The 55,480-nt window shown below is 72.1% G+C and carries 55 protein-coding genes and 1 pseudogene (2 of these 56 running past the window's edge); 28 read left to right on the top strand and 28 right to left on the bottom strand.

The window, feature by feature from the left end:
• The 4 genes in view from IW249_RS20210 to IW249_RS20195 are tightly spaced (each overlapping or abutting the next) and all read right to left on the bottom strand, a layout consistent with a single transcriptional unit that may run on beyond the window.
• Window positions 1-310 carry the beginning of a D-sedoheptulose-7-phosphate isomerase gene (locus IW249_RS20210; protein WP_372432983.1) on the bottom strand. 380 nt of this gene lie to the left of the window's left edge, so only the first 310 of its 690 coding nucleotides appear in the window; the start codon lies at window positions 308-310; its stop codon lies beyond the left edge, outside the window.
• Window positions 310-1,527, bottom strand: a complete 1,218-nt coding sequence (locus tag IW249_RS20205) for a glycosyltransferase (RefSeq protein WP_196922192.1) — start codon at window positions 1,525-1,527, stop codon at window positions 310-312. Before IW249_RS20205 ends, IW249_RS20210 begins: the two co-directional genes overlap by 1 nt.
• Window positions 1,512-2,486 (bottom strand): glycosyltransferase, encoded by a 975-nt coding sequence (locus IW249_RS20200; protein ID WP_196922190.1) that lies wholly within the window; start codon window positions 2,484-2,486, stop codon window positions 1,512-1,514. Before IW249_RS20200 ends, IW249_RS20205 begins: the two co-directional genes overlap by 16 nt.
• Window positions 2,483-4,159, bottom strand: coding sequence for an HAD-IIIA family hydrolase (locus IW249_RS20195; RefSeq protein ID WP_196922189.1), 1,677 nt, complete (start codon window positions 4,157-4,159; stop codon window positions 2,483-2,485). The genes IW249_RS20200 and IW249_RS20195 overlap by 4 nt, the downstream gene beginning before the upstream one ends.
• A 156-nt stretch (window positions 4,160-4,315) precedes the next feature.
• On the opposite strand from IW249_RS20195, the gene IW249_RS20190 reads away from it, so the two are divergent.
• The 3 genes from IW249_RS20190 to IW249_RS20180 all read left to right on the top strand — a co-directional run bounded on the left by IW249_RS20190 (window position 4,316) and on the right by IW249_RS20180 (window position 6,693).
• Complete coding sequence (locus IW249_RS20190; protein WP_196922187.1) at window positions 4,316-4,762, top strand: SRPBCC family protein; 447 nt, start codon at window positions 4,316-4,318, stop codon at window positions 4,760-4,762.
• A complete protein-coding gene (locus IW249_RS20185) occupies window positions 4,759-5,760 on the top strand; it encodes an SDR family oxidoreductase (RefSeq protein ID WP_196922186.1) in 1,002 nt (333 codons plus the stop codon). The genes IW249_RS20190 and IW249_RS20185 overlap by 4 nt, the downstream gene beginning before the upstream one ends.
• Before the next feature lie 165 nt (window positions 5,761-5,925).
• Window positions 5,926-6,693: a polyprenol monophosphomannose synthase gene (locus IW249_RS20180; protein ID WP_196922184.1), complete on the top strand. Its 768-nt coding sequence runs from the start codon at window positions 5,926-5,928 to the stop codon at window positions 6,691-6,693.
• A 114-nt stretch (window positions 6,694-6,807) separates the two neighbouring features.
• Here IW249_RS20180 and IW249_RS20175 read toward each other — a convergent pair whose 3' ends face one another.
• Window positions 6,808-8,415, bottom strand: coding sequence for a phytoene desaturase family protein (locus IW249_RS20175; protein WP_196922182.1), 1,608 nt, complete (start codon window positions 8,413-8,415; stop codon window positions 6,808-6,810).
• A gap of 72 nt (window positions 8,416-8,487) precedes the next feature.
• On the opposite strand from IW249_RS20175, the gene IW249_RS20170 reads away from it, so the two are divergent.
• Entirely contained in the window at window positions 8,488-9,921 is a 1,434-nt protein-coding gene (locus IW249_RS20170; RefSeq protein WP_196922181.1) for an aldehyde dehydrogenase family protein, read from the top strand.
• A gap of 69 nt (window positions 9,922-9,990) precedes the next feature.
• Here IW249_RS20170 and IW249_RS20165 read toward each other — a convergent pair whose 3' ends face one another.
• Window positions 9,991-10,392 (bottom strand): ChaB family protein, encoded by a 402-nt coding sequence (locus tag IW249_RS20165; RefSeq protein ID WP_196922180.1) that lies wholly within the window; start codon window positions 10,390-10,392, stop codon window positions 9,991-9,993.
• Between the two features lie 176 nt (window positions 10,393-10,568).
• Between IW249_RS20165 and IW249_RS20160 the strand changes: the two genes are divergently transcribed.
• From IW249_RS20160 to IW249_RS20145, 4 genes are all read left to right on the top strand, one after another.
• Entirely contained in the window at window positions 10,569-11,555 is a 987-nt protein-coding gene (locus IW249_RS20160; RefSeq protein ID WP_196922179.1) for a YihY/virulence factor BrkB family protein, read from the top strand.
• Window positions 11,556-11,657: 102 nt separating this feature from the next.
• Window positions 11,658-12,074 carry a DUF2795 domain-containing protein gene (locus tag IW249_RS20155; protein ID WP_196922178.1) on the top strand — a complete coding sequence of 139 codons (417 nt, stop codon included), beginning with the start codon at window positions 11,658-11,660 and terminating at the stop codon, window positions 12,072-12,074.
• 51 nt (window positions 12,075-12,125) lie between these two features.
• Window positions 12,126-12,587 (top strand): SRPBCC family protein, encoded by a 462-nt coding sequence (locus IW249_RS20150; RefSeq protein WP_196922177.1) that lies wholly within the window; start codon window positions 12,126-12,128, stop codon window positions 12,585-12,587.
• A 95-nt stretch (window positions 12,588-12,682) separates the two neighbouring features.
• Window positions 12,683-12,943, top strand: coding sequence for a hypothetical protein (locus IW249_RS20145; protein WP_196922176.1), 261 nt, complete (start codon window positions 12,683-12,685; stop codon window positions 12,941-12,943).
• Here IW249_RS20145 and IW249_RS20140 read toward each other — a convergent pair.
• Window positions 12,901-14,214, bottom strand: a complete 1,314-nt coding sequence (locus IW249_RS20140; protein WP_196922175.1) for an MFS transporter — start codon at window positions 14,212-14,214, stop codon at window positions 12,901-12,903. The genes IW249_RS20145 and IW249_RS20140 overlap by 43 nt on opposite strands.
• A 158-nt stretch (window positions 14,215-14,372) precedes the next feature.
• Between IW249_RS20140 and IW249_RS20135 the strand changes: the two genes are divergently transcribed.
• The gene (locus IW249_RS20135) at window positions 14,373-14,582 is read left to right on the top strand and encodes a hypothetical protein (RefSeq protein WP_196922173.1); all 210 of its coding nucleotides are present in this window, start codon (window positions 14,373-14,375) and stop codon (window positions 14,580-14,582) included.
• Here IW249_RS20135 and IW249_RS20130 read toward each other — a convergent pair.
• Window positions 14,579-15,028, bottom strand: a complete 450-nt coding sequence (locus tag IW249_RS20130) for a hypothetical protein (protein WP_196922172.1) — start codon at window positions 15,026-15,028, stop codon at window positions 14,579-14,581. The two genes, IW249_RS20135 and IW249_RS20130, sit on opposite strands and share 4 nt — an antisense overlap.
• A 162-nt stretch (window positions 15,029-15,190) precedes the next feature.
• On the opposite strand from IW249_RS20130, the gene IW249_RS20125 reads away from it, so the two are divergent.
• Entirely contained in the window at window positions 15,191-15,544 is a 354-nt protein-coding gene (locus tag IW249_RS20125; protein WP_196922171.1) for a DUF6401 family natural product biosynthesis protein, read from the top strand.
• A gap of 71 nt (window positions 15,545-15,615) precedes the next feature.
• Here IW249_RS20125 and IW249_RS20120 read toward each other — a convergent pair whose 3' ends face one another.
• Window positions 15,616-16,425: a mechanosensitive ion channel family protein gene (locus IW249_RS20120; RefSeq protein ID WP_196922169.1), complete on the bottom strand. Its 810-nt coding sequence runs from the start codon at window positions 16,423-16,425 to the stop codon at window positions 15,616-15,618.
• Between the two features lie 198 nt (window positions 16,426-16,623).
• On the opposite strand from IW249_RS20120, the gene IW249_RS20115 reads away from it, so the two are divergent.
• The 3 genes from IW249_RS20115 to IW249_RS20105 all read left to right on the top strand — a co-directional run bounded on the left by IW249_RS20115 (window position 16,624) and on the right by IW249_RS20105 (window position 20,861).
• Window positions 16,624-18,756, top strand: a complete 2,133-nt coding sequence (locus IW249_RS20115; RefSeq protein WP_196922168.1) for an ATP-binding SpoIIE family protein phosphatase — start codon at window positions 16,624-16,626, stop codon at window positions 18,754-18,756.
• A gap of 25 nt (window positions 18,757-18,781) precedes the next feature.
• Complete coding sequence (locus tag IW249_RS20110; protein WP_196922166.1) at window positions 18,782-19,459, top strand: HAD family hydrolase; 678 nt, start codon at window positions 18,782-18,784, stop codon at window positions 19,457-19,459.
• A 106-nt stretch (window positions 19,460-19,565) separates the two neighbouring features.
• Window positions 19,566-20,861, top strand: a complete 1,296-nt coding sequence (locus IW249_RS20105) for a cation:proton antiporter domain-containing protein (RefSeq protein ID WP_196922165.1) — start codon at window positions 19,566-19,568, stop codon at window positions 20,859-20,861.
• 33 nt (window positions 20,862-20,894) lie between these two features.
• On the opposite strand, the gene IW249_RS20100 is transcribed toward IW249_RS20105, so the two are convergent.
• A complete protein-coding gene (locus IW249_RS20100) occupies window positions 20,895-21,833 on the bottom strand; it encodes an NAD(P)/FAD-dependent oxidoreductase (RefSeq protein ID WP_196924871.1) in 939 nt (312 codons plus the stop codon).
• 104 nt (window positions 21,834-21,937) lie between these two features.
• Here IW249_RS20100 and IW249_RS20095 point away from each other — a divergent pair, with 104 nt between their 5' ends.
• Entirely contained in the window at window positions 21,938-22,156 is a 219-nt protein-coding gene (locus IW249_RS20095) for a DUF3072 domain-containing protein (protein ID WP_196924870.1), read from the top strand.
• Between the two features lie 220 nt (window positions 22,157-22,376).
• Here IW249_RS20095 and IW249_RS20090 read toward each other — a convergent pair whose 3' ends face one another.
• The 3 genes from IW249_RS20090 to IW249_RS20080 all read right to left on the bottom strand — a co-directional run bounded on the left by IW249_RS20090 (window position 22,377) and on the right by IW249_RS20080 (window position 27,864).
• Window positions 22,377-22,877: a metallophosphoesterase family protein gene (locus tag IW249_RS20090; RefSeq protein ID WP_196922164.1), complete on the bottom strand. Its 501-nt coding sequence runs from the start codon at window positions 22,875-22,877 to the stop codon at window positions 22,377-22,379.
• Between the two features lie 128 nt (window positions 22,878-23,005).
• Complete coding sequence (locus IW249_RS20085; protein WP_196922163.1) at window positions 23,006-25,882, bottom strand: ricin-type beta-trefoil lectin domain protein; 2,877 nt, start codon at window positions 25,880-25,882, stop codon at window positions 23,006-23,008.
• Between the two features lie 152 nt (window positions 25,883-26,034).
• A complete protein-coding gene (locus IW249_RS20080) occupies window positions 26,035-27,864 on the bottom strand; it encodes a glycoside hydrolase family 15 protein (RefSeq protein ID WP_196922162.1) in 1,830 nt (609 codons plus the stop codon).
• 111 nt (window positions 27,865-27,975) lie between these two features.
• On the opposite strand from IW249_RS20080, the gene IW249_RS20075 reads away from it, so the two are divergent.
• Window positions 27,976-28,572: a YflT domain-containing protein gene (locus IW249_RS20075; protein ID WP_196922161.1), complete on the top strand. Its 597-nt coding sequence runs from the start codon at window positions 27,976-27,978 to the stop codon at window positions 28,570-28,572.
• Between the two features lie 52 nt (window positions 28,573-28,624).
• On the opposite strand, the gene IW249_RS20070 is transcribed toward IW249_RS20075, so the two are convergent.
• Window positions 28,625-29,215 (bottom strand): DUF1684 domain-containing protein, encoded by a 591-nt coding sequence (locus IW249_RS20070; protein ID WP_372432982.1) that lies wholly within the window; start codon window positions 29,213-29,215, stop codon window positions 28,625-28,627.
• Window positions 29,209-29,613 (bottom strand): winged helix-turn-helix transcriptional regulator, encoded by a 405-nt coding sequence (locus IW249_RS20065; protein ID WP_307788647.1) that lies wholly within the window; start codon window positions 29,611-29,613, stop codon window positions 29,209-29,211. Before IW249_RS20065 ends, IW249_RS20070 begins: the two co-directional genes overlap by 7 nt.
• A 94-nt stretch (window positions 29,614-29,707) precedes the next feature.
• On the opposite strand from IW249_RS20065, the gene IW249_RS20060 reads away from it, so the two are divergent.
• Complete coding sequence (locus IW249_RS20060) at window positions 29,708-30,715, top strand: hypothetical protein (RefSeq protein WP_196922159.1); 1,008 nt, start codon at window positions 29,708-29,710, stop codon at window positions 30,713-30,715.
• 55 nt (window positions 30,716-30,770) lie between these two features.
• Here IW249_RS20060 and IW249_RS20055 read toward each other — a convergent pair whose 3' ends face one another.
• Window positions 30,771-31,340: a TetR/AcrR family transcriptional regulator gene (locus IW249_RS20055; RefSeq protein ID WP_196922158.1), complete on the bottom strand. Its 570-nt coding sequence runs from the start codon at window positions 31,338-31,340 to the stop codon at window positions 30,771-30,773.
• 60 nt (window positions 31,341-31,400) lie between these two features.
• Between IW249_RS20055 and IW249_RS20050 the strand changes: the two genes are divergently transcribed.
• Complete coding sequence (locus IW249_RS20050) at window positions 31,401-31,889, top strand: FBP domain-containing protein (protein ID WP_196922157.1); 489 nt, start codon at window positions 31,401-31,403, stop codon at window positions 31,887-31,889.
• 76 nt (window positions 31,890-31,965) lie between these two features.
• Here IW249_RS20050 and IW249_RS20045 read toward each other — a convergent pair whose 3' ends face one another.
• A complete protein-coding gene (locus IW249_RS20045; protein WP_196922156.1) occupies window positions 31,966-32,499 on the bottom strand; it encodes a GNAT family N-acetyltransferase in 534 nt (177 codons plus the stop codon).
• A 156-nt stretch (window positions 32,500-32,655) separates the two neighbouring features.
• Here IW249_RS20045 and IW249_RS20040 point away from each other — a divergent pair, with 156 nt between their 5' ends.
• Together IW249_RS20040 and IW249_RS20035 are read left to right on the top strand one after the other, a co-directional pair.
• Window positions 32,656-33,138: a MarR family winged helix-turn-helix transcriptional regulator gene (locus tag IW249_RS20040; protein ID WP_196922155.1), complete on the top strand. Its 483-nt coding sequence runs from the start codon at window positions 32,656-32,658 to the stop codon at window positions 33,136-33,138.
• An 11-nt stretch (window positions 33,139-33,149) separates the two neighbouring features.
• Window positions 33,150-34,136, top strand: a complete 987-nt coding sequence (locus tag IW249_RS20035) for a pirin family protein (protein ID WP_196922154.1) — start codon at window positions 33,150-33,152, stop codon at window positions 34,134-34,136.
• A gap of 65 nt (window positions 34,137-34,201) precedes the next feature.
• Here the strand turns inward: IW249_RS20035 and IW249_RS34780 are convergent, their stop codons facing one another.
• Window positions 34,202-34,330: a hypothetical protein gene (locus tag IW249_RS34780; RefSeq protein ID WP_256441970.1), complete on the bottom strand. Its 129-nt coding sequence runs from the start codon at window positions 34,328-34,330 to the stop codon at window positions 34,202-34,204.
• A 134-nt stretch (window positions 34,331-34,464) separates the two neighbouring features.
• On the opposite strand from IW249_RS34780, the gene IW249_RS20030 reads away from it, so the two are divergent.
• Window positions 34,465-36,054: a phospholipase D family protein gene (locus IW249_RS20030; RefSeq protein WP_196922153.1), complete on the top strand. Its 1,590-nt coding sequence runs from the start codon at window positions 34,465-34,467 to the stop codon at window positions 36,052-36,054.
• Here IW249_RS20030 and IW249_RS20025 read toward each other — a convergent pair.
• Window positions 36,003-36,746 carry a hypothetical protein gene (locus tag IW249_RS20025; RefSeq protein ID WP_196922152.1) on the bottom strand — a complete coding sequence of 248 codons (744 nt, stop codon included), beginning with the start codon at window positions 36,744-36,746 and terminating at the stop codon, window positions 36,003-36,005. The genes IW249_RS20030 and IW249_RS20025 overlap by 52 nt on opposite strands.
• Before the next feature lie 377 nt (window positions 36,747-37,123).
• Between IW249_RS20025 and IW249_RS20020 the strand changes: the two genes are divergently transcribed.
• On the top strand, window positions 37,124-37,948 hold the full coding sequence (locus IW249_RS20020; protein WP_196922151.1) for a SigB/SigF/SigG family RNA polymerase sigma factor: 825 nt from the start codon (window positions 37,124-37,126) through the stop codon (window positions 37,946-37,948).
• Between the two features lie 107 nt (window positions 37,949-38,055).
• On the opposite strand, the gene IW249_RS20015 is transcribed toward IW249_RS20020, so the two are convergent.
• The 3 genes from IW249_RS20015 to IW249_RS20005 are packed head-to-tail and all read right to left on the bottom strand — an operon-like array spanning window position 38,056 to window position 40,830.
• Window positions 38,056-38,646 carry a GNAT family N-acetyltransferase gene (locus IW249_RS20015; protein WP_196922150.1) on the bottom strand — a complete coding sequence of 197 codons (591 nt, stop codon included), beginning with the start codon at window positions 38,644-38,646 and terminating at the stop codon, window positions 38,056-38,058.
• Window positions 38,643-40,154 (bottom strand): APC family permease, encoded by a 1,512-nt coding sequence (locus IW249_RS20010; protein WP_196922149.1) that lies wholly within the window; start codon window positions 40,152-40,154, stop codon window positions 38,643-38,645. Before IW249_RS20010 ends, IW249_RS20015 begins: the two co-directional genes overlap by 4 nt.
• 49 nt (window positions 40,155-40,203) lie before the next feature.
• Window positions 40,204-40,830, bottom strand: coding sequence for a GOLPH3/VPS74 family protein (locus IW249_RS20005; RefSeq protein ID WP_112602179.1), 627 nt, complete (start codon window positions 40,828-40,830; stop codon window positions 40,204-40,206).
• Between the two features lie 183 nt (window positions 40,831-41,013).
• Here IW249_RS20005 and IW249_RS20000 point away from each other — a divergent pair, with 183 nt between their 5' ends.
• The 3 genes from IW249_RS20000 to hrpB are packed head-to-tail and all read left to right on the top strand — an operon-like array spanning window position 41,014 to window position 44,649.
• Window positions 41,014-41,838, top strand: coding sequence for a helix-turn-helix domain-containing protein (locus tag IW249_RS20000; RefSeq protein WP_307788829.1), 825 nt, complete (start codon window positions 41,014-41,016; stop codon window positions 41,836-41,838).
• Between the two features lie 41 nt (window positions 41,839-41,879).
• The gene (locus IW249_RS19995; RefSeq protein ID WP_196922148.1) at window positions 41,880-42,080 is read left to right on the top strand and encodes a DUF397 domain-containing protein; all 201 of its coding nucleotides are present in this window, start codon (window positions 41,880-41,882) and stop codon (window positions 42,078-42,080) included.
• A 28-nt stretch (window positions 42,081-42,108) separates the two neighbouring features.
• Window positions 42,109-44,649, top strand: coding sequence for an ATP-dependent helicase HrpB (gene hrpB / locus IW249_RS19990; protein ID WP_196922147.1), 2,541 nt, complete (start codon window positions 42,109-42,111; stop codon window positions 44,647-44,649).
• Between the two features lie 42 nt (window positions 44,650-44,691).
• Here the strand turns inward: hrpB and IW249_RS19985 are convergent, their stop codons facing one another.
• Window positions 44,692-45,417 carry a PP2C family protein-serine/threonine phosphatase gene (locus tag IW249_RS19985; RefSeq protein ID WP_196922146.1) on the bottom strand — a complete coding sequence of 242 codons (726 nt, stop codon included), beginning with the start codon at window positions 45,415-45,417 and terminating at the stop codon, window positions 44,692-44,694.
• 273 nt (window positions 45,418-45,690) lie between these two features.
• Between IW249_RS19985 and IW249_RS19980 the strand changes: the two genes are divergently transcribed.
• Window positions 45,691-48,300: a glycoside hydrolase family 9 protein gene (locus IW249_RS19980; protein WP_196922145.1), complete on the top strand. Its 2,610-nt coding sequence runs from the start codon at window positions 45,691-45,693 to the stop codon at window positions 48,298-48,300.
• 66 nt (window positions 48,301-48,366) lie between these two features.
• On the opposite strand, the gene IW249_RS19975 is transcribed toward IW249_RS19980, so the two are convergent.
• Window positions 48,367-49,023 (bottom strand): HAD family hydrolase, encoded by a 657-nt coding sequence (locus tag IW249_RS19975; protein ID WP_196922144.1) that lies wholly within the window; start codon window positions 49,021-49,023, stop codon window positions 48,367-48,369.
• Between the two features lie 112 nt (window positions 49,024-49,135).
• Here IW249_RS19975 and IW249_RS19970 point away from each other — a divergent pair, with 112 nt between their 5' ends.
• On the top strand, window positions 49,136-50,050 hold the full coding sequence (locus tag IW249_RS19970; protein WP_196922143.1) for a hypothetical protein: 915 nt from the start codon (window positions 49,136-49,138) through the stop codon (window positions 50,048-50,050).
• A 173-nt stretch (window positions 50,051-50,223) separates the two neighbouring features.
• Entirely contained in the window at window positions 50,224-51,474 is a 1,251-nt protein-coding gene (locus tag IW249_RS19965) for an HNH endonuclease signature motif containing protein (protein ID WP_196922142.1), read from the top strand.
• 173 nt (window positions 51,475-51,647) lie between these two features.
• Here the strand turns inward: IW249_RS19965 and IW249_RS19960 are convergent, their stop codons facing one another.
• Entirely contained in the window at window positions 51,648-52,727 is a 1,080-nt protein-coding gene (locus tag IW249_RS19960) for an IS110 family RNA-guided transposase (protein ID WP_196920513.1), read from the bottom strand.
• Between the two features lie 319 nt (window positions 52,728-53,046).
• Here IW249_RS19960 and IW249_RS19955 point away from each other — a divergent pair.
• Window positions 53,047-53,494 (top strand): annotated as a pseudogene (locus IW249_RS19955) (transposase).
• Here the strand turns inward: IW249_RS19955 and IW249_RS19950 are convergent.
• The 3 genes from IW249_RS19950 to IW249_RS19940 form a co-directional block, all read right to left on the bottom strand.
• Window positions 53,424-53,717, bottom strand: a complete 294-nt coding sequence (locus tag IW249_RS19950; RefSeq protein WP_196922141.1) for a hypothetical protein — start codon at window positions 53,715-53,717, stop codon at window positions 53,424-53,426. The pseudogene IW249_RS19955 and the gene IW249_RS19950 overlap by 71 nt on opposite strands.
• Window positions 53,718-53,852: 135 nt before the next feature.
• On the bottom strand, window positions 53,853-54,110 hold the full coding sequence (locus IW249_RS19945) for a UBP-type zinc finger domain-containing protein (RefSeq protein WP_091401591.1): 258 nt from the start codon (window positions 54,108-54,110) through the stop codon (window positions 53,853-53,855).
• Window positions 54,107-55,480: the 3' portion of a Na+/H+ antiporter gene (locus IW249_RS19940; RefSeq protein WP_196922140.1), read on the bottom strand. 198 nt of this gene lie beyond the right edge of the window; 1,374 of the gene's 1,572 nt are visible here — the last part of the coding sequence; the start codon falls outside the window, past its right edge; its stop codon occupies window positions 54,107-54,109. The genes IW249_RS19945 and IW249_RS19940 overlap by 4 nt, the downstream gene beginning before the upstream one ends.

Below are 55,480 nucleotides of genomic sequence, written 5' to 3'. Positions count from 1 at the left end.
CCTGACGGGCGTACACGTCGGCGTAGCCGTAGTCGTTGGCGATGGCGGTGAGCGCGCTCGTCTCGGCGTGCAGCGCGATCGCGGACAGCGGCTGACGGTCGTCGTGCAGCTTGCCCACCAGCTCGGCGGTGAGGTGCTGGGCCTCGGCAGCGCTGCCGCCGTTACCGGCGACCAGCAGGCGACCCCCGGCGGCCAGCCGGTGGGCAAGGTCCGCGCCCCAGCGCGCCAGCTGTCGCTCACACCGCCGGTACGGCACCAGCGCCGCGGCGAGATTCGTCAGGTGGGTGTCGAGCAGGCTGCCCGTCGGCATCAGGCCACCACCCGCGTCGGCCGGCGCACGGCCGCCACCTCGCTGTAGACCTCGACCAGCCGCTCGGCGGTGGCCGCCCACGAGTACCGTGCCCGGGCCCGCTCACGGGCCGCCGTCGCGTACGCGAAACGCCTGATCCGGTCGTCGAGCAAGCCCTGGATCGCGGTGGCCAGCGCGTGCGGGTCCCGGGCCGGCACGAGGTCACCGGTCGTCCCGTCGACCACCGTGTCCCGGATGCCACCCACCGCCGTGCCGACGACCGGCACCCCACACGCCATCGCCTCCAGCGGGGTCAATCCGAACGGCTCGTACCAGGGCGCCGCGACCAGCAGGTCCGCCGAGCGGTACCAGCGGCCCATCTCCTCCCGGGGCACCGCGCCGACCAGGTGCACCCGGTCGGCCACCCCGCACGACTCCGCGAGGGCCCGCAACCGGCGGGCGTACGGGTCGGTCTCCAACAGCCCCTCGGGTGGGCCGCCGACGACCACGCACTCGGCGTCCGGGACCAGCGCCATCGCGCGGATCACGGTCTGGAAGCCCTTGCGCTCGACCAGCCGACCCACTGTGAGGATCCGGGCCCGTCCCGGTTCCCGGTCGGCGGCCGGTCCGAGCGGGGCGAAGGTGCTGAGGTTGACCCCGGAGGGCACCACTGTCATCCGGGACCGGGGCACCCCCATCCGGACCAGCTCGCCCACCTCGTCGCGGCACTGCGCGACGATCCGGTCCACCGAGCGGCCCAACTCCCGCTCGTAGGAGACCCGTCGGGCCGGGCTGGTGTCCTGCACACCCTGGTAGCGGCGCTTCACAGTGCCCAACGCGTGGTACGTCTGCACCACCGGCACCCCGGTCTGCCGGCCGGCGGTCAGCCCGGCCAGACCGCTCATCCAGAAGTGCGCGTGGATCACCTCGGGCACCCAGTCGCCGCCGCGCCAGCGCTCGATCAGCCAGTTGCTGAAGTCCCGCATGTGCGGCAGCAGCGCGTCCTTGGCCACCGGCTCGGCCGGGCCGGCCGGCACGTGCACCACGTCGTACCCGTCCGGGCTGCGGACGGTCACCGGCAGGTCGGGCGCGTCGCGGCGGGTGTAGACCCGCACCTCGTGCCCGGCGGCGGCGAGCGCGGCGGACAGCTCCGCGACGTGCGTGTTCTGGCCGCCGGCATCCTCCCCTCCGAGGACGGCGAGCGGGCTGGCGTGCTCCGAGATCATCGCGATCCGCATACTTCCTCCTCCAGCAGCCGGTCCCAGTCAGCGAGGAAACGGTCGAGGCCGTACCTGTCGCGCGCGGCGGTTCTCGCCGCCGCTCCGGCCTGACGCGCGGTCGCCGGTTCGGTGATGAACCGGCGGGCGGCGTCGAGCAGGGTGTCGGTCCGGGTGGCGAGCGCCCCCGCCTCCGGGGGCACCGCCATCACCGCCTCGGTGGTGGCGAGCGCGACGACCGGCATGCCGATCGCCATCGCCTCGATCAGGCTGAGCCCGAGGGAGGTCCACCGGCACAGGTGCAGGTACGCCCGCCGCCGGGCCAGTTCGGCGTGCATCCGGTCCTGGGGCACGTCGTCGTGGCTGGTGAGCCGGTCGGCGGGCAGCCCGAGGTGGTCGGCCAGACCGGCGACGCCCATGCCGAACACGTCCAGCGGCGCGATCTCGGCGAACTGGGGCAGCAGGTCGGTGCCGGTGACCCGACCTCGCCGGACCGGCTCGTTGATCACCACGGCGAGTCGGTCCAGTTCGCCGGTGTAGGACGCGGAGGGGGCGACGATGCCGTGGTCGACCACAGTGGTGCGGGTGGCGCCCGTGTCCCAGAAGATCTGGTTGAACCCGGTGACGTGCGCGATCAGCAGGTCGTCGCGGTCGGCCATCGGGTGACGCGTGTTCGGCACGTCGCCCTTGGGGGTGTTGTGTTCGACGTAGATCGCGGGAAGGTCGCGGCCGGGACGGCGGCGAAGCCACTCCTCGGCCCGGTCGATCTCCTCGGGGCGTTGCAGGATGACCAGGTCGACGTCGGCTCCCGGCAGCTCCTCCGGGCTGACCTCGACAGCGCTGTCCGGCCACGGGTAGGTGCGGGCCCGGCCGAGGCCGTAGGGGCCGCGGTCGGGTGTGGTGGGAATCAGGTAGCGGTGGCTGCCGTGCACGAACGACGTGGTCCAGGAGCCGTGCACGTGCCAGAGCAGGATGTTCATCGGCTGCCACCACCGCTGACGGCGAGCGTCCGGAGCGCGTCGACCACCTCGTCCGGGTCGACCCCGGCGAGGCAGGGGTGCCCGGGGACCGGGCAGCTGGCCGCCCGGGTGTCCCGGCAGGGCGCGGCGGCGTCGCCGAGCCGAATGGTGGGCACCCGGTAGGGCCCCCACTGGCCGAACGGGACGGTCGGCGCGAAGAGACTCACCACCGGCACTCCGGCGGCGGCCGCCAGGTGCGCGGGCCCGGTGTTGCCGACGACGACCGCGCGGGCGTCCGCGACGATCGCCGCCAGCCCGGCCAGGTCGGTGCGGCCGCCCAGGTCGGTGCCGCCGGCCGCGGCGACCCGTGCGGTGATCGCGCGCTCGTCCGGGCCGCCGGTGACCAGCACCCGGTGCCCGGCGTCGGTCAGCGCCCCGACGATCCGGGTCGCCACCTCGGGCGGGCAGGCCCGGCTCGACGCGGCCGACCCGGGGTGCAGCACCACGTAACCGGGGTCGCCGAGGTCCGCCGGGCGCTGTGGCACGGCGTCCCGGCGGAGCCGGAGGACGGGTTCGTCGCCGTCGGGCAGCCGGTGGCCGGCGGCGGCGGCCAGGGAGAGGGCACGTTCGGGTTCGGGAACGCCGACCGGCACCCGGTGTCGGATGTCCAGCAGCGAGCCCGGATAGTCGTCGCTGATCGCCGCGATCCGGTCGATTCCGGCCATCCGCAACAGCAGCGCCAGCGGCAGGGCGGACTGGTGGAACGAGGTGAACACCACCGCCTGGTCCGCGCCGACGGCGCCCAGCCGCGCGGTGAGGCTCCGCATCGCCTCCGGGTCGACCGGGCCCGGTGTCGGGTCGATCCACGGCAGCGGATGCTCGATGATCTCGTCGACGCCGGGCAGCAGGTTGGCGGCGGCCCGACCGCGCGGCCCGCACAACAGCACCACCCGCTCCGCTCCGGCCGCGACGGCACGGATCGCCGGGCCGGTGACCAGCACGTCACCCGCCGAATCCGAGCGGACCACCAGGGCCGTCCGTACCGGTGCGGTGGGCGGTGTCGCGGGCTGCACGGCCTGTTGTCGGCGCAGGATCTCCGCCACCGCCGCCGGCAGATCGGTGGCCACCCATCCCGCGGCGGCGACCTCCTCCGGCCGGGTCACCGGGGTGGGCACCAGCACGCCCGCGGCCCCGGCGGCCAGCGCCGCGCCGACATCTCGGCCGATGTCGCCCACCAGCACGCACCGGGACGCGGTCGTGCCGAGCTCGCGGGCGGCGGCGTACACCAGACCGGGCGCCGGCTTGCGGCAGTCACAGCCGTCGGCGTCGTCGTGTGGACAGACCAGCCAGGCGTCGAACCGGCCCAACAGCTCCTCGACGCGGGCGTGCACAGCCCGCATCTGCTCACCGGTGAAGTAACCCCGGGCCAGGCCCGACTGGTTGGTGACGACCGCCAGTCGCAGCCCGGCCGCCCGCAGACGGTCCAGTGCCGCCCGCGCGCCCGGCACCGGCCGCACCTTCTCCGGGTCGCCGTTGTACGGCACGTCCTCGATCAGGGTGCCGTCGCGGTCCAGCAGCACCGCGTCGTAGAGCACTGGTCGGGGGCTTGCGACAGACCCGGAACCGGCGCGGTCAGCAGCGGCGTACACCTGGGCTGACCTGCGCTGATACGGATCCTCCTGGTCCTGTCGCACAGCCGGCGGGTTCCCTGCGCCCCGAGGAGTAAACGTCGCCGTCGGGGCGGTGGGACAGCTCCGTCAGCGATGCCCCGGGTCGGCCTTACCCGCCGTCGGAGAGAAGCTAACCCGGTCAGTCGTTAGGCCGTGCCGTACTGCGGGTATGGGATCCCGGTGGCGATTGTGGAGAAAGTGATCGACGCTTCCCCGCAGCAGGTTTTCGACGTGCTCGCGGACGGATGGACGTACAGCGACTGGGTGGTCGGTACGGCGCACATGCGGGACGTGGACGACGCCTGGCCCCGGGTGGGCAGCCAACTGCACCACCGTGCCGGGCCGTGGCCGTTCTCCTTGCAGGACGCCTCGACGGTGCTGGCCTGCGAGCCGCCGCACCGGCTCGTGCTCAAGGCCGGGCTCTGGCCGGCGGGCGAGGCGATCGTGGCCTTCACCCTGGAACCGGTGGGTGAGGGCGCCACCCGGGTGCGTATCGGGGAGGACTTCGCCGCCGGCCCGCTGCGGTGGGTGCACAACAAGATCAACGATCTGGTGCTGCACCTGCGCAACCGGGAGACGCTGGACCGGCTCTCCGACATCGCCACCCGACAGAAGGGGGCCTCGTGACCCGGACCGTCGTGGTGACCGGCGCGAGCGCCGGCGTCGGCCGGGCCGTCGCCCACGCGTATGCGGCGCGCGGTGCCCGGCTGGCGCTGCTGGCTCGCGGCGAGGCGGGTCTGGTCGCGGCCGAGCGGGAGTGCCGGATGCGCGGGGCGACCGACGTGCGCGTGTACCGGGTCGACGTGGCCGACGCGGGCGCGGTGCAACAGGCCGCCGACGACGTGGTGCACCACTGGGGTGGCATCGACGTGTGGGTCAACAACGCGATGGCGTCGGTGTTCGCGCCGGCCTGGGAGATTCCGGCGCGTGAGTTCCACCGGGTCACCGAGGTCACGTACCTGGGTACGGTGCACGGCACCCTCGCCGCGCTGCGGCACATGCGGGCGCACGGGCGGGGCACGATCGTGCAGGTGGGTTCGGCGTTGGCCTACCGGGGGATTCCGTTGCAGTCGGCGTACTGCGCGAGCAAGCACGCCATCCAGGGGTTCAACGACTCGCTGCGCGCCGAACTGCTGCACGACTGTCCAGCTGTGACGTTGTCGATGGTGCAGCTGCCCGCGATCAACACACCGCAGTTCTCCTGGGTCCGCACCCGGCTGCCCCGGCATCCGCAGCCGGTGCCGCCGATCTTCACTCCGGAGCTGGCCGCCCGGGCCATCGTCTGGGCCGCCGACCGCGGCACCCGGGAGTTGAACGTGGGCGGCCCGACCTGGCAGGTCCGGCTGGCCGACGCCCTGTTCCCCGGCCTGCTGGACCGGAAGCTGGCCCGCGACGGCTACGACAGCCAGCAGACCGGCGAGGAGATCGATCCGGCAACCTGGCGGGACAATCTCGATCATCCCGGCGATGCGGATACGGACCGGGGCACGGCGGGCGTGTTCGTCGAACAGGCGCGGAACCGTTCCGCGGCGCTCTGGGTGGGCACGCACAAGCCGGCGCTCTCCGGTGTCGCGCTCGCCGTCGCGGCGCTCGCCCTCACCGCTGTCGCTCGCCGTCGCCGCTGAGCAGCCCCGGCTCCGACCAGCGCAAGCCCCTGACCAGGGATTCAACGGCCCCACACGCTGGGCGGCGCGGGTCCGCAACGCCCGGGAGGGGTGCCTCCCTCGGACCGAATGCGGGAACTGGATACCCTTTCCATGACCCTTGTCCGCAAACCGAGGATGACCGACATGATCAAGCCGGTGCAGTTGCCGTCACCGTGGCGGGACGCACGCCTGACCGTCGTCGTGCCCACTTACAACGAGGCGGGCAACCTCCCGGCGCTGGTCGAGCGACTGCTCGCGCTGCCGCTGCCGGGGCTGCGCATCCTCGTCGCCGACGACAACTCCCCCGACGGCACCGGGGAGGTGGCGGACAAGCTGGCCATCGAGCACCCCGACCGGATCGAGGTCGTGCACCGCGCCGGCAAGGAAGGCCTCGGCCGGGCGTACGTGGACGGGATGAGTCGGGCGATCGAGGGCGGCGCCGAGTACGTGGCGCAGATGGACGCCGACCTCTCGCACCCGCCGGAGGCGCTGCCGGGGATGCTGGGCGCACTGCTCTCCACCCAGGCCAGCGTGGTGATCGGATCCCGGTACGTCCCCGGCGGCGAGCTGGACGAGAACTGGCCGCTCTACCGCCGGGCGCTCAGTGGCTGGGCCAACCTCTACGTGCACACCCTGCTGCGCGTTCGCATCCGGGACCTCACCGCCGGCTTCAAGATCTGGCGGGCCGACGCCCTGCGCGACATCGACCTGGAGCGGGTGCAGTCCAACGGCTACAGCTTCCAGGTGGAGATGCACTACCTCGCCACCAAGCTGGGTCACACCATCCTGGAGGTGCCGATCCGCTTCGAGGAGCGGCGCGACGGCGTCTCCAAGATGACCACCGCGACCAAGGTGGAGAGCGCGCTCATGCCCTTCCGCCTCCGCAGCAAACACCGCAACATCACCCGCTGACCCACCCCACCCCACCCACTCACCCCGAGCCGGGTGATCAAGAGGTTTGCGTCGCCAGCCCCGACAGATCTGACGCGAACCTCTTGATCACCGCAAGCTCACGGGGGTGGGCGGTCAGTCGGGGTAGATGGCGCGGTTCGCCGTGGCGATGGCTGCGGCGTAGGCGCGGCCGGTGAGCGCGCGATCGCGGGCCAGCGCCGCGCGGGCCGCGTTCGCACCCGGTGCGCCGTGCACACCGCCGCCGGGGTGCGCCGACGCGCTGGCCAGGAAGAGCCGGTCCACCGGGGTGTCCGCCCGGCCCAGGCCGGGGATCGGGCGCAGGAAGAGCTGCTGGTACGCGGCGGCGGTCCCGCCGCCGAGCGCGCCACCGACCAGGCTCGGATTGGCCTTCTCCAGGTCGGCCGGCCCGGCCACGTGTCGGCCGACGATCAGCTTCCGGAAACCCGGGGCCGCCGCCTCCAGCACGTCCTCCATCCGCTGTACGTGCCCGGCGACCTCCTCGGCCCGCCAGTTCCGCCGGAACGGCAGATGGGTGTACGACCACAGCGACTCGGTGCCCGGCGGGGAGTGACTCGGGTCCGCCACCGACATCTGCCCGACCAGCAGGAACGGGTCGCGGGGCAGCTCGCCGCGGGCCAACTCGCTGGCGTAGTGGGTGAGCCCGTTGAGGTCCGCGCCGAGGTGCACGGTGCCGGCGCCGGCCAACTGCCGGTTGGCCCACGGCACCGGCGCGGAGAGCGCCCAGTCCACCTTCAGCGTGGAGCCGTCCCACCGGAAGTGGGCCAGGTCCTCCACCAGCCGGGACGGCAGTGCCGCCGCGCCGACCAGGTCGAGGTAGAGCGCCGGTGCCGGGACGTCGGCGAGCACCGCCCGCCGGGCCCGCCACAGCGTGCCACCGACGGTCCGCACGCCCATCGCCCGGCCCCGGGCGGTGAGCACCCGGTCGGCCCGGGCACCGTAGACGATCGCCCCGCCGCGCCCCTGTAGCCGATCCACGAGCGCGTTGGTGATCCGCTGCGCGCCGCCGTCGGGCACCGGCCAGCCGACCTGCTGGCCGAGCATGGCCAGCAGCCAGCCGTACACCCCGGAGCCGGCCTCCTCCGGGGAGAGGTCGGTGTGCAGTGCGCAGCCGGCCAGCAGGGCCGGCCCGCCGGGACCGTCGAAGAGTTCGTCGCCCATCTTCCGGACCGGCACGACGAGCCGGCGCGCGAGTCGCAGTGCGCCGGCGACACGCAACCGACGCAGCAGACCCAGCCCGCCGCGGACCGGCGGGAACGGTGAGGTGATCGCCTCCAGCATCGGCTCGGCCACGTCGAGCCAGTCGGTGTACGCGTTGAGCCAGCGTTTGCCGTCCCCGGGGGCGAACTGCTCCAGCGAGGCGGCCGTGACGTCCGGGTCCCGATTGATCACCGCGGCCCGACCGTCGGGCAGCAGGTGCGCCAGCACGTCCGGCGAGTGCCGCCAGGACAACCCGTGCCGATCCAGGTCGAGGCCGTTCAGCACCGGCGACGCGTACCCGAGGGGGTAGAACGAGCTGTAGAGGTCGCTCAGGTAGCCGGGCGCGGTGACCTCGGCGGAGCGGACGGCGCCGCCGGGCACCGCTGTCGCCTCCAGCACCACCACGTCCCAGCCGGCGTCCGCCAGCAGGTTGGCCGCGACCAGGCCGTTGTGGCCGGCGCCGACGATGACGGCGTCCGCGCTCTGCGCGGCGGTGGTTGTCATCGGATCCGCCTACCCGGCGCGCAACCGGGCGAAACGCGTTTGCCTCGCCGGGGCCGGGGCATCCAGCGCCGCATGTACACGGTTGCGCAGCTGGTGGGCGGGGTGTGGGGTGCGGGCGGCGACGGCGGCGAACTGGTCGTGCGTGATCCGGCGGACGGCAGGCCGGTGAGCACGGTGCCGGTGGCCACTGCCGACGAGGTGGGCAAGGCGACCCAGGCGGCCCGCAACGCGGCGGCCCAGTGGGCGGCGACCGCGCCGGCCGAACGGGCGGCGGCGCTGCGCCGGGCCGCGGACGCGGTGGAGGCGATCACCGAGGAGTTGGCGGCGGCGGTGACCGCGGAGATGGGCAAGCCGTTGGCGGACGCCCGCGGCGGCGTCGAGGCGGGAATCGGCACCCTGCGACAGTATGCGGAACTGGCGCCGCTGCGTGGCGGGCGCACGCTGAACGGCGAAACCGACGCGCTGGATTTCCTGACCCCGCAGCCACGCGGGGTGGTCGCGGCGATCACCCCCTGGAACGACCCGGTGGCGGTCTCCTGCGGATTGCTCGGCGCGGCCCTGGTGACCGGGAACGTGATGCTCTACAAGCCGAGCGAACGCGCACCGGCGACGGGGTGGCTACTCGCCCGCGCACTGGACCAGGCGTTGCCGGCCGGGGTGTTGTCGCTGCTCACCGGCGGCCCGGAGGTGGGCGCGGCGCTCGCGGCGCAGGAGGTCGACGTGGTGGCCCACGTGGGCGCCACAGCGACCGGGCGGGCGATCGCCGCCGCCGCGGCCCGCACCGGCGCGAAGGTGCTCCTGGAGAACGGCGGCAGTGACCCCTTGATCGTGGACGCGGGCGTCGATCCGGAGTGGGCGGCGGAACAGGCCGCGCTCGGCGCGTTCGCGAACGCCGGGCAGATCTGCGTTGCGGTGGAGCGGCTCTACGTGCACCGGGAGGTGGCCGACGACTTCGTGGCCGCGCTGGTGCGACGCGCCGGAGCGCTGCGGGTCGGGCCGGGCCGGGACCCGGGCACCGAGTTGGGTCCGCTGGTCGACCGGCGGCACCGGGACCACGTGCACGGGCAGGTGGCCGCCGCGGTGGCGGACGGCGCACGGGTGCGGATCGGCGGTGAGGTGCCGGACGGGCCGGGGGCGTTCTACCCGGCCACCGTCGTCACGGACTGCCGCCACGACATGCCGCTGGTCCGGGAGGAGACCTTCGGGCCGGTCGCCCCCGTGGTGGTCGTCGACTCGTTCGACGAGGCGCTGCGTTGCGCGGCGGACTCCCCGTACGGGCTGGCCGCCACGGTGCTGACCCCGTCGATGAGTCACGCGCAGCGGGCCTGGCGGGAGCTGCCGGTGGGCACCGTCAAGGTCAACGCGGTGTTCGGGGGTGCGCCGGGGGGCGCCGCGCATCCGCGCCGGGCCAGTGGGCAGGGCTTCGGGTACGGCCCGGAGCTGCTGGACGAATTCACCGCCACGAAGGCGGTGCACATCGAGGCGCCGGGCGGCGGGCACTGGTGAACGGTGCGGGCGGACGCAGGGGTGGCGCGTCCGCCCGTACCGCGTCTGTCGAGCTGTGGTGCGGCGGCGTCAGTCGCCGCGGGCCTTGCGGGTGGCGCGGTCGTTGGCCTTCTCGATGGCCGTGACCAGCTCCGGCTTGGTCATGCTGGACCGGCCGGGCACGTCGAGTTTGCGGGCCACCGACATCAGGTGGTCCTTGGTGGCGTTGGCGTCCACGCCGCCCGCTGTGGGGGCGCGTCGTTCCGGCCCGCCACCGGCGGCCTGCTGGTCGCTGGGGCCCTTGTGGCCCTTCGGCTCCCAGTGGTCGCCCACCTTCTCGAACTGGTGCTTCACGGCGGCGAAGGCGGTGCGGTGCGACCGCTCCCCCTCGCCGTAGGTCTCGACCGCCGAGTCGTGCGTCTTCTCCCAGGTGCGCTGCGCCTTCTCCGGGGAGCGCCGCAGCGTGCTGGGCAGGTCCTCGCGCCCGGGCATCTCGTCCTCCTCCGTCTGGACAGGGTCACTGTGGCCGTTCCCCGGTGACGTGGCGGCAAACCACAGCGGCGCCGGCCTGGCCCCGGTGGGGTTTGTCGATTTCACCATCCGGGTACCGCCGGGCCAGGCCAGACCGGACGACCGGTCATCCGGCGGCCGGGGCGCAGGGAGCGGGCATGACGACCACGGAGCCCGGTACGACGCTCGACGGCACACCGGGCACCCGGGTGCCCCGACGGATGCGGCAGCTGAGCTGGCGGACCTGGCGCGGGGTGCTGGTCCGCAGCGTGCAGAACTTCGTCAACGACAACTGCTCCGACTGGGCCGCCGCGCTGACCTACTACGGGGTCCTGGCGCTGTTTCCGTCCGCCATCGTGGTGGTGGCCCTGGTCGGGCTGGTCTCCGACGGGGAGCGCACCCTGGACACGGTGGTCGACCTGGCCAACCAGGTGGGCGCCGGGGCGGTGCTGACCAACGACGAGGGCGGCGTGGTCGGGGTGATCCGGACCGTGGTGCTCGACCAGAGCAACCCCAAGCTGCTGCTGAGCTTCGGCCTGCTGGGCGCGCTCTGGTCCGCGTCAGGTTTCATCGGCGCGTTCACCCGGGCCTCCAACGCCATCTACGGGGTGACCGAGGGCCGCCCGGTCTGGAAGCTGCGGCCGTTGCAGATCGGCCTGGCGGCGATCACGCTGGTGCTGCTCGCGGTGGTCGCCCTCGGCCTGATCGTCAGCGGCCCGGTCACCGACGCGGTCGGCGACCTGATCAACGCCGGCGGCCTGGCCCGCACCACGTGGAGCGTGGCGAAGTGGCCGGTCCTCGCCATGATCATGATGGTGTTGCTGTCCCTGCTGTTCTGGATCGCACCGAACGTGCGGCAACCCCGGTTCCGCTGGCTCACCCCGGGCGGTGCGGTGGCCCTGATCTCCTGGGCGGCGGCCTCCTTCGGCTTCGGCCTCTACGTGGCCAACTTCGGCTCGTACGACACCACCTACGGCAGCCTCGGGGCGGCCATCGCGTTTCTGGTCTGGCTCTACCTGTCCAACTCGGCGCTGATGGTGGGCGTGCAGATCAACGCCGAGGTGCAGCGCGGACGGCAGTTGCAGGCCGGTGACCCGGACCCGGAGGAGCCGGTGCTACCGCCCCGCAAGCCCGCCGACGACTGACTCGCCGGTTCCGGCTCGGATGTCCGGTCCGCGACCAGGCCGAGGGCCGGTTCCTGACCCGGTGCCGGTTTACCGAGCGGGGTGCCGGGTAGCGCAGAAGGCATGGAGCGTGGCAACAGCAAGCACGGACCGAGGATCGACGAACAGATGAGTCAGGAGGTCAGCGGTCTCGTACAGGGGCCGGGGACCGGCGGCTCTCGGGTCGACGAGTCGCGGGTGCCGGAACCGGCTGGTGAGGACCAGCCGGAGACGACCACCGCCCCGGCCGGCGACCTGCGCACCGGCACCCCGCAGGGCATGAGCTCCACGGACGTCGAGCAGCGCAGCCGGCTCGGCCGGTTCATCTCGATGAGCGCGCTGCCGGGCGACCGTCTGGTGCTCATTGCCAGCGCCCGCGAGAACGATGCGCCGGACGACATCGTCGCGGCGCTGGAACGGCTGCCCGAGGGCACCGTCTACCAGACGGTCTCCGAGGTGTGGGCGGCACTGGGCAACAAGAACGAGACAACTCGCTGGTGAGCGGATCGCCCCCGATCCGGCAATCCACCAGCGACTGAAGGAGGTTCCCCGATGAGTGGCGTTACCGAACATGTGGACGTTTCCGTGCCCGTACGCACCGCGTACGACCAGTGGACGCAGTTCGAGGAGTTCCCCCAGTTCATGGAGGGTGTGCAGGAGGTCCGGCAGCTCTCCGACACGATGACCCACTGGACTGTGGACATCGCCGGGGTGAAGCGTGAGTTCGACGCCGAGATCACCGAGCAGCTCCCCGACGAGCGGGTCGCCTGGCGCTCGACCGGCGGCACCCAGCAGGCCGGCGTGGTGACCTTCCACCGGTTGGACCAGGACAAGACCCGGGTCACCCTGCAGCTCGAGTTCGAGCCGCACGGTGTGGTCGAGCAGGCCGGCGACAAGCTCGGCATCGTCGACAGGCGGGCCAAGGGCGACCTGGAACGGTTCAAGACCTACATCGAGCGGCGTGGTCAGGAGACCGGCGCCTGGCGCGGACAGGTGGACCGTCCGCAGCCGTGACCCTGAGCAGTGACACCGATGGCCGCCGGTATCCCGGCGGCCATCGCCGTATCCGGGCCTGTTTGCGATCATCGCGCCCGGGTACGGCTGAAGGTATGACCGACGACAAGATCAGGGTGTGGCGGGACGAGGAACGGCTTCCGTTGGAAGAGCTGGAGAAGGCCGTGGCCGGCTCCTCCCTCGACGGGCAGGCCGACGACGTGACCGGCAACGACGCGGGGGAAGAGGCGACGTTCGGCCACGGGCCGGCAGCAAACGACAGTAGGGGGCAGGCCCAGGGCAACAGCCGGGAGGACACCGATCCGGAGCGCCGCTACCGCCCGTCCACCACCGGACGAACCGGTCCGGACGTCTGACCCTCGCTCCTTTCGGGCTGGACGCGTACCGCCCGCCCGGCGCTGGGTCGGCGCGCGCCCCACTCGTACAACGCGATCAGCGCCAGCGCGAGCACCAGCAGGGCCGAGCCCAGCACCTCCACCGACGTGTTGCCGATCAGCACGCCCAGCCCGGCCGGGACGAGCGCCGCACCGGTGCCCGCGGCGCCGATCTGCAGCCCGATGGCCCGGTCCGCGTGCGCCGCGCCGACCCGTTCCGCGGTGGTGAGGGTGAGCAGCGGGAACACCGGCGCGGCGGCGAAGCCGACCACGACCAGGCCGAGCACCGCCAGGGCGGCCGGCCCGGGCACGGCGACCAGCGCCGCGCCGACGGCCATGCCGACCAGGCTGACGCGCAACACCAGGCCCGCCCCCAGGCGCTCGGCCACCAGACCCTGCACGACCCGGCCGACGAAGAGGCTGCCCCAGTACGCGGAGACGCAGCCGCCGGCCAGCGCCGCGCCGAGCCCGCGCCCCTCGGTCAGCAGCAGGAACGCCCACAGCCCAGCGGACACCTCGATCGCCACGTACAGCACAAAGGCGAGCGTCCCCGACCAGACCGCCGGCAGCCGCAGGGTGTCCCGAACCGGAACCCGGACGATCGGTGCCGGCCCGGCGTCCGTCGCGGCGGGGTCGTCCTGGCCGGTCGCGCCCGCTGTGGCATCCGTCCCGGCGCCGGCCGGGACGTCACGGTGCCAGGCCCGCACGGTGAGCACGAACGCGGCGGCGAGGACGAGTTGGGCGGCGGCCACGATGCCGTACCCCCAGCGCCAGGCGAGCCCGCTGCTCAGCACCCCGGTCATGATCAGCGGACCGATGGCCACGCCGAGGCCGAAGAAGGCGTGCAACCAGTTCATGTGGCGGGGCCCGAAGGCCCCGGCGGCGTACGCGTTGAGCCCGGAGTCGACAGCACCGGAGCCGAGCCCGAGCACCAGCGCACAGCCCACCAGCACCGCCAGCACGGGGCTCACCGAATAGCCGGTCAGCGCCAGGCTGGCCAGCACTGTGCTGCCGGCGAGCAGGGCGCCCACGCCGATGCGGGCCAGCGTGAAGCCGGCCAGCACGCTGGAGGTGAGATAGCCGACGGTGCCGGCGGTGAGCACCCATCCGACCGCCTCGGTCGGTACGTCGAAGTCGCCCCGGATCGACGGCCAGCTGACGCCGAGCAGTCCGTCGGGCAGGCCGAGACTGACGAACGCGAGGTAGGACAGCAGGAGCAGTGCGGCGCGGGGGCGCGCGGGCGGGGTGGACACGAGACACCATCCTGCCGCAGGGGCACCCTAGCGCCGTCGGCGCCCGATCGCTCCCGGCGCGAAGAAGTCGTGTCCGTACGGTCGAGAAAACGGACAGCTCATCCAGAATCGGCCGATCGGAGGACGGCAAGCCGGCCGGTTCGCGTAAGAATTTCGGGATGCATCAAGGCTCCGGAATCCTCTCCACGCGTCAGCGCCGGCTCGCCTGGCTCGGCTTCCTGCTCGCCGCGCTCCAGGCGCCGGTGTCCGCCTGGCTCGTCGCCGACGAGTCCTGGTTGTTCAGCCTCTGCGTCGCGCTGATGGTGGCCACCGTGATCATCGCCGACGACGCGGCCCGGCGTCGCCCGGCCGACGCGACAAGCGACTAGCCTTCGCCGCCCGGTCGGGCCTCATGGCCCGGCCGGCCCCGGCTACGGCGGCGTTCCTTCATCTCCGCCTCGTAGAGGTGGCGCCGCCCACCCACCAGCTCGTCGCGGGCCTGCTGGTCCACCTCCCGGAACAGCGCGTGGTAGCCGTCGTCGAAGTCCTCGACGATCTGGAACGTCCACCGTCCGGCGATGACGTTGCGGCCCCGCAGCTCCGTGGCGATCCGGTCGGCGAGGTGCGGATGCCCGGCGGCGCGAAACTGCTCCACCGCGTCGTCGAGCATCAGGTCGGCATGGCCGATCAACTGGTGCATCGAGTAGAGGTGCCCCCGGGCCCGCTCCACACACTCCAGCGCCTCGCTGAGCTTGCCGAGCGCGGCGACCGTCGCGTCGCTGACGCCGTCCGGCCGCCGGTGCCGCTCGTCGGGCCCGTCCGCCTGCTGTCCCATCCGTGCCTCCGTGCCGTGTGCCGCCATCCGTGGGTGTTCTCCTGCTGCCCCGTCTGTGCCGGATCAATCCCCCGGGTCAGCGGCGACCGCCCCGGTGGCGCAGCCGACATCCACCGAGCGGACGAGGTCGACACGGTCACCGGTCGGTTAGCCTCGGTCACCATGCGTGTGCCGTTCAACCGGGTCGCCTCCCGTACCGCCGTCGACTCGGCGCGGTCCACCCTGGCCGCCCTCACCGTCTCCGTGGGCACTGTCGGGCTCGCCGCCGCCGCCGCGCGACCGGGGCTGCTGGCCCTCGTCGACCAGCACGCGGCGGCCGTCCGGGACAGCCTCGACGGGGATCGGACGCCGCTGACCGCCGCGGCGCTCGCCGGCTACGCCGAGGGGGTGCGCGCCGCCGCCCTGGAGCACGGGTGGACCCCGCCCAACGGGTCGGTGGACTGGAGCCAGCCGGAGTGGCTGCTCACCCGCCTGGTCGCGGTCTGCGCGCTGGCTCGCGCGCTCGACCGGCACTGACAGGCGCGGGGAGGGCACCCCGCGCCGTACGCGGAACACCCTCCCCCAACCCGTCGTGCCGTAACGCCCCGTTACGAGCGGTACTGCTGGGCTTCGTCCACCCGAGGCATGGCCTGGGTGCGTTCACCCCCGCGGTCGGCCATCTGCCGCTCCACGTCGCTCCGCCCGACCGCCGTGGCCTGACGCTGCTGCTGCACTGCCCGGGCCTCCTGGGCCGCCCGATCCAGCCAGCCGTCCCAGCGCTTCTGCATCGGCTTCACGAGACCACCGCCGACACCGACGATCAGGATGCCGGCCACCGTGGCGAGCACCGCGATCAGCACCGGAGTGGTCACCGTGGTGGCGATACCCACCTGGTTCAGGGCGGCGATCACACCGAGCGCGATGATGAAGATCGCCGTCAGGTCGGCCAGGACCTTGCCGTACGAGAGCCCTCCCAGCGCCCCGGTGACCAGATCCCGCACAGCGTTGGCGATCGCAGCCGCCACCACCACGATGACGATCGCGATGAACGCACGTGGCAGCCAGGACACCACGCCGCTGATCAGGTCACTGATCGCGTTGGGCCCCCAGACTCCGAAGGCGAACTGCAGCGTGAACAGCAGTACGGCGTAGTACGCCAGTCTGGCCAGGATGTCGCTGGCGTCGTACTTCGTTCTCTCCAGGGCCCGTTTGATGCCACCGCGTTCGACCGCCTGGTCGAAACGCACCCGTTCCAGCACCGTATCCACGATCTTGAGGACGGCTCTGGCGATGAGCCAGCCGACCACGAGGATGACGATGAAGGCCACTGCCTTCGGGATGAAGAGCAGCACCGACCTCCAGGTGTCGGCGATGGCATCGCCGATGTCGGCCTGCCGGACCGCGAGGGTTTTCAGCATGATGTCCCTCCTGTCGCATGGACTGCGCCGGGCGCATACCCGGCAACCGGTCCAGCAGTCCGCGCAGCGTGCGGCGTTTTTTGCGACAGACCTCCGGACAGGGGCCCTGAACTGCCCGAACGGCCACCGCGAGGGACGCGGCGACGGCCCGCCGCCGTGGTCGGATGCCTTTTCCGGCCGGCCGACTAGGCTGCGACCATGCCAGGAACGGTCGGGCGGGTCCCCACGCCAGCAACTCCGGGCCCGGGCGCACCCACCGGGTCTGGCCCGGCCGTGCTCGCCCACGACTGGGCCGACACGCCGCTGGGCCCGGCCGACGACTGGGACGTCTCCCTCCGGGCCGTGGTGGAGCTGATCCTCGACTCGCCGATGCCGATGGCCCTGGCCTACGGCGACGATCTCGTCCTGCTCTACAACGCCGGCTACGCCGAACTGCTGGGCACCAAGCACCCGACCGCCCTGGGCCGCCCGGCCGCCGAGGTGTTCGCGGAGATCTGGGCGCTGCCCGGTGTCGGCGCGGTGATCGAGCGCTGCTACCGGCAGGGCGAGTCCTTCCTGGAGAAGGAGTCCACCCTGCCACTGGTGCGTGGGCACTCCGCGACGGTGGAGCAGGCGGTCTTCACCCGGGGCTACTCGCCGGTGCGTGACAGCGCCGGGCAGATCGTCGGCGTGTTGACTGTCGCGGCCGAGACCACCCACGTCACCGAGCAGTTGCAGAGCCTCAGCGAGGTGGCCGCGGCGCTCGCCGGCACCCTCACCCTCGACGACGTGGCCCGGGTGGCGCTGCGGTACGCGATCACCACGTTCGATCCCGACCAGGCCTCGTTCGCTGTCGACGAGGGCGGCGGCGGTTGGCGCATGGTGCGTCGGGTCCGTGGCGAGTTGCTGGACGAGGCCGACGAGCGGCTGCCTCCGCTCTGGCGGCGTGCGGCGGCGGACTGGTCGGCCCCGGTGGTGCAGGCGGCCCGCTCCGGCGCCCCGTCGTTCACCCGGGACGGGCAACCGCTGCGGGACACCGCCGTGGACCGCCACGATCAGAAGATCCGGGCGATGGCGGCCCTGCCGCTGGGCACCTCGGTGGTCCGCGGCGGGCTGTCGGTCGGCTACCAGGTGCCGCACACCTGGTCACCCGCCGAGCGGGCGCTGCTGGCCGCCTCGGGCGAGCTGATCGGCCAGGCCGCCGAGCGGGCCCGCCGGTTCGAGACCCAGCACGGCACAGCCCAACTGTTGCAACGCAGCATGTTGCCGGAGCACCTACCGGATCTGCCCCGACTGCGGATCGCGGCCCGCTACGACCCGGGCGTGGACGGCAACGCGGCCGGCGGTGACTTCTACGACGCGTTCCTGCTGCCCAACGGCTCGCTCGGCGTGGTGCTGGGCGACGTGGCCGGCCACGACGTGCAGGCCGCCGCGCGGATGGGGCAGGTCCGAGCCGCGCTGCGCGCCCTGGCCCTGGCCGACCCGACGCCCGACGCGGTCCTGGCCGGCCTGGACCGGCTGGTGACCAGCCTCGGCACGGAGGCCGGCACCCACGAACTGTTCGTCACAGTGGCGTTCGGGGTGATCGACGCGGAGCGGCGGGAGCTGACGGTGTCCAGCGCCGGTCACCCCGCGCCGCTGATCCGCCGCGGCGACCCGGATGGTCGCTTCCACGCCGAGTACGTCGACGTCCCGGCCGGGCCGCCGCTGGGGCTGGGCGGTCGACCGGGCATCACTACTGTCCCGTTCCGTCCCGGTGACACACTGCTGCTGTTCAGCGACGGGGTGGTGGAGCGTCGCCGACAGAGCCTGAGCGCTGGGCTCGCCACCCTGAGCGACGCCATCGCCAAGGCCGGCAGTGGCGACCCCCGCGCGCTCTGCGCGGTGGCCACCGCTGCGGTCCCGGGTGGCACTGAGGACGACGTGGCAGTACTGGCGGTCGAGCACGCGCTCAAGCCGAGTCGTTCGGCGAGCATGGAGGTGCCCGCCGAGCCGACAGCACCCAGCCGGGTACGGCACTGGCTGACCGGCCAGCTCACCGAGTGGCAGGTGCCCGAGTCGGTGATCGGGGCGGCGGTGCTCTGCACCAGCGAGCTGACCACCAACGCGTTGCTGCACGCCGGCACGGCCGCTCGGGTCGAGATCGACCTCAGCGCCGAGCGGCTGCTCGTCTCGGTAGCGGATTCGGGGACCCGGGGCACCGTGACCCGGGCCCGTACCGACACGTTGAGCAGTCGCGGGCGTGGCCTCGGCCTGATCGAGGAGCTCAGCGACGCCTGGGGCACCGACCCGTCGGTCCGGGGCTCCACTGTCTGGTTCGAGATCCTCACACCGCCGGCCGCGCATCCCTGAGCCACCTGAGGGTAGGAGGACGCCCATGGCTACCGACCGGCCCGCCGGGGTCCTCTTCGATGTCGACGGCACCCTGGTCGACACCACCTACCTGCACACCGTCAGCTGGTGGGAGGCGTTACGCCAGACTGAACAGCCGGTGCCGATGGCGGTGGTGCACCGTTCGATCGGGATGGGGTCGGACAAACTCCTGGACCACCTCCTCGGGCCGGAGCGGGACCGCGACGCCGACCAGAAGCTGCGCGACGCACACGACACCCTCTACGCCGAGTACTGGGAACGACTCACGCCGCTGCCCCGGGCGGCCGACCTGTTGCGCGCCTGCGCCGAGCGGGGGTTGCGGGTCGTGCTGGCCACCTCCGCCTCGGAACCCGAGGTGGGCGCGCTTCGTCGGGCGCTGGCCGCCGATGACGTGATCGACACCATCACCTCCTCGGCGGACGCCCAGCAGAGCAAGCCGGCACCGGACATCCTTGTCGCCGCGTTGGAGCAGTCGGGGTTGGCCGCCGAGCGGGTGGTCTTCGTCGGCGACTCGGTGTGGGACGTTGCCGCGGCCGGCAAGTTGAACATCCCGTGTGTGGGTCTGACCTGCGGTGGCACCAGTCGCGGCGAGCTCGCCGGCGCGGGTGCCGTGGCGGTGTACGACGACCCGGCCGCGCTGTTGAACGAACTGGCGGACTCACCGCTCACCCGGCCCCGGTGAGGATCACTCAGGTCCACCGGCACGGACGCGCATAGCGGGAGCCCTTGCGGGGCAAGGACTGTCACCACCTGCCCGCGCCGCGCGGGTGCGGGCGAAGGGTGGTGCCGTGGAGCCGGTAGATGTGGCGTTCGCGCTGGTGGGCTTGGGCGCGCTGCTCGCGGGCATCCTGCCGCGGGTGCTGGAGCGGCGTCCGCTGTCCATGCCGATCGCCTTCCTCGCCCTCGGCATGCTGGTGTTCCTGCTGCCCGTCGGGCTGCCGTCGCCGGACCCACTGGCCCACCCGGAGCTGACCACCCACCTCACCGAGATCGGGGTGATCGTCGCGCTGATGGGCGCCGGGCTGAAGATCGACCGGCCGTTGAGTTGGCGGCGGTGGTCGTCCACCTGGCGGCTGCTGGCGATCGCGATGCCCCTGTGCATCGCGGCGGTGGCAGTGCTCGGCTGGTGGTGGGCGGGGCTGGTGCCGGCCGCCGCGCTGCTGCTGGGCGCCGCGCTGGCGCCCACCGATCCGGTGCTCGCCGCCGACGTGCAGGTCGGCGAGCCGACCGACGTGGAGGACTCCGAGGACGAGGTCCGTTTCGCGTTGACCTCCGAGGCGGGCCTCAACGACGGGCTGGCGTTCCCGTTCGTCTACGCCGCCATCGCCATCGCCTCGACCAGCCTCGCCCCCGGCGACTGGTTGGCGGAGTGGTTCACAGTGGACGTGCTCTGGAAGGTGGGCGTCGGCGTCGGCGGTGGCCTGCTCATCGGCTGGCTGCTCGGCAAGCTGTTCTTCCGCGCGCCCAGTGAGCTGCGGCTGGCCCGGCACGCCGAGGGCTTCCTGGCGCTCGCCGCCACCTTCCTGGCGTACGGGCTGGTGGAGGTGGTCGGCGGGTACGGCTTCCTGGCGGTGTTCGTGGCCGCCCGGGCCATCCGGGCCGCCGAGCGGACCCACGAGTTCCACTCGGTGCTGCACGACTTCGCCGAGCAGGTCGAACGGCTGCTCACCCTGGTGCTGTTGCTGCTGCTCGGCGGCGCCATCGTGGGTGGCCTGCTGGGTCCGCTGACCTGGCCGGCGGCCGCTGTCGGGCTGGCGCTGGTGTTCCTGGTACGGCCGTTGATCGGCTGGTTGTCGCTGCGCGGCGCGCCGGGACGCCCGGCCGAGCACTGGGTCATCTCGTTGTTCGGCATTCGCGGCGTCGGCTCGTTCTACTACCTCGCGTACGCCACCACCAAGGCCGACTTTCCGCAGGCCGAGCTGCTCTGGGCGACCGTCGGGCTGGTGGTGCTCGTCTCCGTCGTGGTGCACGGCATCACGGCGACCCCGGTGATGCAGCTGCTGGACCGGGAGGGTGAGCGGACCTCCGACCCGGCCGAGCGGAACGCCGACGCTCGGCCCGTCGCGGCAGCCGGGCACGCCTGAGCGCGCGTCTCGGCGCAGCCGGGCACGCGTGTCTCAGGCCAGGCGGTCGGCCAGCGCGCGGCCCAGGTCCCGGCCGGAGCGCCAGGCGCTCTGCACCCGGGGCTTGCCGAACGCGTCGCCGGCCAGGCCGATCCCGTCGGCGTCGAGGTGGTGGGTGGCGCCGCCGGCGTGGCTGGTCGGCTTCGCGTACGTCCAGCGGTGCACGTGCACGTCGACGGCCTGCTCGGGCAGCCCGAGCAGATCCCGGACGGCCTGCTCGATGGCCGGGCCGGCACCGGTGGGTTGGGCCAGGTGCCCGGCCGCGAACTCCGGCACGGTGTGCGCGACCAGCACCGGAGCGCCGTCACCGCGCCGGTCGCCGTCGTCGCAGACGAGGTTGAGGACCGGGTGCTCGTTGACGAACGCGCCCCGGAAGTCCGGCCAGCGCCGGGTCGGGAAGCGCAGCACCGCGGCCAGCGACGGCGACCAGCGTTGCGCCTGCACGACCCGGGTGGCGTCGGTCAGGGCCGGGTCGAGCAGCAGGGCGGCCTGCGGGCCCGGCATGGCCAGGGCGACCGCCGCGCACGACTCCCCATCCACGACCGGGCCGGGCTCCACCATGAGCACCAGCCGGTCGACGGTCACCGGCACGGCGTCGGCCAGGTGCTCGACCAACGAGCGCAGCCCACGGGGGGCGGCGAAACGCATCGGCCCGGGCACCTCGTGGCTCCCGCTCCCGTCGTACGCCTGGAAGGTGTCGGTCCACTCGCGGACCAGCCCGGCGGCGCGCCACTGCTCGACCAGGGCGGCGAAGTCGGGGTCGGTGGCGGTGAAGTAGGCGGCGCCGATGTCCGCGGGTCGGCCCTGGAAGCGTTTGCTGGCCATCCGGCCACCGCGGACGTGCCCCCGCTCCCGGACCTGCACCGGCACCCCGGCCCGGGTCAACTCGACGGCACACGCCACCCCGGCAATGCCCGCCCCGACCACCACCACACCCGACCGGTCCACCGTCATCCGATGATCGTAGGTGGCGGCGTTCGGGCATGAACCACGAACAATCGGGGTACTGGCACACCTGTTCGAAAGAAAGGGTGATGATGATGACGGACCGCCGCACCGAGCAGGCCGACCAGAACGCCGCGATCAAGGACCCGGACGAGTGGGTCACCGGCGACGAGCCGCCGACCGCCGCCCAGGAGTCCTACCTGGGCACGCTGGCCCGGGAAGCCCACGCCGACCTCCCGGATGACCTGACCAAGGCCGAGGCGTCCAAGCGCATCGACGAGCTCCGGGCCGAGACCGGCCGAGGCCAGTAACCCGAACTCCCCGCGCCGCCCGCTCCCCACACCCCCGCTCCCCGCTCCCCGCTCCCCACACCCCCGCTCCCCGCTCCCCGCTCCCCGCTCCCCGCTCCCCGCGATCTTGCACTTTCTGTTGCGACAAAAGGCGCACAAGGCGCAAAACAACGACAGCAAGTGCAAGATCGCGGGGGGTGAGGGGTGAGGGGCGGGGGCGCGGGGGGGCAGAGGGCGGGGGTCAGGGGCGGGGTAGGCGGTGTAGGTGGACCTTGGCGAGGGTGCCGGCGTTCAGTTCTGCGGTGAGGTAGGTGGCGTGGGGTTGGGAGCGGCGGTCGGTGGGTGAGCCGGGGTTGAGCAGGCGCAGCCCACCGGGCGCCTCGGTGTCCCAGGGGATGTGCGAGTGCCCGAAGACCAGCAGGTCGACGTCGGGAAAACGGGCCGCGCACCGCTTCTCGCGGCCGGTCCGTTGACCGGTCTCGTGCACCACCGCCATCCGCAGTCCGTCGAGCTCGACCCGGGCCACCTCCGGCAGCCGGGCGCGCAGCGGCGGGCCGTCGTTGTTGCCGTACACCCCGATCAGTCGGCGCGACCGCGCGGTCATGGCGTCGAGCAACGCCTCGTCCACCCAGTCGCCGGCGTGCACCACCACGTCGGCCGCCTCGATGGCCGCCCAGAGGGGCCCGGGTAGGTCCCGGGCCCGCTTCGGTACATGGGTGTCCGCCGTCAGCACCAGCCGCATCCCGACATCCTCCCCCAAGCTCACGATCACTTGATGCTGAGTAGCTGTTGGAGCCTTCCCACAACTACTCAGCATCAAGTGATCAGGGAGCAATGCGCTGCGGTATCTCCGAGCCGGTCAGGGGGCGGTCACGGCAGGGTCCAGCGTTGGGCCCCGGTGCCGTTGCAGGTCCAGATCCGCAGTTGACGGCCGTCGGTGAGGTCCGAGTTGGGGATGTCCAGGCATCGCCCGGACTGGGGGTTGCGCAGGCTGCCGTCCGGCTGGGCGGCCCACTGCTGGGCCCCGCTGCCGTTGCAGTCGTAGAGCTGCACGAGGGTGCCGTCGGTGGTGCCGCTCGCCTTCACGTCCAGGCACTTGGCGAGCCCACGCACCGTACCGTCGCCGGGCAGGGTCCAGCGCTGCGCGGCGGTGCCGTTGCAGGTCCAGGTCTGCACCTTGGTGCCGTTCGCGGTCTGGCTGGAGGCGATGTCCGCGCACTTGCCAAGGGCCTTCACCTCACCGGTGCGTGGCCCGCCGGTGCCGACGCCCGGACCGGTGAAGGTGTAGCTGTCCACGTCCAGCAGCGCCCCGCTGCCGCCGGTGGCGACCAGGTACAGGTCGTGGGTGCCGTCGTCGGGCCTGGTCACGGTGGCGCTCAGCTCGGTGTAGTTGTCCCAGCCGCCGGTGTTCGGCACCGCGATCCGGGCGACCTCGGTGCCGGTGGGTGAGTCGTACCGGAAGGAGAGGGTGCCGCCGGGGCCGCCGGAGGAGACGCGGGCCCGGACGCCGGTGATCCCCTTGAGGCTCACCGCGTGGTGGCGGACGCTCTCGCCGTTCTGGACGTCACCCAGCCGCTTGCCGCCCTCGGCCGCCGCCTGGTCGATCACCTTGGGGCCGTTGAGCTGGACGAAGTGCTCGGCCTGCCACTGTTTCGGGTAGAGGCTGATCTCCTGCTCACCGGTGAGCGCGGCCGCGCCGGTCGCGCCGCGATCGGTGTAGCTGCCCCGCAGGACGAAGAACAGCACCGAGTCGGGGCCGGCGTGCACCGGGCCGGTGTTGAAGGTGGCGCCGCAGCCGGTCCCCTCCCCCTCCTCGTGGGCGTGTTCCTGGTGGCCGAGCGCGGCCCGGACGACCACCGCCGAGCAGGCCGGCGTGCCGTCCTGCGTGTCGCTGGCGGAGGCGGCCACCGTCAGGTCCTGCCCCCAGTCGAAGAGCCCGCCGGCGGGCAGTCCGGTCAACGTGACAGTCGGCCGGTTGTTGCCGACCACCACTGACACCACTGTGGTGGCGCTGCGGCCGGTGCCGTCGTTGACGGTGAGCCGGGCGCTGTAGCTCCCGTTCGCGGAGTACGTGAAGGACGGGTTCGCGGCGGTCGAGTCGGTGCTGCCGTTGTTGGTGAAGTCCCAGGCGTACGTCAGCGGGTCGCCGTCCGGGTCCGAGCTGCCGGCGCTGGAGAAGGTCACCGACAGGGGGGCCAGGCCGTTGTCCCGGTTGACGGCGGCCTTGGCCACCGGTGACCGGCCACCCTGGACGTAGTTGATTTTGTAGAGACCGGCGTCGACCGCGCCGGAGAAGTAGCCGCTGCCGTACTCCAGCAGGTAGAGCGAGCCGTCCGGACCGAACTGCCAGTCGATCGGGTGGACGAGCTTCATGCCGGCGAGCACCGGTTCGATGACTGTCGGCGCTCCGGTGGACGGGTTGCCGTTGTCGAACTGGACCTCCTTGATCCAGTTGCGGCAGTACTCGGAGATCAGCCACTTGTTGTCGTAGTAGGCCGGCCACTTCACGTCCGAGACGAGGTTCGGGTCGTAGTGGTAGACCTCGACGTGGTTGGGCGACCCGCACCCACCCGGGTTGTCCAGCGCCGGCCAGTCCTCACTGCCGCCGTGCTGTTCCCAGACCAGTGCTGGTTTGGTCGGCGGAAGCTGCTGGACACCCGTGTTGCGGGGCGAGTTGTTGACCGGGCCGGTCGAGCCGCCGCAGGGGAACCAGCCGCGCGGGGTGGCGGTGGCGAAGTCCCAGTCGTTGTAGGCGACGTTGGGGCCGCCGCAGTACGGCCAGCCGTAGTTGCCCGGCCCGTTGGCCCGGTTGAACTCGTCGTAGGCCGCCGGGCCACGGTTGGCCAGGTCGGCGCCGGCATCCGGGCCGACCTCACCCCAGTAGAGGGTGTTGTTGGCCTTGCGGTCCACCCAGATCCGGTACGGGTTGCGTACGCCCATCACGTAGATCTCCGGCCGGGTGCGCGCGGCGCCGGCGGCGAAGAGGTTGCCGGCGGGGACTGTGTAGGTGCCGTCGTTCTCCGGGTGGATCCGGTTGATCTTGCCGCGCAGGTCGTTGGTGTTGCCGGAGGTGCGCTGGGCGTCGTACTGCGCGTTGCGGCTCGTCCGCTCGTCGATCGGGGCCATCCCGGCGGAGTCGCCGCCGGAGTTGGTGTTGTCGCCGACGGCGAAGTACAGGTTGCCGGCGGTGTCCCAGCTCATCGAGCCGGCCGAGTGGCAGCAGAGGTCGCGTTCGGTGGGCCACTCGATGAGCATGTCCTCGCTGCCCGGGTCGAGCAGCAGGGTGGACGGGTTGAAGGTGAACCGACTGATTCGGTTGACCAGGGGGGTGACCTTCGGCGAGTAGAAGAGGTAGACCCAGCGGTTGGTCGCGAAGCCCGGGTGCAGTGTGATGCCGATCAGGCCGTCCTCGAAGCGGGCGTCCAGCGGCAGGGTCAGGGCCACGGTGGTGGACCTGGTCGCCGGGTTGTAGAGGCGGACCTGGCCGCCGGCGCTGCTGGTACCCCGGTTGATGTAGAAGACCTTGCCGTCGGGGGCGACGGCCAGTTCGATCGGTTCGCCCATGGAGAGACCGCCGTCGAGGGCGACCTTCTCGAAACCGACGGTGGCGGGCGGTGCCAGGGCGGCGGCGCGGGCCGGGGCCGCGGCGGCCGGGCGAACGCTTGCCTGCGGCACGAAAAGGAGGGCTACCAGGACGGTGAGCACTGTGGTGGCGCTGACGAGACGTCGGCGCGGTGTGCGGGACACGAGACCTCCAGCTGTCCGGGGGATCTCGGTGCCGCTCCCGCCGACTGGAGGAGCACCGCAAGGTGTCCCGGACATTAACGTCTTTCACTGGAAAGCGATAGAACTTCGCGTCAACGGATAGAAAGTTGTCACGATCTCTGCGAAAGTCCGGCTCACTGGCGCACCGGGGAGAAGTGCGCCGGGGGCATTCCGCACTGACGCAGCGTCGGGTCCCGCTCGACGTCGGTCAGCACACCGGCCGCGTTGATCAGGCCGATGTGGGAGAACGCCTGGGGGAAGTTGCCCAGCTGCTCCCCGGTCAGCGGGTCGATCTGCTCGGCGAACAGGCCGAGGTCGTTGACCCGCGCCGCCAACCCCCGGAACAACTCGTGCGCCCTGTCCCGCTCCCCGGCCAGCGCCAGGCAACACACCAGCCAGAACGAGCAGATGAGAAACCCGGCCGGGTCGCCGTCCCAGCGCCGCAGCAGGCCGTCGTGGGAGAGCCGCTGCTCCACCGCGCGGATCGTCGAGCGCATCCGCGGGTCGTCGGCCCGCAGGAAGCCGACCAGCGGCATCACCAGCACCGACGCGTCCAGGTCGTCGGATTCGAAATTCCCGGTGTACGACTGGAGCCGCTCGTTCCAGCCCCGCTCGAGCACCTGCGCGCGCACCGCGTCGCGGGCGGCCGCCCAGCGTGCCACGTCCTGCGGCTCGCCGAGCTTGTCACCGAAGCGGACCGCCCGATCCAGGGCGACCCAGCACTGCACCTTCGAGGACACGTGGTGGTGCTGGGTGCCGCGTTCCTCCCACATGCCCGCGTCGGGCAACGCCCAGTCCCGCTCGGCCTGGTCGGCGAGCACCCGGAGCACGTGCTGCACCTCAAGGCCCAACGGCTCCAGCTTGTCGCGCATCAACCAGGCGGCGTCCATCGCCTCACCGAAGATGTCGGTCTGCCGCTGCTGCCACGCGTCGTTGCCGATCACCACCGGTGGGCTGTCGCGGTAGCCGCCGAGCTGTTCCAGGCGGTGCTCGGTGAGGTCCCGCTCCCCCAGCACCCCGTACATGATGGGCACCGGCTTGTCGTCGACGCGACCCATCGCCCGACCCAACCAGGCGAACTGTCGCTGCACCTCGTCCAGGCACGCCGTCCGCCACAGCGCCCGCAGGGTCAGGCTGAAGTCGCGCACCCAGACGTAGCGGTAGTCGTAGTTGCGGTCCCCGCCGAGCTTCTCCGGCAGCGAGGTGGTCACCGAGGCCACCACCGCACCGCTGGGCCGATACGTCATGCCCTGCACCACCAGCCGGCTGCGCCGCACCTGGTCGGCGTAGAGCCCGTCGTACGGGTGCTCGGCCGTCCAGGAACGCCAGCCGGCGACGGTGTCGGCGATGGTCTGGTCGGCGTCCGGCACCTCCGGCAGCGGGGCGTCGTAGGTCGGGGCGTACCCGAGGGTGAAGTTGTGTTTCGTGCCGGCGCGGGCGGTGAACGTCCCGGTGGCCTCGCCGTCGCCGGCGGTCAACCGTTCGCTGCCGCGCAGGGTGAGTCGGGCGGCCCCGGCGATGGCCTCCAGCATGTCCTCCCGCTCGATCAGGTACGCGATGGTGCGGCCGTACTCGAAGCGCGGCCGGTAGTGCACCCGCATCGGCACCGAACCGGACAGCCCCTCCACCGAACGGACCAGCACCTGCGGCGAGTGCAGACCGATGTCGTGACCGCGCGAGCCGGGCTCGAACGCAAGCGCGTCGGTCAACACGACCTCCCCCTGGGCGGTGCGGAAGACCGTCCGCAACACCAGGGTGTCCTCGACGTAGCAGCGTTCGACGCGGTAGTCGCCCTCGGGCTGGATCGACCAGTGCCCGGCGCTGTCGTCGAGCAGCCGCCCGAACACCGACGGGGCGTCGAACCGGCCCGGGCACCACCAGTTCACCGAGCCCGAGGCGTCCACCAACGCCGCGCTGCGGCCGTCGGCGAGGAAACCGTAGTCGCTGATCCGTCCGCTCTCCACCTGACTGGCTACCCGGGCAGTCAGCGCTCATTCCCCTCCCGCCCGACGGCGGACACCGCGTTACCGGTCGGCCTGGAGGGGAACGCGGCGAGCTGACGAGGGAGGATGCTCATGACGTCAGCTTCGGGGCCGACCGCCGCCTGGCGGTCCGGCACACAGAGTGGCGACCTGCTTCCATCCGGGCCGGCCGGCCGCCTGTCGACACCGGCCGGTGACGGCCACGGGCCGGAAGCCGGCCCGCCGACCGTGACGATCGGCTCGTACCCGGACTATCCGACCGCGCAGCGGGTCGTCGACTACCTGGCCGACAACCGCTTCCCGGTGGAGCACAGCGCCATCGTCGGCACCAACCTCACACTGGTGGAGACGGTGCTCGGGCGGATGACGACCGGTCGAGCCGGCCTGCTCGGGGCCGGCACCGGCGCCTGGTTCGGGCTCTTCATCGGCCTTTTGTTCGGCATCTTCACCGTCGGCAACTGGCTGGCGGTGATCCTGGTCGGGCTGGTCATCGGTGCGATCTGGGGTGCCGTGTTCGGCGCGGTCGCGCACGCGATGACGGGCGGGCAGCGCGACTTCACCTCGGCCAGCTCGCTGCGCGCCGGCCAGTACGCGGTGACAGTCGACGCGCAGCTCACCGACCAGGCGCGACAGCTGCTCGGTCGGATGCAGATGCCCAACATGCCCAACCCGGCGGCGAACACCCGCTGAGCGACGATCGACCGGCCGTCCCGGCAGCACGCTGGGGCGGCCGTTTCGTCGTTCAGTCGTGGTACGTCAGCTCGCCGGCGCGGATCTCGACCTCGACCCGGTTCTCCGGGGGTGCCAGTGGGCAGGCCCAGCGGTCGTCGTAGGCACAGCTCGGGTTGTAGAGGTAGTTGGCGTCCAGCCGGACCCTGTCGCCGGGTAGCAACTGGACGCCCCGGCCGAAGGTGCCCTTCACCGTGTCGGTGAGGTACCGGCCCCCGCCGTAGCTCTCCCGCCCGCAGGTGCCGTCGCGCAGCGGCACGAACAGCCCACCCCCGTACGCCTCGATCCACCACAGGGTCAGCGGCCCCCAGGACGTCTCGGCAATCGCCACCCGCCGGTACGCGATCACCCCGTCCGGGCCGCCGGTGTCGATGCGTAGCTCACCGCTGGCTGGACGCAGGGGCGCCTCCACCACTGCCGCCGGGTTGGGCGGGAAGTAGCGCACCCCGGTGAAGCCGGCGCGCTCCGCGGGCGGGATCGGGCTCTGCGGGTGGGTGGCGAAGAGTTCGTCGCGGCCGGCGCGGAAGCCGGCCAGGTCGACGTCGGACAGGTACAGCCGGGCCACCCGCTCCCGCCAGTCGGCCAACTCCAGTTCGCTCAGCATGCCGGGGACTCCTGATCGAATGACAGCTCTCCGGACCGGATGGGCTTGCCACACGCCCGGCAGCGCACCTCGGCGACGAAGACCTGGCCGCAGACCTCGTGGATGAAGTCGACAGTGGGCACGTCGTCCTCACTGTAGGTGTCACCCCAGCGCTTGAGCACGAGGATGACCTGCCCGAGGTCCTTGCCCTTCTGGGTGAGTTCGTACCCCGCGGTCTTGCTGTTCTCGGTGGTACGGGCCTGAATGATGCCGGATTCGGCCAGTTTGCGCAGTCGAGCGGCGAGGACGTCCCTGGGCGCGCCGACGGCACGAAGGATCTCGGTGTACCGCGAGGCGCCGAATGCGAGCGCTCGCACGATGTGCAGCGACCACCTGTCGTTGACTGCGTCGAGCGCCACAGCGAGAGTGTCCCGCTCTGGTTTGGTTTTCAAACCGTCGGTGCTACGGTTCGCCTGGTTGGACATTCAAACCACACTACCCGAGGAGGCACCCATGACGTCGCCATCCGATCCACCTACCGGCGGAGCGTCGCCCGTGGTCACCCAACGCCGAGCCTGGACAACGCTCGTGATCACCGGGCTGATCATCGGCACGGCGTTCATCGCGCTCTATGTCGGACTGCAACGCAGCCCCCAGCCGAGCCAGCTGCCCATCGCCGTGGCCAGCACGCAGCTGGCGAACACCGCACAGGCCGGGTTCGGTAACGCCGTGGCCGTCACCGAGGTCGCGAGCATCGCGGACGGCGAGGCCATGGTGCGACACGGCGACGCCGTCGCCGTGCTCGGCGCGACCTCTCCCACCACGCTGACACTCGACTACGCCGGCGCGAGCGGGTTCAGCGAGAGCGGCGCCGCGCGTCAGCTCGCGGCCGGTCTCGCCCAGAAGGCTGGGGCAACCGTCCAGGAGAACGACATCGTGCCGCTGGCGACCTATGACAGCCGAGGGCTGTCCGCCTTCTACGTGGTGTTCGGCGTCACCCTCTCGTCGTTCGTCCTCGCGCAGGGGCTCACCGCGGCCACCGCGAAGGTGCGGCTGCGCCACCGCCTCTACGCGATGGGCGGATTCGCCGTCCTGATCGGCGTGATCGCGGCGACCGTCGCGGGTCCGGTCTACGGATCACTCACGGCCCCGTTCCCGCTGCTCGCACTCTCGCTCACCCTGCTCTCCGCCGCCAGCGCCTTCACGACCAAGGCTCTGGGGGCCTGGCTCGGCCCGGCGGGCATCGCCCTCGCCGTCCTCACCCTCACGACCATTGGCAACGCGACGAGCGGGGCGACGATCGGGGTCGACCTGTTGCCGGAATGGGCACAGGCGGTCTCGGGGAAGCTCCCACCGGGCGCGGCCGTACGGGCGGTCAACAACTTCGGCTACTTCGACGGCGCACACACCGTGGCGCCCCTCGTGATCCTCGCCGCCTGGTTCCTGGCGGGCCTCGGATTCGTCCTGCTCCGGCAGCGGACCGCACAGCGCCGCCCGCTCACCGCGCCGGCGACGCCCTGATCCGGGCACACCCCTGAGCGCCGGCCGGGAGGGCAGACACAGGCCCGCTCGGCCGTCAGCGCGACGGCCAGTTGGTGAGGACGGCGTCGAGGGCGTCCAGGGTGCGCGACCACGAGTCGTCGGTGGGGCGCGGGGTGTGCCGGAAGCCGCCGGTCTTCTCCAGGCTCACAAACCCGTGGAACGTGCTGTGCATCATCCGCACCGCGTCGGTCTGGTCGGGCTCGGAGAGCCGGTAGCCGCGCAGGATCGCCCGGGTCATCTCGGCGTGCCGGACGCCCGCGCTCGCGGCGGCGGTCTCCGGATCGAGGTCGATCTGCATGGCGGCGTAGCGGCCCGGGTGCTCCCGCGCGTAGTCGCGGTACGCGTTGGCGAACGCGACAAGCGCGTCCTTACCGGCCCGGCCGGCGAGCGCGGCGGCGACCCGGTCGGCCAGCTCCGCCAGCGCCAGCAGGGCGATCCTGACCCGCAGGTCGTGCGCGTTCTTCAGGTGGAAGTAGAGGCTGGCGTCCTTCACCCCGAACTGGCGCGCGAGCGCGGCGACCGTGACGTTCTCCACGCCCACCTGGTCGGCCAGTTCGGCCGCGGCCAGCGTCAGGCGCTCGATGGTCACCCCGGCACGTGCCATGCAGCACACTCCCAACCTAGCCGTAATAATCGCTTGCCTAGGAGAGCTAGGCTACTACCTATGTTGGTCCTGACCGAATCCGCCATCCGCGCGTCCTTCGTCAATTGCAGCCGGGGCGAGGCGAAGCGGCTGGCCGTACCGAACGATCTTGAGCTGCGCCAGTGGGACGACCTCGACTTTCTCGGCTGGCGGGACCCCTCCGCGCCGCAGCGGGCCTATCTCGTCGCCGAGACCGACGGCAAGCTGACCGGGGTGGTGCTGCGGGCCGCAGCGCACCAGATGGGGCGCGTGCGGCACAGCATGTGCTCGTTCTGCCTGACCACGCACCTCGGCGGTGGCGTCTCGTTGATGACCGCCCCCAAGGCCGGTCCGAGCGGGCGGCAGGGCGATTCCGTGGGCACGTACCTGTGCTCCGACCTGGCCTGCTCGCTGTATCTGCGGGGGAAGAAGCACGCCGGGCCCCCCGCGCCCGAACCTCTGCCCCTGCCGGAGCGGATCGAGCGCGTCCGGAACGCCCTCGCGACGTTCCTCCGCAGGGTCACCGAGTGACGGTTCGGGGCGGCCGGGGCGGCCGGGGCCGACGTGTGTTCGGACCCCGGCCCGCCGCCGGCTAGCGGTCCGCGCCCTAGCGGTCGGTGGCCAGGCGGGCGTGCAGGTGCTCGTCGTAGCGGCGGCCGTCGCCGTACCGGTACGACTCGCGCAGGGTCCCCTCGGCCGGGTAGCCGGCGCGGTCGGCGACCCGGCAGGACGCCGGGTTGGCCACCGCGTGACACAGCTCCACCCGGTGCAGCCCGAGATCCGCGAACGCCCACTCGGTGAGCCGGACGACGGCGCGCACCGCCACCTGACGTCCCCGTGCCGCGGGCACGGTCCAGTAGCCGATGGACGCGTCGCCGTCGTGGATGCGGTGCAGCGAGACCGAGCCGAGCAGTTCACCGCCGGCCGCCGCGGTGACCGCCATCGAGGCATGGCCGCCGGTGGACCAGTCGGCCCGGCGGCGCACCCAGAGCAGCGCGACCTCGTCGTCGATCGGGTCGCCGCCCTGCGGGTTCCACTGGGCGATCGCCGGGTCGCGGAGGGCGTCGCGCACCGCCGGGGCGTCCTCGTCTCGCCAGGGGCGCAGCAACAGGTCGGCGGCGGCGAGTTCCACGTGTTCCACGAGGCCGGAGTCTGGCATACCCCAGGGTCTTCGCGCCGCCGCATTACCGTGGATTTCCTTCAAAGCTGCACGACTTGGTCGCCATCACGCGACGAAGTGACCCAGGCAACGCTCAACGGCAGTAGTTAAATTTTGAAAGAGTGCTATCGTCGTGGCATGACCGAGAGCCTGGACAGCACCCGAGAGGCCGCCTGGCGCGCCTACATCGAGGCCAGCCAGCGTCTCTACACCCAGCTGGAAGAAGACCTGCGGGTCGCCAGCGACCTCAGCTTCGCCGACTACCACGTGCTGGTCCTGCTCTCCGAGGCACCCGGGCAGCGGCTACGGATGGGCGAGCTGGCCAGCCGGCTGATCTTCTCGCCCAGCCGCCTCACGTACCAGGTCTCCTCCATGCAGCGCCGTGGCCTGGTCAGCAAGGAGCCCTGCCCGGACGACCGACGGGGCAGCGAAGCGGTGCTCACCGCCGCCGGGCTGCTCGCCCTGCGGGATGCCGCACCCCACCACCTGGCGTCGGTGCGTACCCACCTGATGGACGACCTCGACGATGCCGAGGTCGCCTGCCTCACCCGGGTCTTCGACCGGCTCGGCGAGCGCCTGCGGGCATCGCGGGTCAGCTCGACCACCCCTGCCTCACGTTAGGAGCCCTCGACATGCCCGCGATCACCGTCGACAACGTTCTCGTCCTCCCCCGCCTGCCTCGACTCGACGAGGCCACCACGATCCGCCCGGTCCGCACGGTGACCACGGCGCCCAGCGGTTTCGAGGGTGAGGGCTTCCCGGTCCGTCGCGCCTTCGCCGGGGTGTCGACCACCGACCTGGACCCGTTCATCCACCTCGACCAGATGGGCGAGGTCGACTACGCGCCGGGCGAGCCCAAGGGCACCCCGTGGCACCCGCACCGCGGCTTCGAGACCGTCACGTACATCATCGACGGCGTCTTCGACCACCAGGACTCCAACGGCGGTGGCGGCACCATCACCGACGGCGACACCCAGTGGATGACGGCAGGCAGCGGCCTGCTGCACATCGAGGCGCCGCCGGAGCACCTGGTGGTGAGCGGGGGGCTCTTCCACGGCACCCAGCTGTGGGTCAACCTGCCCCGCTCGGCCAAGATGAACCCGCCCCGCTACCAGGACATCAGGGGTCGGGAGTCGGCGCTGCTCACCACGCCCGACGGCGGCGCGCTGATCCGGGTCATCGCCGGCGAGGTCGCCGGGCACCGCGGCCCGGGTTCGACCTTCACCCCGATCACCATCACGCACGTCACAGTGCAGCCGGGCGCGCAGGTCGACCTGCCCTGGCGGCCCGACTTCAACGCGCTGGTGTACGTGCTGGGCGGTCGCGGCACCGTCGGTGCCGACCGGCGGCCGGTGCGTACCGGCCAGCTCGCGGTGCACGGCCCGGGTGACGCGCTGCGGTTCAGCGCCGACACCTCGCAGGACAGCAACACCCCGGCGCTGGACCTCTACATCATGGGTGGTCAGCCCATCCGGGAGCCGGTGGCACAGTACGGCCCGTTCGTGATGAACACCCGCGACGAGCTGCTCAAGGCCTTCGAGGACTTCCAGGCCGGTCGCCTCGGCGTGATCCCCACCGAGCGGCTCCCGCACACCGGCGGCCAGGGCACCCGGCCCTGACCACCGTCGACCGCTGAGATCGGCGCCGACGCCTCCGGTTGAACCCCGGGGGCGTCGACGCCGCCTCAGGAGACCGCAAAAATCCCGGCGACGCCCAGAATCACCATCACCAACACCGCTACCAGCGCACCCCGCTCGCTCTCCACCGCCGGCTCGCGGTTCTCGGTCACGGGATTCGTCGTGTCGCGGGGCATGGTGTGGCCTCCTCGGCTGTGGTCGCGTCGCTTCCGATGGCGTTGGCCAGGTCACCGGTCTGTCGGCCTGGCGTGCGGACCCGCGTCGGGGGCCCTACCGTGAGGACGTTGCCGACCTCCAGGGGGGCTGGACGGTGCCGTTGCAGGACTGGTTTCTCACCGCTGAGGAACGCGCCAACCCGGTCTCTGGCATACCCGTATGGACCACGGGAAACCTCGCCGAGCCGTTGATTCACGGCGCCGCGTACTTCGACCGGCTGGTCGAGGAGGTCGAGGCCCTGGGCCCCGACGACCACCTGTTCTTCACCGACTGGCGGGGTGACCCGGACCAGCGGCTGCGCCCGGACGGCCCGACAGTTGCCCAGCTCTTCGCGCAGGCCGCGCAGCGCGGTGTGGTGGTCAAGGGGTTGATCTGGCGCTCACACCTCGACGTCCTGGCGTACAGCGAGGCGGAGAACCGCGACCTCAGCGAGACGATCTCGGCCGCCGGTGGCGAGGTGCTGCTGGACCAGCGGGTCCGGCGCGGCGGCTCGCACCATCAGAAGCTCGTGGTGCTGCGGCACCTGGGCGCGCCCGAGCGGGACGTCGCCTTCGCCGGCGGAATCGACCTGTGCCACAGCCGCCGCGACGACGCCGCGCACCACGGCGACCCGCAACCGGTGCAGATGTCCCCCCGGTACGGACCCAATCCGCCGTGGCACGACGTGCAGCTCGCGGTGCGCGGTCCGGTGGTCGGCGCGTTGGACACGCTGTTCCGGGAACGCTGGACCGACCCGATGCCGTTGGACTCGGAGAACCCGGTCGCCTACCTGCGGGACCGGCTGCGCGGCTCGGACCTGCGCCCCGACCCGCTGCCCGAGCAACCGGCCGATCCGCCGCCCTGTGGTCCGCACCAGATCCAGGTGCTGCGCACCTACCCCGCCGTCCGGCCCCGCTACTCGTTCGCACCGGACGGGGAGCGGACCGTGGCCCGGGGCTACACCAAGGCGGTACGCCGGGCCCGTCGGCTCATCTACCTGGAGGATCAGTACCTCTGGTCGGCCGAGGTCGCGGACCTGTTCGCGCACGCGCTGCGGGACAACCCGGACCTGCACCTGATCGCCGTCGTCCCCCGCCACCCGGACGTGGACGGCAGGCTGGCCCTGCCGCCGAACATGGTCGGGCGTGAGCAGGCGCTGTCGTTGTGCGAGCGGGCCGCACCGGACCGGGTGCACGTGTTCGACGTGGAGAACCACGCCGGCAACCCGGTCTACGTGCACGCGAAGGTCTGTGTGGTCGACGACGTCTGGGCCAGCGTGGGCAGCGACAACTTCAATCGGCGGTCCTGGACGCACGACAGCGAGTTGTCCTGCGCGGTGCTCGACGAGACCCCGGACCAGCGGGAGCCCACCGACCCCGCCGGGCGGGGCGACGGCGCGCGCAGTTTCGCCCGGGACCTGCGACTGCGGCTGTGGCGCGAGCACCTGGACCGTGACCCGGACGGCGCGGACGACGCCGACCTGCTGGACCCGGCGGACGCCGTCGCGGCCGTCACGGCCGCCGCCGACGCGCTACAGCAGTGGTACGACGACGGCCAGGTGGGAGAACGCCCGCCCGGGCGGCTGCGGCCGCACCGCCCCGAGCGGCTGCCGTGGTACACGCGGGCCTGGGCTCTGCCGGTGTACCGGCTGGTCTACGACCCGGACGGCAGGCCACTGCGGGCGAGGCTGGCCGGCACCTGGTGAAGTGGACGGGCCGGCTCCGCGACAGCGTGCACGCTCAGCCCGCCGGGGTAGGCGAACGACGAGCGCGGTGAGTAGTAGCCGAAGCCGATGGTCAGCGGGTTGGCCGGACGCAGCGCGTACACCGGGTGGCCGGGCTGGAGGAACTCCACCGACTCGATCTCGAACGGGGCGACCGGCTCGGCGACGAACGGGTAGGCCGAGCTGAGCAGCTGGCCGTCGCGCCGGGTGAAGTAACGGTGGTGCCCACTGCTGATCACGTGCCCGGTCTCCCCCACGCGACACCGGGCCCGGATCAGCGGCGTGCCGTCGATCTCCGTCTCGGAGAGCAGGTCCTCGCCGTTCACGTCGATCCGGGTGCGCCCGGCGAGCACCGGGGCGCCGCGGGCGACGGCGTACTCACGGACCCGCCGGCTGGAGGCCACGTAGTGGGTCCACCAGCCGCCCGCGTTGAGGCCGCCGGGCGCGTCGACGCCCACCAGCGAGACGCCGAGGTAGGTCAGCGAGTACGCGCCGAAGCCGGAGGTCTGCGTCTCGTCGTCGACGATGTACTGGTTGAGGAAGACCTGCCGGTCGGGGCGGGGGCAGAGTCCCGGAGGGACCAGCGCGGCGACCGCGTCGGGATCCGCCGGCAGCCAGCTGAAGTAGAGGGTGCGACTGTTCACGACGAGCTGGGGAGCGGCTGGATCGAGCACGGTGCCTCCGAACCGGGTGTGTACACGCGACGCTACGGCCGGTCCCACCAGCGGGACAAGGACGGATAGTCGACACTCCTGGCGACTTGTCGGATTTCGTGTTGACCACTCGACGTGGCCTGTGGGCCGATCGGCCCGGCCAGCCGGCCGACCGGGCAGCGGCGCTACGGCCGGAACAACGGGTAAGGATCCTCACAGCTACCCCAACTTCCGCCCCACTTGCCCGTTTTGTTATCGAACATACCTTAAGTACATCAACCTTTCGGCTAGATTTCTGGGAGACGATCAGGTTAAGGTGACTCCCGAACGGCCCATTGAAAGCTAAACCAAAGCGTCACGTCTTTTTGTCAGCGGACGAGGTGCAGGGAGGACCACCCATGACCGCGCCAACGATCACCGAGCAGCCGAGCGCCGCCGTCAAGGCCACCACCAAGCTCGACCCGCGCGCTCTCACCGACAGCGCCGCCGACCTGCTCAACGCGATGGCGGCGCTGCCCGCCAACCACCCGTCGCGCGCCGCGCTGCGGGACCGGGCGATCGAGGCCTGGCTGCCGCTCGCCAACCACCTCGCCCACCGCTACAGCGGGCGCGGCGAGCCGAACGACGACCTGGCGCAGACCGCCGCGATCGGCCTGATCAAGGCCATCGACAAGTTCGACCCCTCGCGCGGTGTCGACTTCGCCGGCTACGCGATCCCCACCATCATCGGCGAGCTCAAGCGGCACTTCCGCGACCGCACCTGGGACATCCGGGTGCCCCGCCGGCTCCAGGAGCTGCGGCTGGCCATCTCCGACGCCAACAGCTCGCTCCTGCAGACCCTCGGCCGCTCCCCGACGGTCGCCGACATCGCCGCGCACCTCAAGCTCACCGAGGAAGAGGTGCTGGAGGGCCTGGAAGGCGCCCGCGCGTACAACGCGGTGTCGCTGTCCACCCCGACCGGCGACGGCGAGCGCGCCACCGAACTGGGCGACATGCTCGGCGGCGAGGACAGCGAGTTCGAGCTGGCCGAGCTGCGCGTGGCCCTCGGCCCGGCGCTGGCCACCCTCGACGAGCGCGAGCAGAAGATCCTCACGCTGCGCTTCTACGGCAACCTGACCCAGTCGCAGATCGCCGACCAGATCGGCGTCTCGCAGATGCACGTCTCGCGGCTGCTGACCCGGGCGCTGACCAAGCTGCGTGGCCAGCTCGACGGCACGTACTGACCAGCTGACGACAGGAGGGCCGGGTCCGAGGACCCGGCCCTCCTCCGCGTCTGGGTTGTCACGTGAGCGTGACAACACGGACGCTGGGGCGTAGCGATGCGATCGCGTCAGGAGCTGACCGGCTCCCGCCACATCGGCCAGAACGGCGTGCCGTCGGGCACCCGGAACGGCTCGCCGGCCAGGTAGCCGTGCTTCGCGTACAGGTCCCGGCTGCGCGGGCTGCTCGCCTCCAGGTACGCCGGCATCCCGTTGGCGTCCAGCCAGGCGTGGTGGTGGCGCATCAGCGCGCTACCCAACCCCTGCCCCTGCCGGTCGGGCCGGGTCGCCAGGAACGCGAGGTGGTGGTGGTCCGGATGCGGGTGGTTCGCCGCGAACAGCTCGTCGAGGTGCTGGAACCGGTCGGTCCACTCGCCGCAGGCGGCGGCCAGTCGGGCGTCGTAGTCCGCCGGCGGCGGCGCCGGCTCGCCGACGGACGGAAACCAGACGGCAACCGAGGCCCGGTCCGCTGTGGCGTGGACGATGCCGTGCCGCATCGCGTGCCCGACCAGGATCTCGAAGTCTCCGGCCAGTACGGCCTCCCGCTTGCTCGGGTCGGGGACCAGCCAGTACGTCACCTCCAGGACGGTGAACGCCTCGGCGATCCGACCCGCCGCGAGGCTGGTCTCCTCCGGCCCGAGTTGCTCGATGACCACGCTCATCGGGTCACCTCCGCGGCGGCCGGCGCCTCCGGCTTGACGGCCGCCGCGGCGCTCGCCGCGCCCAGACCGATCCGGGCGTACGTGTCCGGGCGGTTGCTGCGCAGCAGCAGGGCCCAGCCGATGCCCAGCAGGGCAGCCACCGGGTACGCGGCGGGCAGCGCCCAGCGCAGCGTCGAGTCCGGCGCGACGCCGAGCAGGTTGGCGAAGTTCGACACGGCCAACCAGATGATCACGAAGAGCGCGATGGTGGCCAGGCCGGGCGCGATGGCCCGTCGCCAGAGGTTCTCGCCCCCGCCGGAGCGGGCGAAGTAGGCGATCACCGCCACCGACGTGGTGGCGATCAGCAGCAGGACACCAAAGCCGCCGGTGGTACCGACCCAGAAGAAGAGCTGGACCACCGGGTCCCAGCCGTTGACCGCGTACAGCAGGATGACCAGCAGTCCGAGGACGCTCTGCGCCACCGAGGCGGCCCGCGGCGCCCCGGTACGGGCCGAGGTCTGCCCGAACACCGCTGGCAGCACCCGCTCCCGACCGAGGGCGAAGGTGTAGCGGGCCGTGGTGTTGTGGAACGAGATCATCGCGGCGAGCACCGAGGTCAGGAAGAGCACCTGCCCGATGGTGACCGCTGTGTCGCCGAGGTGCGCGGCGGCCAGGTTGAAGATGAGCCCGACACTCTGCTCCCCGGCCTCGGCGACGATCTGGTCCTGCCCGACCGCGACGGTCATGGTCCAGGACGACAGCGCGTACAGCCCGGCGATGATCGCCACCGAGAGGTAGGTGGCCAGCGGCACGGTCCGCTTCGGGTCCTTGCTCTCCTCGCTGAAGACCACCGCCGACTCGAAGCCGACGAAGCCGAGGACGGCGAGCACCAGCACCGCGCCGACCCCCGTCACGAAGAGGTTGTCCGGTGAGAACGAGGCGAAGCTGACCTCACCGTTGGCCGGGTTGCCGAGCTGTCCCAGGTCGAAGACGACGACCACCACGATCTCGGCGACCAGCAGCGCGGCCAGGACCATGCCGTTGAGGTCGACCCGGAGCAGGCCGAGCAGGCCTACCAACGCCCACGCCACCAGGGCCACGACGGCCCAGTGCGGGTGTCCGCCGAAGAGCCGGTCGAGCACTGGCTCGGCCGCCACGCCGATGGTGCCGTACAGCCCGACCTGCAACGCGTTGTACGCGATCAGCGCGACCCAGGCGGCGCCCACGCCGGCCGGTCGGCCAAGGCCGCGGGACACGTAGGCGTAGAAGGCGCCGGCGTTCTCCACCCGGCGGGACATCGCCACGTAGCCCACCGAGAACAGCGCGAGTACCGCGGCGATCAGCAGGAAGGCCAGCGGGATGCCGGTCACCCCGATGACGCCGTAGCCGGTGGTGACGACGCCGGCCACCACTGTCAGCGGCGCGGCGGCGGAGAGGACGAAGAAGATCACCGAGGGGATGCCGAGACGGCCCCGGGCCAGGGCTTCGGAGACGTTGCTGGGTCGGTCGACTGTCGATGTCGGGGGCATACGACTACTCCGATCGTCGAGGGGAGGGTTGGGGGTTACCGGGGGGGGATCAGGGGATGCCGCGCAGCACGGCGGCGCCGACGGCGGCCTCGGTGTGCCCGACGAGTTCCTTGAGTGGTGCCGGCAGCGCGGGGATGAGGACGTTCAGCCGGTGGTGCGCGCGAGGGCCGGCGCTCCACAGCACCTCGCGGGTCAGCCCCGCGGCCACGACCAGGCCGAGCAGCAGGGCGTCCGGCACGCCCGGCGGGTCCGGCCGGTCCAGCAGGGCCCGTAGCCGGGTGGCCGGCCAGGCCACCGCGTTGAGGTCGATCGGCAGGTAGCTGACAGTGGTACGCAGCAGCCGGCGACTCTCCTGGCGGCGCAGCACCCCGGCGCGGGCCAACCGCTCCCCCACCGAGGTCGTGGCGCTCTGGGCCAGGAAGCTCAGCCAGGTGCGCAATTCCCGGTGCTGGGACTCACCGACCAACTGGTCCAGCACCGTGTGCGCCAGGGCGTCGGCCGGCGGACGCCGGTCGATGACGGTGATCTGCCCGGCCGTGACGGTGATATGTCCATAAAGGATCAGCTCGCCGAGGAGCCCGCCGGCCAGCCCGAGCCCGGTCGCCGCAGGGTGCAGTTTCGCCTTGCCGCGACTGTCGTTGTGTGCGATCAGGAAGAACTCGTCGGCGATGAGCAACGGTCCTCCCGCACAGGTGTGTCCACAGTGATCGCGACCGGGAAAGGATGCACCGACAGCTACTGCAACGCAACTCCCAGATTCGAAAGTTGCACTCCGTGCATCTGCGACCTGCGGATCTTGTCGTGGCAGACTCGGACGGTGACCGCCACTCCCACCATCCGACCCGCCGCCAGCCCGACCGTGCGGCGTCGCCGCATCGCCCGGGAACTCCGCCAACTTCGGGAACGCGCGGGCATGACCCTCGATGTGGCAGCCCGTCAGCTCGACATGTCGAAGAGCAACCTGTCCCGGATCGAGACCGCGCAGATCGGCATCAAACCGCGCGACGTCCGGGCCGCCCTCGCGCTGTACCAGGTGACCGGTTCGGATGCCGAAGCGCTGATCGAGATCGCCCGGGGGGCACAGCAGCGGGGCTGGTGGCAGAACTACAGCGACGTGCTGCCCGAGTGGTTCGAGTTCTACGTCGGGCTGGAGGCCGAGGCGGCGGCACTGCGCACGTACGAGGCCGAGTCGGTGCCCGGGCTGTTGCAGACCGAGGCGTACGCCCGGGAGATCTTCCGGCGCACCGCCGGCGAGGACGGTCTGGAGCGCAAGATCGCCGCCCGACTGCGCCGGCAGGAGGTGCTGCGTCGGGAGGACCCGGTCGACCTGTCGGTGATCCTCAACGAGGCGGTGCTCCTGCGCCCGGTCGGCGGCACCGCGGTGATGGCCGAACAGTTGGTCCACATGAGCCGGATCGCACAACTACCCAACGTGACAATCCAGGTACTTCCCTTCGCGGCCGGCGGGCATCCGGCCATGAGCACCCCGTACGTGATCCTCAACTTCGCCGACGCCGCCGACGCGTCAGTGGTTTACCTGGATAACCTCACGATGGGGCTGGCTCTGGAGGAAGCCGATCATGTGCTCGGGTATAGCCTTCTGCACGAGGAGCTGTGCCGGATGGCGCTCGATCCGACGGCGTCGATGACCCGTCTTGAGCATGCTTCTCGTAACTTTGCGTGACCGCTTCTGCGGCACGCCGACGCAGACGAGAGGTACCGCGGATGACGGCGTACGACCTGACCCGAGCGGACTGGCGCACCAGCACGCGCAGCAGCGGCAACGGCAACTGCGTGGAGGTCGCGACAGTCGACGGTCAGGTCGCCGTCCGGGACAGCAAGGACCGTTCCGGCCCGGTGCTCGCCTTCGGCGCGGCGGCCTGGCGGGCCTTCGTGCTCGGCGCCGGCGAGGTCCGTCGCCCCTGACGCGCCCACGCCGGTGCGAGACTGGGCCGTGCTCTCCGACGTAACACTTGACCTGCCGGTCCGTCCGGTGCTGCCGGCGCTGGTCACGGCGCTCGACGCGGCCGGCGCCGGTGTGCTGGTGGCCCCACCGGGCACCGGCAAGACCACCCTGGCGCCGCTGGCCGTGGCCGACCGGGTGACCGGCCGGGTGGTGATCGCCCAACCCCGCCGGGTGGCGGCTCGTGCCGCTGCCCGACGCATGGCCGAGCTGCTCGGCGAGCGGGTCGGTGAGCGGGTCGGCTACGCGGTGCGCGGCGAGCGCCGGGTCGGCCCGGCCACCCGGATCGAGGTGGTCACCACCGGCCTGCTGGTCCGCCGGCTGCACCACGACCCGGAGCTGCCCGGCACGGGTGCCGTGCTGCTCGACGAGTGCCACGAACGCCAACTCGACGCCGACCTCGCGCTGGCCTTCACCGTGGAGGCGCGCGCCACAATCCGGCCGGACCTGTGGCTGCTGGCGATGTCGGCGACTCCGGACACCGACCGGTTCGCCGCGCTGCTGGGCGGGCCCACCCCGGCCCCGGTGGTTCGGGCCGACTCGGCGTTGCATCCGGTGCAGCGGATCTGGGTGCCCCCGGCACGTCCCATCGCCCCGCCCGGGGCCGGGCCGGTGGACCGTGCCCTGCTCGACCACGTGGCCGCCACCGTCCGGCGGGCGCTGCGCGAGCACGACGGTGACGTGCTCGTCTTCCTGCCCGGGGCCGGCGAGATCGCGGCGGTCACCGGCCGGTTGAGCGACCTGCGGGACACAGTGGCGCTGCTGCCGCTGCACGGCCGTCAACGCGGCACCGAGCAGGACGCCGCGCTGCGTCGCGCGGACCGACGGCGGGTGGTGCTGGCCACCGCGCTGGCCGAGACCAGTCTGACCGTCCCGGGCGTGCGGATCGTGGTGGACGCCGGGCTCTCCCGGGTGCCCCGGATCGACCTGGCCCGAGGGCTCGGCGCGCTGGTCACCGTGCCGGTCTCCCGCGCCGCCGCCACCCAGCGGGCTGGCCGGGCCGGCCGGGAGGCCCCCGGGTACGTCTACCGCTGCTGGTCGGCGGCGACCCACGAGCGGCTGCCCGCCCGCGCCGAGCCGGAGATCGCCACCGCCGATCTGACCGGCTTCGCGCTGGAGCTGGCCGCCTGGGGCGCACCGGACGGTGTCGGGCTCGCGTTGCCCGACGCGCCACCGGCCGCCGCGATGACGGTGGCCCGGGACACCCTGCAGACCCTGGGCGCCGTAGACGCCGACGGTCGGATCACCGCGCGGGGACTGTCGATCGCCGCCGCCGGAGCGCACCCACGGCTGGCCCGGGCGCTGCTCGACGGCGCCGGCCGGGTCGGCGCCGACCGAGCCGCCGAGGTGGTGGCCCTGCTCGCCGAGGAGAGCGCGGCCGGCCCCGGTGACGACCTGGTCGCCGGATGGCGTCGGCTGCGCACCGGCGTGGACGCGGGCGCCACCGCCCGCTGGCGCACCGAGGTACGCCGGCTACGCGCGGCGCTGCCGACCCGCACCCCACCGAAGGGCCGCGCCGATGCCACCGACCGGACCGGCTCAGCTGGGCTGAGCGACGATCTCGCCGCCGGGCTGCTGGTCGGGCTGGCGTACCCGGAACGGTTGGCCCGGGTGCGGCGGCCGGGCGGTTCGGCGTACCTGATGACCGGCGGGACCGCGGCGGAGCTGGCGGCCGGCTCGGGGCTGGCCGGGTCGGACTGGCTGGCGGTGGCGGTCGCGGACCGCACCCCCGGCGCGCCGTCGGCCCGGATCCGCCGGGCCGCACCGGTGGACGAGGCGACGGCCCGGGAGGCGGCCGGTCCGCTGCTGCGCACCGGCCGCGAGGTCGGCTGGTCCGACGGGGACGTGGTGGCCCGGGAGGTGACCCGGCTGGGCGCGATCGAGCTGGTCCAGCGGCGGCTGGACCGGCCGGACCGGGCCGAGGTGGCTGCCGCGTTGCTGACCGGCCTGCGTCAGGACGGGCTGGGGCTGCTGCCGTGGACACCGTCGGCGCGAGGGCTGCGCGAGCGGCTCGCGTTCCTCCGGCACCACCTGGGTGATCCGTGGCCGGAGGTCGGCGACGACTCGTTGCTCGACGCCGCGCCCAGCTGGCTGGGCCCGGAGCTGGCCGCCGCGCGCCGCCGGGCCGACCTGGCGCGAGTGGACGTGTCGTCGGCGCTGCGTCGGCTGCTGCCCTGGGCCCAGGCCGCCCGCCTCGACGAGTTGGCCCCGGAGCGGATCGAGGTGCCGAGTGGTTCCCGGGTCCGGCTGGACTACAGCGACCCGGGCGCGCCCGTGCTCGCCGTGAAGCTCCAGGAGACGTTCGGCTGGCCGGCGGCCCCCCGCATCGCCGGCGGTCGGGTGCCGGTGCTGCTGCACCTGCTCTCCCCCGCCGGCCGGCCGGTGGCGGTCACCGCCGACCTGGCCTCGTTCTGGCGTACCGGTTACCCGCAGGTCCGCTCCGAGCTACGCGGGCGCTATCCCCGGCACCCGTGGCCGGAGGACCCGGGAACGGCGACGCCCACCCGGCACGCCACGCCACGTCGGCGCTGAGCGCCGGCCTATTCCTCGACGCCGTCGGCGCTGAGCGCCGGCCTACTCCTCGACGACGTCGGCCACCACGACTGTGACGTTGTCCGGTGCGCCGGCGTGCAGGGCCAGGTCGATCAGCTTGGCGGCGCAGGCGTCCCGGTCCGGATAGCCGCTGAGCACCTCGGTGAGGGTGTCCGGGCGGACCACGTTGGAGAGGCCGTCGCTGCACAGCAGCCACCGGTCGCCGGCCCGGGGCACCATCGTCGCGTACGACGGGGAGACCTCTTCACCCTGCAACGCCTGGGTGACCACGGCGCGGCGCGGGTGGCTGCTGGCCTGGTCGGGGGTGATCACGCCCTGATCCACCAACATCTGCACGAACGTGTCGTCCCGGGTGACCTGCTTGAGCACGCCCTCGCGGAACAGGTAGGCCCGGGAGTCGCCGACGTGCGCGAGCGCCAGGCAGCTGCCGGTACGGGCGAAGAGCAGGGCGGTCAGCGTGGTGCCCATGCCCTGGCGCTCGGGATCCTCGGCGACCGCCTGTCGGATCCGGGAGGTCGCCAGGGCGATGCCACCCTCGAGCGCGGCCACCAGGGCGTCCTCGGGTGTCTCCACGTCCAGCGGGGCGACCGCGTCGATGGTGAGGGCGCTGGCCAGGTCGCCGGCGGCCATCCCGCCCATGCCGTCGGCGACGGCGACGAGCCAGCTGCCGGCGTGCAGGGCGTCCTGGTTTCCGCTGCGGATCAGCCCACGGTCGCTCGTTCCCACGGAACGCAGCTTCAGGGTCATGGGAGGCAGCCTGCCAGGCGAAGGGCGCAGTTGTCTCTAGGAGATCGAGACGACGGCGCGTGGCGCGGTCAATCTCACGTCCGGACGGCGGCGCGGCGGGAGGCGCCCGCCGGGCTGACCGCCCACGTGGGATGCCGGAACCCATCCAACCAGATCAATTGACATGACGTACCGGCACTGGAAACATCGAGCCGATACCTGGGAGCGCTCCCAGGTTCCTCGCACCACAGTGCCACCACCACCGTCCCACTTTCCGTCCCGGAAGGACTCCCCGTGACGCCATCCCGACGCCGCCTCCTGTTGGCTGCGGCGACCACTCTGGCCCTCACCGGCGCGGGCGCCGGCGCGGCCCACGCCGACCCACCACCGGACGCCCCCGAACAGATCGACAACGGCGACTTCAGCGCCGGGGTGAGCCCCTGGTTCTCCTTCGGCACCGGAGCGCTGGCGGTCACCGACGGCCAGCTCTGCACCACGGTCGCGGGCGGGCTGGCCAACCCGTGGGACGCCGGCATCGGCCAGGACGGCGTGCCGCTGATCGCCGGCGCCGAATACACCCTCGGCTTCGCGGTCTCCGCCACTCCCGGCGCCGCGGTCAAGGCCGTGTTGCAGCTCGGCAGCGCTCCGTACACCACGTACGCGGCAGTCGACGCCACCGCGACCGGCACCATCCAGCGGGTCGAGCAGACCTTCACCGTCCCGGACGACAACCCCAACGCCCAGCTGATCTTCCAGGTCGGCGGTTCCGCCCAGGCGCAGACCATCTGCCTGGACGACGTGTCGCTGCGCGGCGGTGAGCCGCCCGAGCCGTACGAGCCGGACACCGGGCCACGGGTGCGCGTCAACCAGGTCGGCTACCTTCCCGGCGGCCCGAAGAACGCCACTGTCGTCACCGAGGCCACCGAGCCGCTGCCCTGGCAGCTGCGCAGCGCCGCCGGCGCGGTCGTGGCCAGTGGCAGCACCACCGCTCGCGGTGTCGACGCCGCCTCCGGGCAGAACGTGCAGAGTGTCGACTTCTCCAGCTACCGCACTCCCGGCACCGGGCTCACGCTCACCGTGGACGGCGAGACCAGCCACCCGTTCGACATCTCCGGCGCCCTCTACGACCAGCTGCGCTCCGACTCGTTGCAGTTCTTCTACGCCCAGCGCAGCGGCATCGCCATCGACGGCGACCTGATCGGCGACGAGTACGCCCGACCCGCCGGCCACCTCGGCGTCGCACCCAACCAGGGCGACACCAACGTGCCCTGCCAGCCGGGTGTCTGCGACTACTCCCTCGACGTGCGCGGCGGTTGGTACGACGCCGGTGACCACGGCAAGTACGTGGTCAACGGCGGCATCGCCACCTACCAGCTGTTGAACACCTTCGAACGGACCCGGACGGCGGCCACCGCCAACGGCGGCGCGGAACTCGCCGACGGCACGCTGCGGGTGCCCGAGCGCGACAACGGGGTGCCGGACATCCTCGACGAGGCCCGCTGGGAGCTGGAGTTCCTGCTGCGCATGCAGGTGCCCGCCGGCAAGCCGCTCGCCGGCATGGTCCACCACAAGATCCACGACCAGAACTGGACCGGGCTGCCGCTCGCCCCGCAGGACGACCCGCAGCCGCGCGAGCTGCACCCACCGTCGACAGCGGCCACCCTCAACCTCGCCGCCACCGCCGCCCAGTGCGCCCGGCTCTTCGCGCCGTACGACGCGGCGTTCGCGACCCGCTGCGGCACCGCCGCGAAGACGGCCTACGCCGCGGCCAAGGCCCACCCGGCGGTGTACGCCAGCCCGACCGACGGCACCGGCGGCGGCGCGTACGACGACAGCAACGTCACCGACGAGTTCTACTGGGCGGCGGCCGAGCTGTACCTGACCACCGGGGCGCAGAACTACCTGGCCGACCTGACCGCCTCACCGCACCACACCGGGAACGTGTTCGACGCCCGGGGCTTCGGCTGGCAGAGCGTTGCCGCGCTGGGCCGCCTCGACCTGGCCACCGTGCCGAACGGGCTGCCCGCCGCCGATCTGGCCCGGGTCCGCGCCTCGGTCACCGCCGCGGCCGACACGTACCTCGCCGAGCTGCGCCGGCAGGCGTACGGGCTGCCGATGCCCGGTGACGCCAACAGCTACTTCTGGGGCGGCAACAGCAACGTCATCAACAACGCCGTGGTGCTGGCCACCGCGTTCGACCTGACCCGCAACCCCGTCTACCGCGACGGCGCCGTGCAGGCCATGGACTACGTCCTCGGTCGCAACGCCCTGAACATCTCCTACGTCACCGGGTGGGGTGAGCACGCCGCGCAGAACCAGCACAGCCGGATCTTCGGCCACCAGCTCGACCCGAACCTGCCCCGACCGCCCGCCGGCTCCCTCGCCGGCGGCCCGAACGCGGCCCTCCAGGACCCGTTCGTGGCGCAGCTGCTCGCCGGTTGCGAGCCGATGTTCTGCTACGTCGACGACATCAACTCGTACTCGACAAACGAGGTGGCGATCAACTGGAACTCGGCGCTGGCCTGGATCTCCTCGTTCCTGGCCGACCAGGGTGACGCCGGCGCGGTGCCGGCCACCACCTGCACGGCGCGCTACTCCAACTACGGCACCTGGCAGGGCGGCACCGGGTTCACCGGGCAGCTGACCATCCAGAACACGGGCGCCACCGCCGTCAACGGCTGGAGCGTGCGCTTCGCGTTCACCGGTGACCAGCGGGTACGCGAGGCGTGGCTGGCGAAGGTCACCCAGTCCGGTGCGACGGTGACAGCGCGCAACGAGTCGTACAACGCCAAGATCGCGCCCGGCGGCACTGTGACGTTCGGCTTCAACGCGACCACGGGCGGCGGCGCCAACCCGAGCCCCGGCCTGGTCACTGTCAACGGGGCGGCCTGCTCGCTGACCTGATGGACGTCCCGGTGACCGCCCTCAGCGGGCGGCCACCGGGACCGCACGTTTCGCGCGGCCGGCGGGTCAACCGCCGGCCGCGTTGTGCTTCGCGACCAGGCTGGGGAGTTCGTCCAGCGAGTCGATCCGGAACAGGCACCGCTCGGCCACCGTGGAGGGGTCGAGGATGTGGCCCCACGGACCACGTCGGATCAGGCAGGTCTTCATGCCGGCATCCAGGGCCGGGCGCACGTCGTTGTCGGGTCGGTCGCCGACGTACAGGATCGACGACGCGACGCCACCGCCCGCGGCGACGACCCGCTCGAAGAACGCCGGTGACGGCTTCGCCACGCCCCACCCGTGCGAGGTGCCGATCACGTCCACCGGAAGGTCGAGATCGCGCAGGGTCGCCTCCGCATGAGCTGGCTGGTTGCCGGCCAGGCCCACGAACAGGCCCTGGTCCTTCAAGGACTCCAGGCATCCCCGCGCGTCCGGGTAGAGATCCTCCTCGGCGAACGACTCCGGCTGGCCGGCAGCGGCCCGGCGCTCCAGCTCGGCCGTGAGATCGAAATCGGGCCGGAAGACCCGGAACGTCTCCTGATAGTCCAGACCCCTGGCGATCACCGCGCCGAAGACCGCCGAGAAGGTGTGCCGGGGCACGCCGAGCCAGTCGGCCCAGGCAGCGAACTCGTGAGACTCGTCGAGAATGGTCCCACCAACATCGAAGATGACAGTGTCAATCATGTCCGTCCCCCGTTGACGCTCGCACGTCGGTGAAGCATAGACGGGCGTACGAGCGGCCGGGCACACCGCAAAACCGATGGATCGGTCGCGCCGAGTGAGCCATGGTGACGCCATGGATGGCGACGAACTGCCGGGCGCGGAGCGTCGGGTGTGGGCGGCGATGCCGGCCGGGACGCGAACGGCGTTGGCCGGCCTGTCCGGCGCGGATCTACGTACTCTGCTGTTGGGCCTGGCCCGCGACCGGGCGGCGACCGTGCGTCCACCCGAGGTGGTGCGCCGCTGGCGCGAGGACCGCTTCGTCCGCCCGGCCCGTGCCGACCCGCGCGCGCTGGCACGGGTGGAGGCCCGGATGTGGCAACTGCTGCCCGCCGACGTCGCCGGGGTGGAGCTGTCGCCGGTCGTACCGGTCGGCACCTGCTCGGCGGTCGCGCCGGTCAGCCAGAACAGGATCGTCACCACGATGCGCGCCAGCGAGGTGCTCAGCGATCCCACAAACGCCCTCGCCATCGAGGCTGCCGTGCGTCGTCGCCGACAGAGCGAGGTGCACCTGGCCGCTGCCCATCGGGTGCTGCGGGCGCAGGATTTCGGCAGCGAGGCGTCGGCGCACTTCCGGCTCTTCGCCCTGGTGTCCAGCGCCCGGGACACCGGCTCGGGCCGCACGGAGGCTCGGCTGCTGGTCCGGCACCTCACCTACTGGCGGACCGTCCTCGCCGAGCTGGCACCGGCCGCCGCGCCTCAGCTGCACATCACCACCTTCGACGACAGGGTCATCCGGGAGCGGCTGGCCGACACCGTCCGACCGGCGCTCGCCGGGGATGTGGTGCCGCTGGTGGACGAACCGGAGCGATCTCGCGGTCGCGGCTACTACACGGGGTGCGCCCTGCGGATCACCGCCCTGGACGGCAGCCTGGAGATCGGCGACGGCGGCCTCACCGACTGGACCGCCCGGCTGAGCGGCGACGCGAAGGAACGATGTCTCGTCTCCTGCCTCGCCACCGAACGTCTCATCGACGGCATCAGCCGCTGAACCGGGCTCAGCGAATCTGGCGAGTCGGCCCAGCCGCACGTCGGCGTGCGCAGCGACCCCGTGAAGGCACCTCGTCCGCTTCGGGTGGTCACGGATTGTCGCCGCTCCGAAGCAGCCGAACCTGGCCTACTGAGCGACCCGAAAGTGTCGTACACGTGTTCTATCGTCGGTCCATGTTGGAGGAGTTGGCGCAGGCCGAGGCGGCAGTTGCCGACTGCCTCGACGCACCGACGTGGGCTCTTCCAGAGCACGACCTCGTCGCGGCACTCGACGCCGCGCACCGGCTCGAGCAGCGTCTGGCCGCGGTCAAGCTGGCCCTCGTGCGCGAGTTGGACGGTCGAGGCACCGCGACCGCGCAGGGCGCGTCGTCGACGGCAGTGTGGTTGCGGGACCGGTTGCGCCTCGGGGTCGGTGCGGCCCGTCGTCTGGTCGAGCTGGCCGCGACGCTCGATGCCGCCCCGACCGGTGTGCGGGACGCGCTGGCCGGCGGAGCCGTCGACGTGGAGCAGGTCCGGGTCATCGCCGGCACGGTCGAGACCGTCCACACCGCCGCCGGGGCGGAGGCCGCCGACAAGGCGATCGGCGTCCTCGTCGACTGGGCGGCGCAGTTCGACGCCACCCTGTTGCGCCGGCTCGGCACCCGGATCCTCGATCACGTCGCCCCGGAGGTCGCCGATGCCGCCGCCAAGGCGGCGATGGAGGCCGAGGCCCGCCGAGCCTGCCGAGACCGCCATGTGACGCTGTCCGAGCTGCGAGACGGCCGACTGCGGCTGTCCGGCATCCTCGACGGCGAGGCGGCGGGTCTACTGCGCGCCGCGATCGACCCACTGACCGCACCGTCCGGTCCGGACGATCCACGTTCTCCCGGGCAACGCCGGCACGACGCGCTCGCCGACCTCTGCCGGCTTGCCCTGCGCACCGGCGAGTTGCCCGAGCACGGCGGCGAAGCCGCCCAGGTCGTCGTCACCACCAGCTTCGACCCGCTGGCTCTGCGGCTCGGCGCCGGCACTCTCGACACCGGCCTGCACCTCACCCCGGAGACGGTGCGTCGGCTCGCCTGCGACGCCACGATCCTGCCCGCCGTCCTCGGCAGCGCCGGTCAGACGCTCGACGTCGGCCGGCAGCGCCGACTCTTCACCGGCCCACTACGCCGCGCCCTGGTGCTCCGCGACCGTGGCTGCGCGTTCCCCGGCTGCGACCGCCCACCGCGCTGGTGCGACGCCCACCACATCCGCCACTGGGCAGACGGCGGCACCACCAGCCTCGACAACGCCGTGCTGCTCTGCGGCCACCACCACCGACACGTCCACACCAGCGACTGGGCGGTCCGGCTCGGCCGCGACGGCCACCCCGAGTTCGTCCCACCCGCCTGGCTCGACCCCGAACAAATCCCCCGCCGCAACCACTACCACCTACGGACGTGACCAGAGCCAGCTACCCGACGGCGGCACGATCGGATAGCCACCCCACGCCGTGCCACCGCTCGCTCGACAAGTACCGGCGGACCGCGCCAAACCGCACTCCGACCAACGCCTGTCCGGGCTGCTGGCCGGCACCGGCCCAGGGGCGCGTCCTGCCGATCTGTGAGTGGGGGTTGTCAAGGGGTGCGGTGGTGGGTGGTGATGGTGCGGTAGAGCTGTCGGGCGATGTAGCGCTTGAGGCAGCGGTTGATTTCTCTGGTGGTGCGGCCTTGGGCGCGGCGTCGGTTGATGTAGTCGCGGGTTTCGGGGTGGATGCGGCGGCGGGTCAGGGCGATGGTGTGTAGGGCGCTGTTGAGGGTTCTGTCGCCGCCGCGGTTGAGGCGGTGTCGGTCGGTGCGGCCGCTGGCGACGGGTATGGGGGCGGCGCCGGCGAGGGTGGCGTAGGCGGCTTCGGAGCGGACGCGGCCGGGGTGTGACCAGGCGGTGAGGGCGATCGCGGCGGTGACGGGTCCGACTCCGGGTTGGTCGAGCAGGGGTGGGCAGAGTTCGGTGACGAGGGCGCGGAGGCGTCGGTGGTTGTCGGCCAGTGCGGCGTCGAGGGTGTGGATGTGACGGGCGAGGGTGCCCAGTTCGCGGCGGCGGGTGTGTTCCTCGGTGGGCAGGTGGGTGCTCTCGGGTAGGTCGAGGGCGGCCAGGCGGGCGATCTGGTGGGTGGTGCTCAGCCCGCGTAGGGCGTGGCGCAGGGCGTCGTCGGCGGTCAGGATCAGCGCTTTGACCAGGTTGACCGTGGCGGTGCGCGTGTCGCTGTGGTGGCGGCGGCAGACCAGCAGCAGACGCAGCGCTTCGCGTGGTCCGTCGCTGCGGGGCACAGCGATATGGTCGGTGGACAGTGCCAGCACCGCGTGGGCGGCGGCGACCGCGTCGAGTTGATCGGACTTCCCGCCCCGGCGGCGGGCCGCCGGGGCGGGTTTGGGTGCCTCGCAGACCGGTTCACCGGCAGCGCTCAACAGCCGGCACAGTCCCTGACCGTGCGCCCGGGTGCCCTCTACCGCCCACAACCGGCGCCCGTCCGGCGGGGTGTGCGCGGCGGCGAAGGCCACCAGCTGGCTCAACCCGTCCGGGTCGGTGGACACGGTGACCTGCGCCAGCACCGCCCCGAACCGGTCGAGCACGGCAGCGGTGTGCGTGTCGGTATGGGTGTCCACCCCCACCACCACGTCATAGCGATCCGTGACCCGCTCTACGATCTGTGCCATCTCGGGTTGTTGCTCCTTTGCCAGTGACGACCGGGACAGTCGGCGTCGGCTCGGGATGCAGTCACCTCGGCGGCAAATCTGTGATGGGCCACGTGTGCTCGCACGGGCAGGCTTCTGATCAGGCCAGCAAGGTGGGCCGGGCCGGCGCCGACGACCACCTGGGGACAGGTCTTGCACAAGGCACACCCGCACTCCGAGCGGCCGGATCGGCAATGAGCCACCCAAGCGATCATCGACGCCGAACCTAGCGGCAACCAGCCGAACCGATCACCACATACATAGAAGCGTCTTGTAGTGGCTGATCACCGACGATGCGCCGGTGGTACGTGGTGGTGAACTGACCGATGAGGCGTGGGCGGTCATTGCCCCGCTGCTTCCCGAGCCGGGCGGTGCGCGGGGGCGATGGCGCCAGGGCGGTGACAACCCGCAGCTCCTGGCACTACTGGACGCGATCCGCGTCAACGAGCCGGGACCGGCCCGGGCTCGCAGCGTCCCGACGTGCTGATCGCGGACAAGGGCTACGCCCGCGACTCCACCAGACGCCCTGAGATCGCGCGAGATCCGGCAGGTCATCCCGCAATGCTCAGACCAGGTCGCCCGCCAGACCGCCAAGGGCAGCCACGGCGGGCGACCAGCGACCTTCGATGAGGCGACCTACCCGCAAGCGCAACGTCGTGGAATGCTGCTTCAACCGGCTCAACTCACAAGCTCGTTCAGTCCATCGATCATCCGAACGTCGAGAGCCCAACCTTCGGCGAGATCGGTGATCGTCGCGTACTCCTCACCTGTCAGCCGCACCCGGTAGTCGAGGACGTTGGCGCAGAGCGTGTCCAGCCCGAGCTGCTCCTCACCCGCCATCACATCAACCAGCGAGTCCGCGAGTCGTGGATCCAGGAGTGCGCCCATCTCGGCCTCAGCCTGTGCATCCGCCCGTCCCGATAGCGCCTCGACCAGACGCTGGAAGCGCCGGCAATCCTGGGTCCAGTACACGGCCGAAGCATGTCATGACCAGGACGCCGATCCATGATCGGCAGGACACGCTCTAGCCGTGCAACCGCTCAACGGCCGTCCCGGCGAGCCGCGCCGTCCTGACCCCAACCAGCAGCCAGCGCCAACGGCCGACGATCAGCCGATCTCCTCGTCGACGAAGCACCAGCGCCATGCCTCGCCCGGCTGGGCCGAGCGGATCACCGGGTGGCCGGTGGACGCGAAGTGCTTGCTCGCGTGCTGGTTCGGCGATGAGTCACAGCAGCCCACCTGCCCGCAGCTCAGGCAGGTGCGCAGGTGCACCCAGTAGGTGTCGCCGATGGCGACGCAGTCCGCGCACTCGTCGGGGGTACGGGGCTCGGCGGCACCGGCCTCGGTCAGGTGCTGACAGCTCACTTCTCAACCTCTCGCAGCAACGACTCTTCCAGGTCCAGGTCACGGTAGGCCTGCACCAGCACTTCCTCAGGGATCCGACCGGAGTCCCGGGCCGCCCGGAACACATCCCGCTCGGCGTCGATCATCTCCTGTCGCAGCCGACCGTACGCCTGCGACGGGGTCTCCCGCTCGTCGCCGCCGAGCCGTTCCCACGCCATGTTGGTGCGGTCCTCCACCGCTCGGCGCAGCCGGTCCACCACCGCGTCCGGTGCGCCGTCGGCCAACTCGTCGAGGCGGTCCTGGGCGGCCTTGCTGGCCTGCTGCTGCACGGCGGCCGCGGAGAGCGCGTCCTGCACCGGGTCGTCCTGCGGCAGGTTCAACCGCCGGGCGACCAGCGGCAGGGTGGCGCCCTGGCCGACCAGGGTGAAAACGATCACGGCGAAGGCCAGCCAGATCAACAACGCCCTGGGGTACGGCTCGTCGCCGGCCAGGGTCAGCGGCAGGGCCAGCGCGGCGGCGAGGGTCACCACGCCCCGCATGCCGGCCCAGCCGATGATGATCGGGAACTTCGGCGACGGCCGGGCGTCACGACGGCGGACCCGGGGGACCAACCGGGCCAGGTAGGTGGCCGGGAAGAGCCAGACGAACCGGGTCAGGAAGACGGTGGCGAGCACCGCGAAGGTGATCAGGATGAGCGATCCGATCGGCTCGTCGAGATCGCGCAGCACCTCCCGCAGTTGCAGCCCGACCAGCAGGAAGACCAGGCCCTCCAGCAGGAAACGGACCAGCCGCCAGAACGCGCCGATCTGCAACCGGGACGCCGCCGACAGCAGTTGGGGCAGCTTGTGTCCGAGCACCAGACCGGTGACGACCACCGCGACCACCCCGGAGGCGTGCAGGTGTTCGGCGGTGAACACCACAGCGAACGGGATGATCAACGACAGCGCGTTGTCCAGCAGCGGGTCGCTGATCCGCCGGTGCAGGAAGCCGAACACCACCGCCCCGAGCGCCCCGATCAGGATGCCGCCGCCGGTGGACCGCAGCACCTCGATGGCGATCTTGTCGGCGCCGACGGCCGAGCCGACGGTGGCCATTGTCGCGACCCGCAGCAGCACCAGGGCGGTCGCGTCGTTGACCAGGCTCTCACCCTCCAGAATGGTGACGACCCGGCGGGGCAGCCCGACCCGGCGGGCGACGGCCGTGGCGGCCACCGCGTCCGGTGGGGCGACCACCGCGCCGAGGGCCAGGCAGATCGCGAACGGCAGCTGCGGCAACAGCAGGTGCAGCACCAACCCGACCACGAACGCGGTGAACAACACCAGGCCGACCGCGAGCAGCAGGATCGGCCGGATGTTGTTCTTGAACGCCGGCACCGAGGTCTCCAGCGCGGC

It is taken from the genome of Micromonospora vinacea (assembly GCF_015751785.1).
GTDB lineage: Bacteria > Actinomycetota > Actinomycetes > Mycobacteriales > Micromonosporaceae > Micromonospora > Micromonospora vinacea.
This window is presented reverse-complemented; position numbering and strand designations above follow the sequence as displayed.

Coding starts and splice junctions, on each gene's coding strand:
- IW249_RS20205 (WP_196922192.1), bottom strand. CDS start 1,527: ATGCGGATCGCGATGATCTCGGAGCACGCCAGCCCGCTCGCCGTCCTC.
- IW249_RS20200 (WP_196922190.1), bottom strand. CDS start 2,486: ATGAACATCCTGCTCTGGCACGTGCACGGCTCCTGGACCACGTCGTTC.
- IW249_RS20180 (WP_196922184.1), top strand. CDS start 5,926: ATGATCAAGCCGGTGCAGTTGCCGTCACCGTGGCGGGACGCACGCCTG.
- IW249_RS20175 (WP_196922182.1), bottom strand. CDS start 8,415: ATGACAACCACCGCCGCGCAGAGCGCGGACGCCGTCATCGTCGGCGCC.
- IW249_RS20170 (WP_196922181.1), top strand. CDS start 8,488: ATGTACACGGTTGCGCAGCTGGTGGGCGGGGTGTGGGGTGCGGGCGGC.
- IW249_RS20165 (WP_196922180.1), bottom strand. CDS start 10,392: ATGCCCGGGCGCGAGGACCTGCCCAGCACGCTGCGGCGCTCCCCGGAG.
- IW249_RS20160 (WP_196922179.1), top strand. CDS start 10,569: ATGACGACCACGGAGCCCGGTACGACGCTCGACGGCACACCGGGCACC.
- IW249_RS20155 (WP_196922178.1), top strand. CDS start 11,658: ATGGAGCGTGGCAACAGCAAGCACGGACCGAGGATCGACGAACAGATG.
- IW249_RS20150 (WP_196922177.1), top strand. CDS start 12,126: ATGAGTGGCGTTACCGAACATGTGGACGTTTCCGTGCCCGTACGCACC.
- IW249_RS20145 (WP_196922176.1), top strand. CDS start 12,683: ATGACCGACGACAAGATCAGGGTGTGGCGGGACGAGGAACGGCTTCCG.
- IW249_RS20135 (WP_196922173.1), top strand. CDS start 14,373: ATGCATCAAGGCTCCGGAATCCTCTCCACGCGTCAGCGCCGGCTCGCC.
- IW249_RS20130 (WP_196922172.1), bottom strand. CDS start 15,028: ATGGGACAGCAGGCGGACGGGCCCGACGAGCGGCACCGGCGGCCGGAC.
- IW249_RS20125 (WP_196922171.1), top strand. CDS start 15,191: ATGCGTGTGCCGTTCAACCGGGTCGCCTCCCGTACCGCCGTCGACTCG.
- IW249_RS20120 (WP_196922169.1), bottom strand. CDS start 16,425: ATGCTGAAAACCCTCGCGGTCCGGCAGGCCGACATCGGCGATGCCATC.
- IW249_RS20115 (WP_196922168.1), top strand. CDS start 16,624: ATGCCAGGAACGGTCGGGCGGGTCCCCACGCCAGCAACTCCGGGCCCG.
- IW249_RS20110 (WP_196922166.1), top strand. CDS start 18,782: ATGGCTACCGACCGGCCCGCCGGGGTCCTCTTCGATGTCGACGGCACC.
- IW249_RS20095 (WP_196924870.1), top strand. CDS start 21,938: ATGATGACGGACCGCCGCACCGAGCAGGCCGACCAGAACGCCGCGATC.
- IW249_RS20090 (WP_196922164.1), bottom strand. CDS start 22,877: ATGCGGCTGGTGCTGACGGCGGACACCCATGTACCGAAGCGGGCCCGG.
- IW249_RS20075 (WP_196922161.1), top strand. CDS start 27,976: ATGACGTCAGCTTCGGGGCCGACCGCCGCCTGGCGGTCCGGCACACAG.
- IW249_RS20070 (WP_372432982.1), bottom strand. CDS start 29,215: ATGCTGAGCGAACTGGAGTTGGCCGACTGGCGGGAGCGGGTGGCCCGG.
- IW249_RS20060 (WP_196922159.1), top strand. CDS start 29,708: ATGACGTCGCCATCCGATCCACCTACCGGCGGAGCGTCGCCCGTGGTC.
- IW249_RS20055 (WP_196922158.1), bottom strand. CDS start 31,340: ATGGCACGTGCCGGGGTGACCATCGAGCGCCTGACGCTGGCCGCGGCC.
- IW249_RS20050 (WP_196922157.1), top strand. CDS start 31,401: ATGTTGGTCCTGACCGAATCCGCCATCCGCGCGTCCTTCGTCAATTGC.
- IW249_RS20040 (WP_196922155.1), top strand. CDS start 32,656: ATGACCGAGAGCCTGGACAGCACCCGAGAGGCCGCCTGGCGCGCCTAC.
- IW249_RS20035 (WP_196922154.1), top strand. CDS start 33,150: ATGCCCGCGATCACCGTCGACAACGTTCTCGTCCTCCCCCGCCTGCCT.
- IW249_RS34780 (WP_256441970.1), bottom strand. CDS start 34,330: ATGCCCCGCGACACGACGAATCCCGTGACCGAGAACCGCGAGCCGGCG.
- IW249_RS20020 (WP_196922151.1), top strand. CDS start 37,124: ATGACCGCGCCAACGATCACCGAGCAGCCGAGCGCCGCCGTCAAGGCC.
- IW249_RS20015 (WP_196922150.1), bottom strand. CDS start 38,646: ATGAGCGTGGTCATCGAGCAACTCGGGCCGGAGGAGACCAGCCTCGCG.
- IW249_RS20010 (WP_196922149.1), bottom strand. CDS start 40,154: ATGCCCCCGACATCGACAGTCGACCGACCCAGCAACGTCTCCGAAGCC.
- IW249_RS19995 (WP_196922148.1), top strand. CDS start 41,880: ATGACGGCGTACGACCTGACCCGAGCGGACTGGCGCACCAGCACGCGC.
- IW249_RS19985 (WP_196922146.1), bottom strand. CDS start 45,417: ATGACCCTGAAGCTGCGTTCCGTGGGAACGAGCGACCGTGGGCTGATC.
- IW249_RS19975 (WP_196922144.1), bottom strand. CDS start 49,023: ATGATTGACACTGTCATCTTCGATGTTGGTGGGACCATTCTCGACGAG.
- IW249_RS19970 (WP_196922143.1), top strand. CDS start 49,136: ATGGATGGCGACGAACTGCCGGGCGCGGAGCGTCGGGTGTGGGCGGCG.
- IW249_RS19965 (WP_196922142.1), top strand. CDS start 50,224: ATGTTGGAGGAGTTGGCGCAGGCCGAGGCGGCAGTTGCCGACTGCCTC.
- IW249_RS19960 (WP_196920513.1), bottom strand. CDS start 52,727: ATGGCACAGATCGTAGAGCGGGTCACGGATCGCTATGACGTGGTGGTG.